General features: G+C 34.9%; 48 protein-coding genes and 5 pseudogenes (1 of these 53 running past the window's edge). 20 read left to right on the top strand and 33 right to left on the bottom strand.

Going from position 1 to position 57671, the window contains the following annotated elements:
- Positions 1-35 precede the first annotated feature (35 nt).
- The 7 genes and pseudogenes from lgt to FGD67_RS21715 all read left to right on the top strand — a co-directional run bounded on the left by lgt (position 36) and on the right by FGD67_RS21715 (position 5965).
- Positions 36-829, top strand: a pseudogene (gene lgt / locus FGD67_RS21740) (prolipoprotein diacylglyceryl transferase).
- 86 nt (positions 830-915) lie between these two features.
- Positions 916-963 (top strand): annotated as a pseudogene (locus tag FGD67_RS21970) (hypothetical protein); the annotation flags it as partial.
- On the top strand, positions 959-1399 hold the full coding sequence (locus tag FGD67_RS21735) for a hypothetical protein (protein WP_257173097.1): 441 nt from the start codon (positions 959-961) through the stop codon (positions 1397-1399). The pseudogene FGD67_RS21970 and the gene FGD67_RS21735, both read left to right, overlap by 5 nt.
- A gap of 617 nt (positions 1400-2016) precedes the next feature.
- Positions 2017-3375: a molecular chaperone gene (gene yegD, locus FGD67_RS21730; protein ID WP_257173096.1), complete on the top strand. Its 1359-nt coding sequence runs from the start codon at positions 2017-2019 to the stop codon at positions 3373-3375.
- 417 nt (positions 3376-3792) lie between these two features.
- Positions 3793-4131, top strand: coding sequence for an SDR family oxidoreductase (locus FGD67_RS21725; protein ID WP_257173095.1), 339 nt, complete (start codon positions 3793-3795; stop codon positions 4129-4131).
- An 87-nt stretch (positions 4132-4218) separates the two neighbouring features.
- Positions 4219-5539: pseudogene (locus tag FGD67_RS21720) on the top strand (IS4 family transposase).
- A 42-nt stretch (positions 5540-5581) separates the two neighbouring features.
- Positions 5582-5965 (top strand): hypothetical protein, encoded by a 384-nt coding sequence (locus tag FGD67_RS21715; protein ID WP_257173094.1) that lies wholly within the window; start codon positions 5582-5584, stop codon positions 5963-5965.
- Here the strand turns inward: FGD67_RS21715 and FGD67_RS21710 are convergent.
- Positions 5934-6425 carry a GNAT family N-acetyltransferase gene (locus tag FGD67_RS21710; RefSeq protein ID WP_257173093.1) on the bottom strand — a complete coding sequence of 164 codons (492 nt, stop codon included), beginning with the start codon at positions 6423-6425 and terminating at the stop codon, positions 5934-5936. The genes FGD67_RS21715 and FGD67_RS21710 overlap by 32 nt on opposite strands.
- 53 nt (positions 6426-6478) lie before the next feature.
- Positions 6479-7372 carry a LysR family transcriptional regulator ArgP gene (locus FGD67_RS21705; protein ID WP_257173092.1) on the bottom strand — a complete coding sequence of 298 codons (894 nt, stop codon included), beginning with the start codon at positions 7370-7372 and terminating at the stop codon, positions 6479-6481.
- 144 nt (positions 7373-7516) lie between these two features.
- Between FGD67_RS21705 and FGD67_RS21700 the strand changes: the two genes are divergently transcribed.
- On the top strand, positions 7517-8131 hold the full coding sequence (locus tag FGD67_RS21700; protein WP_257173091.1) for a LysE/ArgO family amino acid transporter: 615 nt from the start codon (positions 7517-7519) through the stop codon (positions 8129-8131).
- Between the two features lie 42 nt (positions 8132-8173).
- On the opposite strand, the gene FGD67_RS21695 is transcribed toward FGD67_RS21700, so the two are convergent.
- The 6 genes from FGD67_RS21695 to FGD67_RS21670 all read right to left on the bottom strand — a co-directional run bounded on the left by FGD67_RS21695 (position 8174) and on the right by FGD67_RS21670 (position 15354).
- The gene (locus FGD67_RS21695) at positions 8174-8515 is read right to left on the bottom strand and encodes a Fis family transcriptional regulator (RefSeq protein WP_257173090.1); all 342 of its coding nucleotides are present in this window, start codon (positions 8513-8515) and stop codon (positions 8174-8176) included.
- A 71-nt stretch (positions 8516-8586) separates the two neighbouring features.
- Positions 8587-9471, bottom strand: a complete 885-nt coding sequence (locus FGD67_RS21690) for an IS982 family transposase (RefSeq protein WP_257172124.1) — start codon at positions 9469-9471, stop codon at positions 8587-8589.
- 103 nt (positions 9472-9574) lie between these two features.
- The gene (locus tag FGD67_RS21685) at positions 9575-10402 is read right to left on the bottom strand and encodes a GGDEF domain-containing protein (RefSeq protein ID WP_257173089.1); all 828 of its coding nucleotides are present in this window, start codon (positions 10400-10402) and stop codon (positions 9575-9577) included.
- A gap of 215 nt (positions 10403-10617) precedes the next feature.
- Positions 10618-10923, bottom strand: coding sequence for a DUF2007 domain-containing protein (locus FGD67_RS21680; protein ID WP_257173088.1), 306 nt, complete (start codon positions 10921-10923; stop codon positions 10618-10620).
- A gap of 89 nt (positions 10924-11012) precedes the next feature.
- A complete protein-coding gene (locus FGD67_RS21675; protein WP_257173087.1) occupies positions 11013-11996 on the bottom strand; it encodes a two-component system response regulator in 984 nt (327 codons plus the stop codon).
- Positions 11997-12018: 22 nt separating this feature from the next.
- The gene (locus tag FGD67_RS21670; RefSeq protein ID WP_257173086.1) at positions 12019-15354 is read right to left on the bottom strand and encodes an MHYT domain-containing protein; all 3336 of its coding nucleotides are present in this window, start codon (positions 15352-15354) and stop codon (positions 12019-12021) included.
- Between the two features lie 531 nt (positions 15355-15885).
- Here FGD67_RS21670 and FGD67_RS21665 point away from each other — a divergent pair.
- Positions 15886-17262, top strand: coding sequence for a hypothetical protein (locus FGD67_RS21665; protein ID WP_257173085.1), 1377 nt, complete (start codon positions 15886-15888; stop codon positions 17260-17262).
- Positions 17263-17322: 60 nt separating this feature from the next.
- Here FGD67_RS21665 and FGD67_RS21660 read toward each other — a convergent pair whose 3' ends face one another.
- Together FGD67_RS21660 and FGD67_RS21655 are read right to left on the bottom strand one after the other, a co-directional pair.
- Positions 17323-18210: an alpha/beta hydrolase gene (locus FGD67_RS21660; protein WP_257173084.1), complete on the bottom strand. Its 888-nt coding sequence runs from the start codon at positions 18208-18210 to the stop codon at positions 17323-17325.
- A gap of 275 nt (positions 18211-18485) precedes the next feature.
- Positions 18486-19371 (bottom strand): annotated as a pseudogene (locus tag FGD67_RS21655) (IS982 family transposase).
- Positions 19372-20502: 1131 nt separating this feature from the next.
- On the opposite strand from FGD67_RS21655, the gene FGD67_RS21650 reads away from it, so the two are divergent.
- Entirely contained in the window at positions 20503-21672 is a 1170-nt protein-coding gene (locus tag FGD67_RS21650; protein WP_257173083.1) for a hypothetical protein, read from the top strand.
- Positions 21673-21838: 166 nt separating this feature from the next.
- Here the strand turns inward: FGD67_RS21650 and FGD67_RS21645 are convergent, their stop codons facing one another.
- Entirely contained in the window at positions 21839-22150 is a 312-nt protein-coding gene (locus FGD67_RS21645) for a hypothetical protein (protein WP_257173082.1), read from the bottom strand.
- Positions 22151-22436: 286 nt separating this feature from the next.
- Here FGD67_RS21645 and FGD67_RS21640 point away from each other — a divergent pair, with 286 nt between their 5' ends.
- Both FGD67_RS21640 and FGD67_RS21635 read left to right on the top strand, forming a co-directional pair.
- Positions 22437-24272, top strand: coding sequence for a GNAT family N-acetyltransferase (locus FGD67_RS21640; protein WP_257173081.1), 1836 nt, complete (start codon positions 22437-22439; stop codon positions 24270-24272).
- An 89-nt stretch (positions 24273-24361) separates the two neighbouring features.
- The gene (locus FGD67_RS21635) at positions 24362-25285 is read left to right on the top strand and encodes a histone deacetylase family protein (protein WP_257173080.1); all 924 of its coding nucleotides are present in this window, start codon (positions 24362-24364) and stop codon (positions 25283-25285) included.
- A gap of 126 nt (positions 25286-25411) precedes the next feature.
- Here the strand turns inward: FGD67_RS21635 and FGD67_RS21630 are convergent, their stop codons facing one another.
- From FGD67_RS21630 to hpf, 3 genes are all read right to left on the bottom strand, one after another.
- A complete protein-coding gene (locus tag FGD67_RS21630; protein ID WP_257173079.1) occupies positions 25412-25861 on the bottom strand; it encodes a hypothetical protein in 450 nt (149 codons plus the stop codon).
- A gap of 250 nt (positions 25862-26111) precedes the next feature.
- The gene (locus FGD67_RS21625; RefSeq protein ID WP_257173078.1) at positions 26112-26402 is read right to left on the bottom strand and encodes a DUF6172 family protein; all 291 of its coding nucleotides are present in this window, start codon (positions 26400-26402) and stop codon (positions 26112-26114) included.
- A 227-nt stretch (positions 26403-26629) separates the two neighbouring features.
- Positions 26630-26965: a ribosome hibernation-promoting factor, HPF/YfiA family gene (hpf, locus tag FGD67_RS21620; protein ID WP_077285065.1), complete on the bottom strand. Its 336-nt coding sequence runs from the start codon at positions 26963-26965 to the stop codon at positions 26630-26632.
- 413 nt (positions 26966-27378) lie between these two features.
- On the opposite strand from hpf, the gene FGD67_RS21615 reads away from it, so the two are divergent.
- Entirely contained in the window at positions 27379-28638 is a 1260-nt protein-coding gene (locus FGD67_RS21615) for a site-specific integrase (RefSeq protein WP_257173077.1), read from the top strand.
- The gene (locus tag FGD67_RS21610; protein ID WP_257173076.1) at positions 28631-30862 is read left to right on the top strand and encodes a hypothetical protein; all 2232 of its coding nucleotides are present in this window, start codon (positions 28631-28633) and stop codon (positions 30860-30862) included. The genes FGD67_RS21615 and FGD67_RS21610 overlap by 8 nt, the downstream gene beginning before the upstream one ends.
- A 28-nt stretch (positions 30863-30890) precedes the next feature.
- Here the strand turns inward: FGD67_RS21610 and FGD67_RS21605 are convergent.
- A pseudogene (locus FGD67_RS21605) lies at positions 30891-32061 on the bottom strand (IS3 family transposase).
- An 80-nt stretch (positions 32062-32141) separates the two neighbouring features.
- Between FGD67_RS21605 and FGD67_RS21600 the strand changes: the two are divergent.
- Positions 32142-34862: a hypothetical protein gene (locus tag FGD67_RS21600; protein WP_257173075.1), complete on the top strand. Its 2721-nt coding sequence runs from the start codon at positions 32142-32144 to the stop codon at positions 34860-34862.
- Positions 34863-35360 carry a hypothetical protein gene (locus FGD67_RS21595; protein WP_257173074.1) on the top strand — a complete coding sequence of 166 codons (498 nt, stop codon included), beginning with the start codon at positions 34863-34865 and terminating at the stop codon, positions 35358-35360.
- Between the two features lie 201 nt (positions 35361-35561).
- Here the strand turns inward: FGD67_RS21595 and FGD67_RS21590 are convergent, their stop codons facing one another.
- Complete coding sequence (locus tag FGD67_RS21590; RefSeq protein WP_257173073.1) at positions 35562-35927, bottom strand: SOS response-associated peptidase family protein; 366 nt, start codon at positions 35925-35927, stop codon at positions 35562-35564.
- A 349-nt stretch (positions 35928-36276) separates the two neighbouring features.
- Here FGD67_RS21590 and FGD67_RS21585 point away from each other — a divergent pair, with 349 nt between their 5' ends.
- The 3 genes from FGD67_RS21585 (at position 36277) to FGD67_RS21575 (ending at position 38110) form a co-directional block, all read left to right on the top strand.
- On the top strand, positions 36277-37281 hold the full coding sequence (locus tag FGD67_RS21585) for a hypothetical protein (protein ID WP_257173072.1): 1005 nt from the start codon (positions 36277-36279) through the stop codon (positions 37279-37281).
- A 30-nt stretch (positions 37282-37311) separates the two neighbouring features.
- A complete protein-coding gene (locus FGD67_RS21580; RefSeq protein WP_257173071.1) occupies positions 37312-37776 on the top strand; it encodes a hypothetical protein in 465 nt (154 codons plus the stop codon).
- Between the two features lie 76 nt (positions 37777-37852).
- Positions 37853-38110: a hypothetical protein gene (locus FGD67_RS21575; protein WP_257173070.1), complete on the top strand. Its 258-nt coding sequence runs from the start codon at positions 37853-37855 to the stop codon at positions 38108-38110.
- A 114-nt stretch (positions 38111-38224) separates the two neighbouring features.
- On the opposite strand, the gene FGD67_RS21570 is transcribed toward FGD67_RS21575, so the two are convergent.
- Positions 38225-38776: an SOS response-associated peptidase gene (locus FGD67_RS21570; protein ID WP_257173069.1), complete on the bottom strand. Its 552-nt coding sequence runs from the start codon at positions 38774-38776 to the stop codon at positions 38225-38227.
- A gap of 132 nt (positions 38777-38908) precedes the next feature.
- Here FGD67_RS21570 and FGD67_RS21565 point away from each other — a divergent pair, with 132 nt between their 5' ends.
- A complete protein-coding gene (locus FGD67_RS21565) occupies positions 38909-39277 on the top strand; it encodes a hypothetical protein (protein WP_257173068.1) in 369 nt (122 codons plus the stop codon).
- Between the two features lie 304 nt (positions 39278-39581).
- On the opposite strand, the gene FGD67_RS21560 is transcribed toward FGD67_RS21565, so the two are convergent.
- The 16 genes from FGD67_RS21560 to FGD67_RS21485 form a co-directional block, all read right to left on the bottom strand.
- Positions 39582-40607 (bottom strand): capsular polysaccharide synthesis protein, encoded by a 1026-nt coding sequence (locus FGD67_RS21560; protein WP_257173067.1) that lies wholly within the window; start codon positions 40605-40607, stop codon positions 39582-39584.
- Positions 40576-41754: a phosphoribosyltransferase family protein gene (locus FGD67_RS21555; protein ID WP_257173066.1), complete on the bottom strand. Its 1179-nt coding sequence runs from the start codon at positions 41752-41754 to the stop codon at positions 40576-40578. Before FGD67_RS21555 ends, FGD67_RS21560 begins: the two co-directional genes overlap by 32 nt.
- On the bottom strand, positions 41754-42578 hold the full coding sequence (locus FGD67_RS21550; protein WP_257173065.1) for a histidinol-phosphatase: 825 nt from the start codon (positions 42576-42578) through the stop codon (positions 41754-41756). The genes FGD67_RS21555 and FGD67_RS21550 overlap by 1 nt, the downstream gene beginning before the upstream one ends.
- Complete coding sequence (locus FGD67_RS21545; protein ID WP_257173064.1) at positions 42575-43600, bottom strand: radical SAM protein; 1026 nt, start codon at positions 43598-43600, stop codon at positions 42575-42577. Before FGD67_RS21545 ends, FGD67_RS21550 begins: the two co-directional genes overlap by 4 nt.
- A gap of 149 nt (positions 43601-43749) precedes the next feature.
- Positions 43750-43950, bottom strand: a complete 201-nt coding sequence (locus FGD67_RS21540) for a DUF2997 domain-containing protein (protein ID WP_257173063.1) — start codon at positions 43948-43950, stop codon at positions 43750-43752.
- Positions 43937-44500, bottom strand: a complete 564-nt coding sequence (locus FGD67_RS21535; RefSeq protein ID WP_257173061.1) for a 4Fe-4S single cluster domain-containing protein — start codon at positions 44498-44500, stop codon at positions 43937-43939. The genes FGD67_RS21540 and FGD67_RS21535 overlap by 14 nt, the downstream gene beginning before the upstream one ends.
- Positions 44500-45114, bottom strand: a complete 615-nt coding sequence (locus FGD67_RS21530; RefSeq protein ID WP_257173060.1) for a hypothetical protein — start codon at positions 45112-45114, stop codon at positions 44500-44502. Before FGD67_RS21530 ends, FGD67_RS21535 begins: the two co-directional genes overlap by 1 nt.
- On the bottom strand, positions 45107-46810 hold the full coding sequence (locus tag FGD67_RS21525) for a hypothetical protein (protein WP_257173059.1): 1704 nt from the start codon (positions 46808-46810) through the stop codon (positions 45107-45109). The genes FGD67_RS21530 and FGD67_RS21525 overlap by 8 nt, the downstream gene beginning before the upstream one ends.
- Positions 46811-48244 carry a hypothetical protein gene (locus FGD67_RS21520; RefSeq protein WP_257173058.1) on the bottom strand — a complete coding sequence of 478 codons (1434 nt, stop codon included), beginning with the start codon at positions 48242-48244 and terminating at the stop codon, positions 46811-46813.
- Positions 48245-48246: 2 nt separating this feature from the next.
- Positions 48247-51450 (bottom strand): ATP-binding protein, encoded by a 3204-nt coding sequence (locus tag FGD67_RS21515; RefSeq protein ID WP_257173057.1) that lies wholly within the window; start codon positions 51448-51450, stop codon positions 48247-48249.
- Positions 51368-52936, bottom strand: coding sequence for an AAA family ATPase (locus FGD67_RS21510; RefSeq protein WP_257173056.1), 1569 nt, complete (start codon positions 52934-52936; stop codon positions 51368-51370). Before FGD67_RS21510 ends, FGD67_RS21515 begins: the two co-directional genes overlap by 83 nt.
- A 178-nt stretch (positions 52937-53114) precedes the next feature.
- Positions 53115-53258 (bottom strand): hypothetical protein, encoded by a 144-nt coding sequence (locus tag FGD67_RS21505; RefSeq protein WP_257173055.1) that lies wholly within the window; start codon positions 53256-53258, stop codon positions 53115-53117.
- Between the two features lie 526 nt (positions 53259-53784).
- Positions 53785-54966, bottom strand: coding sequence for a hypothetical protein (locus tag FGD67_RS21500; RefSeq protein ID WP_257173054.1), 1182 nt, complete (start codon positions 54964-54966; stop codon positions 53785-53787).
- 75 nt (positions 54967-55041) lie between these two features.
- Positions 55042-55602, bottom strand: a complete 561-nt coding sequence (locus FGD67_RS21495) for a hypothetical protein (RefSeq protein ID WP_257173053.1) — start codon at positions 55600-55602, stop codon at positions 55042-55044.
- Entirely contained in the window at positions 55595-56965 is a 1371-nt protein-coding gene (locus FGD67_RS21490) for a hypothetical protein (protein WP_257173052.1), read from the bottom strand. Before FGD67_RS21490 ends, FGD67_RS21495 begins: the two co-directional genes overlap by 8 nt.
- Positions 56965-57671 carry the final stretch of a hypothetical protein gene (locus FGD67_RS21485; RefSeq protein WP_257173051.1) on the bottom strand. The gene runs 2179 nt beyond the window's last position, so the window shows 707 of its 2886 coding nt (coding positions 2180-2886); the start codon falls outside the window, past its right edge; it ends in the stop codon at positions 56965-56967. Before FGD67_RS21485 ends, FGD67_RS21490 begins: the two co-directional genes overlap by 1 nt.

Raw genomic sequence — 57671 nt, 5'->3', positions numbered from 1 at the left:
CAAATTTCAATATTCGCAATATAAGGGGTGATGCTGTGCAACATTTTAGTTGGGATCTCGATCAGTATTTTTCTATTGGGCCACTAACTGTCCATTGGTACGGCGTATTATTCGCTACGGCTATTTTATCTGGCTTACAAGTGATGAAGTGGATTTTCAAACTGAAAAGCAAGATTTAGCCGCGTTAGATAACTTACTCGTTTACATTGTTATTGGTGTTATTGTTGGCAGCGCACGTTTAGGCCATTGTTTCTTTTATAGAATCCTGGTTATTATTTTGCTAATCCAATGAAAATATTTGCCATTTGGGAAGGTGGACTGGCTAGTCATGGTGGGGGTTTAGGTGCAATAATTGCCGCTGGTATTTACAGCAGAAAGCATCAAATGAACTTTATCTGGTTGCTCGATAGGCTTGCCATATGTACCGCTTTATTTGGCTTTTTTGTACGTAGCGCAAATTTTGTTAATTCTGAAATATTAGGCACGCCAAGCAATGTGCCTTGGGCTGTTATTTTTCACCTATCAGATAACGTTGCTCGTCACCCTTCGCAACTATATGAAGCGATTGGGTTATTTAACGATCTTTTTTGTTTTGATGATTTTTTATAAACGCATAAAAGCGCAAACGCTCTAAGGGTCTATTTTAGGCGTTTTCTTAATTTTAATCTTCACTGCCCGTTTTCTTATTGAAATGTTAAAAGAAAAACAAGCTGCCTATGCTGCCGACATTACGCTAACAGCAGGACAAATGTTAAGTATTCCGTTTTTTATCGCCGGTATTGCCTTAGTTATCTGGTCAGTGAAGCACAATAAAAAAATACAAAAATAAAATAACCTTAACGGTTAACGCCGCTCCTCAAGCGTTTAAAATGCTGGGGCGGTAAAATATAATTAATAAGATGTGGTTATAAATTCATGGCTAAAAAGTTTTACGTGGTATGGAAAGGTGCAAAAACCGGTGTTTTTGAACAGTGGAATGATGTTAAAAAGTCATACCCAAGGACGAGCTGATGCTCAATATATGGGATTTGAATCAAAAGCAGAGGCGGAACTTGCTTTTCAATCAACCTACACTAAAGCATTAACTAAACGTTCGATAAAAGTAAAAATGGCGGTGCTAAACCTTCAGCTTCTGCCGCCTATGTTAGATCTGATAATGCTGGAGCCGGAAGTGCTTCATCACCAGCAAAACAAATTGCTGACTTTAATATCTATTGCGACGGGGCCTGTTCCACCTAATCCTGGAAAGTCAGGTACCGGTATGGCGGTATATCAACAACAGCAACTCATTGAGCTATGGTATGGCTTATACGAGCCTATGGGCACCAACAATACTGCCGAGCTTAATGGCATGCTTGCGGCGTTTAAGTACGCGCAAGCACTATGTCAAACAAGGTAAAACCGTTCAGGTACTGTCTGACTCTAAGTATTCAATTGACTGCATTACCAAATGGGCAAAAAGGCTGGCAAAAGCAAAAGGCTGGACGCGTGGTAAAGGTGAAGAAATAAAAACCTTGATGTCATCAAGCAATGCTTTACGCTCTACCAAGCACTAAAAGAAAATTTGATTATTAGCCACGTAAAAAGGTCACGCCAATATCGAAGGTAATGAACTCTCAGATAGAATGGCAGTGTTGGCTCGCATGAAGCGTACCGAAGGCTTTGTTCAGTATCAAGAAACTCTCGACATTAAAAACCATATTAGCAATGGCCTCAGGCTAAAAGTTTGACTTATCTGCAATAAAAGGCAGTTTGAACGCTGCCTTTTTATTACAAAGGTAATCAGCTAAAATAATTTACAACTAAAGCACTATTTTTAGTGTCATCTGCTTTAAAAAGTAATGATATTGGCAAAGATAAAAATCAACATAATAATCATGATAAAAATTTTATTTTGTTCTATTGTGCTGAAATTATCTTCAACACGCACAGCAATTAATCATATAAACTAAAAGCCCTTGCCTAGCACTGAATATCTCAGTATTCTACGCGGCCTTTTTCTCTTTGGATCTCAACATGATCGGATTTGACTATGGCACATCAAACTGTGCTGTCGGCGTTATGGAAAATAATAAGCCAAAACTATTATCTTTAGGTGATCATGGCCGATATATTTCGTCAACCTTATATGCACCAAGTCGTGATGTTATTGTCAATTGGCTGCACAAAAACTTGACGTTAGCAGAGCAAAAAAACTTTCAACAGCAACGTCAAAGACAGTTACAAAAAGGCCAAAACACTTTACGAGAACTGACCTTAGATGGTTACCCCACAGAACTCTCTTTTGGTCAACAAGCCTTAAATAATTACTTACAAGAGCCTGATGAAGGTTACTACATTAAATCGCCAAAGTCGTTTCTTGGTGCTAGTGGCTTATTACCACAACAAGTTGAATTATTTGAAGACATTGTCGCTGCAATGATGAGCAATGTGAAAACACTTACCGAAGCAACGCTCGGAAGAAGTGTTGAGCAAACGGTTATTGGTCGCCCGATTAACTTTCAAGGCTTACGTGGCGAAGAGAGTAATCAACAAGCATTGAAAATATTAACCAATGCAGCAAAACGCGTTGGTTTTAAAGATGTAGAGTTTCAATTTGAACCGGTTGCTGCCGGCTTTGAATATGAAGCAAGTTTACGTAAAGAAACCAAAGTACTGGTAGTGGATATTGGCGGTGGAACGAGCGATTGTTCAATGCTACTGATGGGGCCAAAACAAGCGATTCTATCTGATAGAAGCAAAGACCTACTAAGTCATAGTGGCGAACGTGTTGGCGGTAATGATTTTGATATTGCTTTTGCCCTTAAAGGTATTATGCCAAGCTTTGGTTTAGATAGCTTATTAAAAACCGGTAAGCCTATGCCAAGCAACAGCTACTGGCAAGCGATGGCCATTAATAATATTAATCATCAAACTGAATTTTACAGTGCTGCTAATGGCCGATTTTTAGCGCAACTTATTCGTGATGCAGAGCAACCTGAGTTGTTAACACGCCTATTAACCGTGCAGCAACAAAAGTTAAGTTACCGCGTCGTCAATGCTGCTGAGCAAAGTAAAATCGCCATAACCGAGCAAACACAACAGCAAGTTGATCTTTCTGATATCGATGCCGAGCTCAGTGTTATGCTCGACAGAGATGGCTTTGCCAAGGCATGTCAGCGTGAGCTTAATTCAATTGCTAGCTTAATGACGGATGCGATCACGCAGGCTAATTGTCAACCTGATGTGGTATTTGTTACCGGTGGTACGGCTAAATCCCCGGTATTAAATCAATTTCTTCAACAGCAGTTTAACCACGTACCTATTGTTATTGGTGATCATTTCGGAAGTGTTACTGCGGGTTTAACCCGTTGGGCAAATACTATCTACACATAGTAACAGTCGCTCGGTTTAAAACATTCACGTAGTAACAAGTCAAATAAGAGCTCGCTAACTCATAAGCAGTTAACGAGCTTTTTAATAACGCTATGATTGAATTTTAGTGCGATCAGGCCTAATAATACGGATACTGGATCTACTAATACCAATTTTACTAAGTTTCTTCTCACTCAGTGAAATCTAAAAGGTTTAGCGGCACAGGTTCATAATTCCAGACTGAAGCTAAGTACCGACATCCATGTAGGCAAGGCATTGGTTGAAGATAATGGTTATTCTCGACAACTGCTCCTGCGTTGTTCTAATGACTCACATCGCTGTGAGAACCTTATCGAAATCAATAACACGGCTTGTAAGCCTTTTTAAAATCCCCCTTAGGGAACAAACTTAATAAACTTGGTATAATTAAGGAGAAAAGTGATTAACAAAACGACGAGTGCTAACGCGATAGAAAAAGCTAAGGTTGCTTTAATTGTTGGTGCCAGTGGCTTAATTGGCCAACACTTGTTAACGCAACTATTGGCGAGTTCAAGCTATAGTAAAGTTATTGCCTTAGTACGTAAACCACTGACTTTTACGCATCCTAAGCTGATACAATGGCAGGTAGATTTTCAGCAACTAGCAACTGAATTGGCAGCTCAGGAAACTGGTCAATCTAGCGTTAGAGCAACCTTTGCTGGCAATGGCTTCCCCGCTATTGATGATATATTTTGTACCCTGGGTAGCACAATAAAAAAAGCCGGCTCTAAAGCCTAATGCCGATCAGTTAAAGATAACGATCGGTTGACCGATCCAAAAGATCATGCAAAATCCGTAGTTAGGTAACTAACTACGGATTTTTTTGTGAATATTGAACAAGCACTACAGACGACACTTGAAGAAAGTAACCGATACCATACCTTCGAAAAACTATCAGAAATCCTTTCTCCTGAAATCATTGAACAAGGCTTTGAAAAGGCTGGCATTGCTACGGTTCGCAAACGTAGGCTACCACTGGAAGCGGTTTTATGGTCAGTGATTGGTATGGCTTTATTTAGAAAAGAGTCTGTTTGGAATATCGCCACTAAGTTAGACATCATGTTACCTGGCAAGAGTCAGCTTGTTGCTCCCAGTGCTATGGTTCAAGCCAGACAACGCTTAGGCGATGATTCGGTTAAACAAGTCTTCAATAAATCTGCACAAGCAATGTATAAACAACACGAATTTGAAACATGGAATGGTTTGAACCTATTGGCTGTGGACGGTGTGGTCTGGCGAACACCTGACACCCCAGATAATCGTAAAGCATTTTCTTCTGGCAGCAACCAATATGGTGACACAGCCTTTCCACAAATCCGTATGGTCTGCCATATGGAGCTTACCAGTCATCAACTACTCAGTAGTGAGTTTGATAATTACAAAACGAATGAAATGAAGCTAGCTGAGCGTTTGATTGAACGCACACCTGATAACTCTCTTACTATGTTTGATAAAGGATATTATTCACTTGGGATGCTTAATCGTTGGCACCAAACGGGGAGTGATCGACATTGGTTGATCCCAGCAAGACCGGACTTACAGTATGAAATTATCACATCGGTTGGTAAAAATGACCATATCATTGCATTGAAAACAACAAAGCATGCACAAAAAGAATTTTCCAGATGTACCTGAAATCATTAACGCCAGATTAATCAGTAAAACAATAAAGGGTAAAAGCTATCGCATATTAACGTCAATGACAGATAGATTGCGGTTTCCTGGCAACGAAATTGTTGAGTTATACTGCCATCGATGGGAGATAGAACTCGGGTTTAGGGAAATAAAACAAACGATGCTTAATAGTGCATACCATTTGAGAAGTAAGCGTCCTGATATGGTTCGCCAAGAGCTATGGGGCGTATTACTCGCCTATAATTTAATACGAAGAATTATGACGATGGCGGCGAAAGAAACAGGTATATGGCCAAATCAGCTGAGTTTCTCGAGTAGTTCGATGGCAGTGGTTCAGTATTTTTCGTCAATATCAATAATGAGCCCCGGTAATATTCCTATGCATTGGGATCATTTACTTAAAACCCTGCTCTTATTCAAACTTCCGACGAGGCGGGAAGATAGAAAATATCCCCGCTGGGTGAAACCCAAACCATCTAAATACCCTCATAAAAAGAAAAATGCCAGTTAGCTTAACTGACTGGCATTAGGCTCTAAAGCCGCTTTTACCGAAGTGGATTATCATTATCCTTTAATGATTGCCGAACACTTTTATCGCCAACATTCTTCATTATTTGCCATTGTTACTGCCATGGCTGCAAACCAGTCATCTCGCCTGTTCTATAATCAAGTTAAAGGTAGAGTTGAGACAAGTTTACGCGCTATTGGTTATCAACATTTAGGCATATTTCGCCCATCCATGTTATCGGGGCAACGGCAAGAGCATCGCCTCGGTGAGCAAGTTGGTGCAATTTTAATGCATGCTTTAGCCTTTATCATTCCAAAGAAGTATCAAGTTATTCAAGCAGAAAAAGTGGCAAATGCGATGTTAGCCTATGCCAAAAATCCTCAAATGGGCGTTAGCGTTATTCAGTCAGATCAGCTGCAAAATCATTAAGCGTTTTACCTGTCATGCGATAACCAACCCACTCTTCTTGTGCAATAGCACCTAATGAGTGATAAAACTCCCGAGAAGGTGTATTCCAATCCAAACAGCTCCACTCAAAGCGTGCACAGTCTTTCTCTTGCGCAATGTTAGCCAGTGCTTTTAACAGTTTTACCCCTGCGCCCTTGCCACGATATTCTGGCATTACGTATAGGTCTTCTAAATATAGGCCTGATTTGGCTAGCCAAGTGGAATAATTAAAAAAGTAAATTGCGGAGCCAATAGCAACGCCATCAAGCTCGCATATTAACGCGAAGACATGGCTATCATCAGCAAAAATAGTATCTCTAATGGTCCGTTCCGTGGCTAAAACTTCATCTTCGGCTTTTTCATAAATAGCGAGATCTTTAATAAAGGTAAATAAAATACCGGCGTCTCCTGCGGTTGCCGCTCTCACGTGCAAGTTGCTCATGTTGTACTCCTAATTATTATCTTTCTAACGGTAAGTCGTTTTGTAAATAAGGCTTATTGATTATTCAATGCTTGTTGCGCACGATTGATTATCGCCATTGAAAGTTGTTTAAATACCCCTTTTAATAACACCCAATGATGCCAGTATAGTGTTCTAGTGATCGTATTTTCAGGCATTAAATTAATCAGCTGCCCATTATTAAGCTCTTGCTGTATTTGCAATTGAGGGATCAAGCAATACGCTAGGCCTTGTTTTGCAAAGCCAACAAAAGCTTCCGATGAACGTACCGTATGACAAGGATACGAGCCGCTTTTTAAACCAAAAGTTTTTTCAATATATTTGATGTGCATATCATCTTTTTGATCATAAGCAACGGCTGGAGCTCGGGCTAATGCTTGCTCATTAATACCATGAGGAAAGTAATGTTTAACAAAGTTAGGCGCTGCTACTAATAGATATTGCATATCGCCGAGCTTTTCAAAGGTACAACCCGGCAAAGCGCTGTCATGTGTGCTAATGGCACCAAATACTTCACCATCTTTTAAATAATTAATGCTTCTGTTTTCATCTGAAAGTCGAAAATTTACCGACACGTTATAGTGATGGCAAACGTCGCCAATAGCGCTAATTAACCAAGTTGCTAAACTATCGGCATTACTGGCAATACTGGCGGTGATAGTTTCATTTTTATTATTGCCTGAAATATCTGGCAGAATATCTTGTTCTAGCAATTTAACTTGTTGGTAATGGCCAAGTAGCTTTTTGCCAATCGCGGTAGCGACTATAGGTTGCGCTCGCACTAAGACCGGTTGCCCTATAGTTTGCTCTAAACTTTTTATACGTTGAGAAACAGCAGATTGCGTAATGGCCAATACTGATGCGGCTTTATCAAAATTTTGCTCATCGACCACTACGCTCAATGCGTGCAATAACTTGTAATCCAGCAAGGTGCGTTATTCCTATTTATCTATATTCAACCAACATCAACATTAGCAAAACTAATCAAAGATAAAAAGCATTAATTATACTTATAGTGTTTGTTTGGTTACATTAGCGACCTTATTCTGCACAAGTTTATTTAGGAGCAAAAAATGTTTTCACCCTTGCTACAAGGCCTTTTTCTAGGTGCTGGTATGATTATTCCGATCGGCGCTCAAAATGCTCATGTACTGAATCATGCTATCAAGCGACATCATCATTTTTTAGCGGCCTCAATTTGCATGTTTTGTGATGTCGTTCTTATTGCTCTAGGGGTTTTTGGTGGTGCAAAGCTAATCGCCACATCACCGACCTTAGTTACGGTTATTTCCTGGGGCGGCATCACTTTTTTATTGGCTTACGCTAGCTTATCATTTCGCCAAGTGTGGCAGAACAACTATGACAGTAATCAGCAAGCAAGCTCTGCACTCGACAAAAAACCTTGGCTCGTTATTGTTTCAACATTATCGGTAACATTACTAAACCCACATGTCTATCTTGATACAGTAATGATATTAGGCAGTGTTGGTGGTCAGTTTCAAGGTAATGAACGGATAGCTTTTGCCGTAGGTACTATGTTAGCGTCGATAATTTGGTTTTATAGCTTAGCTGGTGCGGCAGCGAAAATGTCACCTTGGCTTAATCAAGCGAAAGTGAAAAGAGCTATTGATATAGTGGTGGGCTTAATCATGTGTGCAATCGCATTATCGCTATTTAGCAGCCTGTAAATAAAGCGCTGACAGTTAATAATCACTAGCAAGTAGTCCCCGTCAAGAAAGTCTTTTGTGCCAATTACCGGCATGATAAAGACGGCAGTTCTCTTCGCTATCAAGCTCAACTTGGTTGTTAATATTGTTCAGTGCAAGACCAATACTTGTCAGCTTGCTAGCAATAAGTGTCGTCAAATAATGATTAGTCTCTGATTTTTCATAATCAGTTAACGAGCTGTTGCTATCAAATACACAAACAACTTTTAAACTTTGTGGAAAGTTATCAAAATTAACCGTATGCGTTAGCCATTGAAAGCCATCAATATCTTCTAAGGCGTGATGGCAAACCTCAGTTAAGGCTTTAATAATTTGATTATCGAGTTTTTTATCTGATTTACGCATTATTTATCAACACTATTGCTTTATTACATATCAACTCGACATACTGCCTTGGTATTTAACCTCAGATCGGGTTAAGCCCTAACCATAGCATTCTTCTCTACGTCACTAATATTAAGGGTTGGCTTATTTTCTTTAAGGCAATAAGCCACTAAACCTGCCAGTAAATTCAACATAAAACTATTAGGGCTACGATGACGCGAATGCTCTATTTGAGATATATTCTTCAATTGATCATTTATCGTTTCAATAATAAACCGTCTAGATAACATTGCTCTATCCCATAACGACATAGCTTTGGCTTTCATATTACGGCGCACGGTTGTTATCAAATCAACTCCTTTTTCCTTCAAACCAACTGTTAATTTTTTGCTTATATAGCCTTTATCTGCATATAACTTCCCTTTTAAGTTTTTAGCTAAGGCTAATACGGGCTTTGTGTCGTGAACATTGCCAGTAGTTAATTTAGCCTCAACTATTTCACCTCTAAAGTTAGTGACTAAATGTAGTTTGAACCCATAAAACCAACCCATTGTTCCTTTGCCCCGTTCGGCTATACCGTCAAATGTTTTATGTCTAGGAATTCTTAAGTTATGGCATACTTTTATGCTTGTAGAGTCAATAAACTCAATACCTGTAGACTCACCTTTAAGTATTGAAAAGTAGCTAGAAAGTGGAACGACCGCTTTAGGCATCACTTCTAAAAATCGAGTGTAGCTCAATAAGCTAGGGAAATGTGAACGATAAAACTTAGCAATATAACCTTTATAATAATTTTTAAAGTCGCGATGATTTGATGTATGAAAAGCAATTAATATAGTGATTATCTCACTCATAGCCATACGGCATGGACGATTTCGCTTGATACTTCCATCAGCAATTAATTGTTTCTCCCATTGTGGGATAAATACGCGACAAAAATCATCGACATCACAGAATATTTCAACTAGTTTATTCATGCCCGTTCCTTATTATCTTTCTGTTTTTTCTTGGTCGAAAGATCGGATCGTGGAACGGGCACTTAGTTCAATTTAATTAATTCTTATCCCGAGCTGAGGTTATTTAGCGTTTAGCAAAAGTATTTAAGAAATGATTACCGGCTAAATTAGCTTTTTTTCTTCCTAAATAATTATTTTTCCCTGCTTTTTTCGTCACCAATAAATATTCATCAGCGGCATTAATTAAGCCATCAAAGTCAAAATCTTTAATTTTATCATGTAAAGCATAACCGGCAGATACTGTTACAGAGAGTGTTGCTTGCTCATATGCTATAAACATATCACTGATGCTAGCAATAATTCTCTCAGCAAGCTCACGAAGTTGTATTTGGCTAACCGACTCGCAAACTAAGACAAATTCATCTCCTCCCCAACGTAGCAATAGATCATGCTCTCTGATCTGAGATGATATTTTGTTAACAATGGCTTTTAAGGCTTTATCACCACCTGCATGGCCAAAAGTATCATTTATAAATTTAAAATCATCACAATCAATAATTAACACCCCTAAAGATAATTCAGGGTTTGGCTCTCGCTCAAATCGTGATTGTAAAGCGGGTAAGTACATTTTTAAATAGTTTCGACAAAACACCCCGGTTAATTCATCTTTCATCGATAAAACTATTTGTCTAGTTAACTTACGATGATGAAGAATAGACAGCATAATAACCACACAAAGAATGAGTACTAAGGCAATAATTATCAAAATAAGAAATTGCGGGTTACTGTTAAGCCCTTCTAGTAGCCCTTTATTAACGGGCAATGAGTCTGCTAATTCAGCATAGCTTGCTATCGAATCTTGCGCGTAGGCTTGACCCAGCGAAAGCAACTCTAAGATAAAGTAGCTGGGAATAAAGAGATTAAGAATAGGTTTTCGATTAACTATCAGCATTTTATAAATTCCATTTTATACAAGCGACCCATCATCAACCGATAAATATACGCTATAAATTGATATCATGTATATAAATAAAACACTAATTTAAAAAATTCAGTACTAAAATCTAGTTAACTTGTTAACAATTACCGCTAACGTTAATGATAACGGTCGAAATATATCAGCCAATGCGTGATATTTATTACGCATTCGTATTGCTCCAAACCTTACTATGCTTGCTCATGTTGGCATTGCCAGCAGACTTCAAATGAGGCATGATTTTTTTCACCACATTTATTGCAAATCCAATCATCCATGCTGAGCAATTTTTGTACATTAGCGATGACAACCAGGGCTTTCTCATAATCACTATTTTCAAGTACCCATATTTCTGGCCAGCAATCAAAAACTGACACTTCACCTACAGCCCCTTGGGTAAATTCATTTTTCAGGAAAGTAACAATACCCGCCGCCTCAATAATGTTTTTAATATTATTAACCAAAAATAAGCTTTCGTTGCTATAAACCATTTTCATATCGAGTACCTTACTTGGCATTTTATTAGATTAAAGTTAACGACTTTACGCTAGCTAATCTATCGAAGATAAATTTAAATAAAGATAGTTTAATCTTTCCAGCGTTCTTTGATATCAATGATCTGCTCTATTTGTTGCTCAAATATCTCGACTAATTGTGGATCAAAATGCTTATTTTTTTCACTATGAATAAATTCCATTGCTTTTGAAATTGACCATGCATCTTTATAAGGTCTAACACTGGTCAAGGCATCAAAGACATCCGCTAAGGCAACGATACGGCCTTCAATTGGAATCTCAGTGCCTTTTAATTGCTTTGGATAACCAGTGCCATCCCATTTTTCATGATGGGTCATTGACACTAGCTTTGCTAATTCAATCAAGTCTGAATCAGAATCACCTAAAATTTCTGCACCAATTTCTGGATGTTTTTTCATAATTGCAAACTCTTCTGTCGTGAGTTTACCGGGCTTAAGCATAATGCTATCCGGAATACCAATTTTACCAATATCATGCATAGGTGCAGCATTGAATAAGTTATCTGCCTCTGCTTTTGAAAAACCGTAATCTAAGGCAATAATGCGCGCATAATGACTCATACGCATAACATGCATACCAGTTTCGTTATCTTTATATTCAGATGCTCGGCCAAGACGCTGAATCACTTGTAATCGCGTTCTTCGAAGCTCCTCGGCATCGACTAAAGATAAATGAGTTTTTACTCTTGCTTTCACTACAGCGGGTGAAATAGGTTTAGAGATATAGTCAACAGCGCCAAGGTTTAAACCTTTAGCTTCATCATCAGGGTCACTCAATGCCGTAATAAATATTACGGGGATTGACTTAAATTTAGGGTTTTTCTTCAAGTGTTCACAAACTTCATAGCCGGTTAACCCTGGCATCATAACGTCTAATAATATTAAGTCAGGCGCTTCTTTCTCAACTAACGTTAATGCTTCCTGACCACTTTTAGCAAAAATAAGCTTATAGCTATCATTAAGTATTTGATTCAAAACACGCAAGTTAGTCGGTTCGTCATCAACAATTAACACACTTGCTTTATTCTTTCGCATTTACCCTCTCCTTGCCCCAACTCTACAATGTTGGTTTTATAGCAGCTATCAGTTCTTTGATTTGCTCAGATGCTTGAGAAAATTCAAAATTATTACATGAATCAATAATGGCATCGATTTCAATTGATTTTATAGCAGAAAATCCGTAAAGCTCTTCTAGCAAGGCTTCATTAAACTCATTATTATTCACATAAGGGGCAAGTTTCAGCAAAATAGCTAACACGCTATTGAGGCTAGCTTCACTATGCTCATGCTCTAACGTTGGCAGTACTTTTTGTTTAGAACTCATATTACTGACACAATTTTTAATCACATGAAATTCAGTAATAACTTTACCGATATTAGCGGTACTAGCATCAATGTCTTGGCTATGGCTTGACTGCTCTAAGGCATCAAAAATAGTCATAAAACGGTTTAACGCAAGATTGCCTGCCCCTCCTTTAAATTTATGACACTGTTGTTGCAACTGTTGAAATTCTTGCTGTTCAAGTAAGCTCTCAAGCTGAAGTATTTCTCTTTCTGTTTGCTTAATAAAGCGAGAGATTTCAGCGAAAAGACTGGTTTTTGAACCCCACAGTGCTATACCTTTTTCAACATCGATAATCAGTGTCGATTTATCAACATGCTCTGGCTCAATTATGGGCTCATTGCCTAATGCTAAAACATTAGAAATTTCATTGTTAAGCTGCTGCATGTCAATAGGTTTATTGGCAAAACCATCCATACCAGCTTGTTCCGCTGATAACCTATCTCGCGGCAAAACACTGGCGGTAAGTGCGATAATTGGCAACTTAATTAACTTATTCTCAGCTTCAAATTTCCGACGTAATTTAGCCGCTGTTAAGCCATCCATTACTGGCATCTGAATATCCATCAAAACAACATCAAGCATATTGTTTTTCATTTGCAATAATGCTTGTTCGCCATCGCGCGCTTCGATAACTTTATGACCGTGGCGTTTAAGTAATAAGGTTAATAAGTCGATATTATGATCAATATCATCCACGACCAGAATATGTAATTCAGGTAAAGTACGAGGTTTTTGCACGATATTGCTTTGTGTCGATGCTACCACAGGTTTCAAAGGTAATTTAAAGGTAAACTCAGTGCCTTCACCTTCAACACTTGTTGCTGATATACTCCCTTCCATCAACTCAACCAGTTGCTTACTGATTGTCGTTCCTAAGCCTGTACCACCAAAACGTCGACTCATTGATTCATCTGCTTGGGCGAAGGCATCAAATATTGTTTCCAATTGTGATGCGGTCATTCCAATACCACTATCTTTAATAATAAATGTCACCGACTGATTGGCAGAGTTGCTAATCTCAATGCTGACTTTTCCGTGTTCAGTAAACTTAATAGCATTGCCAATTAAGTTGGTCAGCACTTGGCGAATACGATCTGGCACGCCGTTATAATACCCTTGAACATCAGCATGAATATTTAACGCAAGTTCTAAGCCCTTATTCTGCGCTTGTAGCCATAAAGTAGAAACCACTGCATCGACTTCTTCAACCAATGAGAAGTCGCGGTATTCAAGTTGAAATTTGCCTTTATCTAATTTAGCACTGTCAAGGACATCATTAAGAATATGTAATAAGGATTTCGCCGATTGATTAATGGTATTTAGATGTTTGCGCTGGCTATCACTCAGCTCATCATCTAATAAGATATCACTAAAACCGATCACCGCGTTCATCGGCGTGCGAATTTCATGACTCATATTAGCTAAGAAAGCAGAGCGTGATTCAGCAGCATTTTCAGCAATTTCTTTTGCTGAAATAAGCTCTGACTCCATCTTTTTACGATCGCTAATATCCATGATAAAACCATCTAAATAATAGTCACTGCTACCTTCTTCTTTTATTGCTCGACCATACCCCAACATCCATTTTATCGTACCGTAGCGATCAACAAATCTAAATTCAATTTGATAGCCTTTGGAAGCACGCAAATTAGTTTCTTCAATGATATGTATATCATCAGGATGAATAAAGTCGCCCAAACTACGTTTGGGCGCCGGTAATAGAAAATCAACCGCGGGATAGCCTAATACTTTTTCAACTTCATCATTGATAAACAAATTAGGCCAACCTGGATGATCAATACAGCGATAAGCAATACCGGGAATATTGGTCAATAAGGCGCGAATTCGAGCTTCGTTCTTTCTTAGCTCTGCTTCCATTTCTCTGCGTTCACGCAAGTCTGAAATAAAGGCAACAAACATATGTTCATTATTAAACTCAACATGGCCAATACCTAGACGTACTGGGATTTCTTCGCCACACTTGGCAATAGCTTCGACTTCACGGCCAGTACCGATAATTTTCGCAATACGGGTTTTTATATAGTTTTTAAGATATTGGTCGTGATGATGCTTAAATGGTGCTGGCACAATCATACTGACATTATTACCGAGCAACTCTGTTTCTTGCCAACCTAAAATGGTTGTTACCGCCTTATTTACGCTAATGATAATACCACTTGCATTAATCGTAATAATGCCGTCAACTGCAGTATCCATGGTCGCCATAAGTCGCTTTTCATTACGAATAGCAATAGCAGACCTATCTTTATAGCCAAAGACTAAATTGGCAGCTAACACTAGGCCAATAATAAACACGGTAATTACCGTTATACCAAAAGCTAAATACCAAGATATTTGGTTGGTTTGCTGAGATATTTCAAACCCGGGAGGTAAAACAAAGCGTGCGGCAGACATACCCGTATAATGCATACCTGATATTGCTGCTCCCATGACACAACTTGAAATCAACATTTTTGCTGTTCGCCCCTGATCAGTTTTACCCAACTGGCCAAGACCAAAGCTTATCCAAAGCGACAAAATAGCCAATATCACTGCCACTAATATCGAAATACAAAACATTAATAAGTCATAGCGAAGCAATACCGCCATTTCCATAGCAGCCATGCCCACATAGTGCATAGTACCAATACCGGCACCCACTAATATTCCACCAATAATTAATTGAAGCGCTTTTAAGTTATCACGGGTGATGAGGTTTAACGCTACCCAAGAAGCAGCGATAGCAGGCAATACTGAAAGTGCAGTTAAATCAAACTTGTATGAAACATCGGTACACAGCTCAAGTGCCAACATACCAATAAAGTGCATTGACCAAACACCACCACCTAAGGCAAAACTACCAAGCAATAACGAAATATGTTTACCAACAACAGGACGGTTTGCCGCTTGAGAGGCCACTTGAAAGCCCATAAAAGATGCAAATATCGCAATTGAAATTGACAAGAGTACTAACCATGGGTCATGTTCAGCGACAGTAAGTAAACTTTCATTGGAATATTGAAAAATTTCAGAAACGTTATTTTGCATAAAACTCCATTGCCTAGGAAATATAGCTTAAATCAGGCAGGAATTTGCCAAACTTCGGGATAAAATTATATCAGTTCGCAGAGGAGTAAAGCTAAATATGGCTCAGATACCTGTAGAAAAGAAATAACCCATGTTATCTGTGAAACTGACCATTAATATCATGCTTCGATGTCATTAAAATCAACTTAATGTACCGATTGATATAGCCAAGTAATAATTTTAAATTGCAGTCGTTTAATGTCAAGTTTAAATGCTAGATATGACAAAATAAAATTAGCCTTAGAGCACATAATCAGCTCATTAGCCTTTATTATTCTTAAATACCAGCAAATTGAGAAATTTGACTATAGTTTAGCAAAAACGACTAGGAGAAAAATTTTTTCTTTGTCATACCATTTATTATTTAATTGAAATAGCGTAAGTTTATCTAAAGCATAAGCGTAAACTACCCAGCTATATTGATAATTTAAGTTTAATCCTACTACAGTGCTTATGCTTAGCAATACTATTGATAAGGAACAGGCAATATAAGTGAATAACATAAAACTCACCCAAGACGAAAATCTCTCTATAAAAGTCAGTTACCAGTTATTGCCCAGTGACCATCAAAGACTTGATCTTTATTTTTCTTTACCTAATGAAATGGGCATTAGCTCTAAAACTTTAACAGAAGAACATTATTTTCATAGTAGCATACAAAGCCACAGTGCCTATTACTCCGATCAATTGCATCTACCTTTAGTACGAAGCCGATTTATCAGTCAAAAAAAAGGTCAACAAAGTGATTATCGTTTAAACCTTAATTTGTTTTCTTATCAAATTCGTATCGCTTTAGATACCGATATAAAACAAACGATTAAATTAAGAGAAAGCGACGAATTTTACCCTCAAGCCATTGTTTTAGCAGAACAAATATCAGCATTGCTTAAAAAGCTAAGGAGGTATACCCCACCTGATCAAAAGCTTAAATCATTTTTTGAGAATGCTGATAACTACCTCAGCTGGCAAGTGGAGCAATCATTTTTAAAACTTCTATCTCGTGGCCCAAAAAATAGTGATTTCACCACGGAAAGAAACTTTTTACTTGCGCTCTGTCGTAGCGAAAATGAATATCGAGAAGAAAATCAATATAACTCGCAAGTTACTTTGGAAGACCCCAACCGTATCACCAATAAAATGCGTTTATTGCAACGATTAATTGAATACGGCGTTGTCTTTCAAAAAGAAGTTAAAAACCTTAATAGCAATTTAAAGCGCGTTGTGCGCGGTACCGTTACCGCCATCATCATGACCTTTGTGATGATGCTGGTATTAAATGCTCGAGCAAACTTTACCGAAGTCACCATCGCATTAGTTGGTATGTTAGGGGTTATTTATGGTTTAAGGGAAATATTCAAAGAAGACATTACCCGTGTTATTTGGCGCAGTATTCAAAAAGGTTTGCCTAAATGGCGAAACATTTATAGTAATAGCGTCAACAAAAGTCGAGTAGCGAGCCAAACTATCTGGCTTGAATATATTCGTAATAAAGATTTGCCTAAACTAGTAGATAAGTTATTTCAAACTCGGCGCCAACAAAATAAACAAGCGGCACAACTACTGCACTTTCGCAGCGATACTAAAGTTAATGTAAAAAGCTTTTTACCTGGCTACGATGAAATTCAACAACGTATATATTTTAATTTAACGCCCTTTATTCGATTTTTAAAAAAAGGTGAAGGCCGCTTATATTCATTAGATGGCAGTAAAATAACCAAACAAGCGGTTGAACGTCGTTATCAAATAAATGTCGTTTTAATGCAAACAGATAAGCAATACCAACAGGAGATACAGCGCTTTAAAATCACTTTAAATCGCTCCAATATTATCAATATTGAAGCCATGAAAACCGATGATGAAGTCATATAATAGAAACCGACCATTAGATGTAGCAGTCGTTACTGAGGACCAGTTAAATAAGCAATCAAATTAACGCTGTTGCTGTAACCAAGTCGCCAACTGAGGAAAGTGATCATTAACGCTCTTGGGGTGAGTTAAAATATCAATATGATCATAATCAACAAGGTTGCCTGCTTGTTTTGATAACACTGAAAATTTTGCCTTACTATTGCCGCACTCAGCAATAAATAGTTCAACATCTTGTTGGTGTCCTAGTGCATGGTCTTTAATCCCGGTAAAGTGCCAAGTGGGTGGCCAGTTGAGAGCTTGTGCAGCACTAAAATAATCAAAACTATCATACAGATCACGCCACGGCCCGGGCTTGACCCAGACAATACTCTCCTTCAATGACTGTTTCGTTTCACTATCTGAGCCAAAGCGAAATTTTTTAGCATCAAAATAACCTAAATTTTTTGCCAATAATGGTGCGACATAACGCCACATAAAACCTAACTTAAAGTAAGCTTCAAAGGTTTTTGCGGTTACTACTCGCTTAGTGCCAAAACAGGTTTTGCTACGCACCTTGTCAAGCCAGTGCGGATAACGTGATAAAAAACTCGTCAATAGTACACCACCCCATGAGTGGGCAATGAGGTGCATTTTTTGCTTATTTAATTGTTGAATTTTTTCTAAAAATAGTGGGATATCTCGGGTGATCGCTTCAAATTGTCCAAACGACGATCTATGATCAATCGTTGGCGTGCTTTGACCTCTACCGCGAAGATCTGCGACATAAACATCAAAGCCTTGCTCAGCAAGGTAACAAGCCAAGCCTTTGCCTTTCTCAGTATAAAAAATAAGTCCATTTTCAATTAAACCGTGCAACATAAAAATGGGCACGCCACCGGGCTTTGTCCAAATGTGCCTTAAATGAAGTTGATGCTCATTATCAGCAATAAAAATTGACTTTTGTTGCATTAATACTTATTCCCAAATTATTAACGAGCTTTATAAACTTAAATTTCTGCAAACAATCCTAGCAGAGGTCATACCAGAGCAGTCAGAGTACTTATTTCTATGTAAAAGAACAAGATGAAAAATTCACCCAAGCACCTTAGCTAACATAACGCCCTAAACTAATAATAAAATTAATTCATTATTTTTATATTAAAACCTATTAAATCACGGTTAATTAAAAGTGATAATTATTTTTTGAATAATAGCATTATTTGATTAAATAACCTCAGATCGGGTTAAGCCCTAACCATAGCATTCTTCTCTACGTCACTAATATTAAGGGTTGGCTTATTTTCTTTAAGGCAATAAGCCACTAAACCTGCCAGTAAATTCAACATAAAACTATTAGGGCTACGATGACGCGAATGCTCTATTTGAGATATATTCTTCAATTGATCATTTATCGTTTCAATAATAAACCGTCTAGATAACATTGCTCTATCCCATAACGACATAGCTTTGGCTTTCATATTACGGCGCACGGTTGTTATCAAATCAACTCCTTTTTCCTTCAAACCAACTGTTAATTTTTTTGCTTATATAGCCTTTATCTGCATATAACTTCCCTTTTAAGTTTTTAGCTAAGGCTAATACGGGCTTTGTGTCGTGAACATTGCCAGTAGTTAATTTAGCCTCAACTATTTCACCTCTAAAGTTAGTGACTAAATGTAGTTTGAACCCATAAAACCAACCCATTGTTCCTTTGCCCCGTTCGGCTATACCGTCAAATGTTTTATGTCTAGGAATTCTTAAGTTATGGCATACTTTTATGCTTGTAGAGTCAATAAACTCAATACCTGTAGACTCACCTTTAAGTATTGAAAAGTAGCTAGAAAGTGGAACGACCGCTTTAGGCATCACTTCTAAAAATCGAGTGTAGCTCAATAAGCTAGGGAAATGTGAACGATAAAACTTAGTAATATAACCTTTATAATAATTTTTAAAGTCGCGATGATTTGATGTATGAAAAGCAATTAATATAGTGATTATCTCACTCATAGCCATACGGCATGGACGATTTCGCTTGATACTTCCATCAGCAATTAATTGTTTCTCCCATTGTGGGATAAATACGCGACAAAAATCATCGACATCACAGAATATTTCAACTAGTTTATTCATGCCCGTTCCTTATTATCTTTCTGTTTTTTCTTGGTCGAAAGATCGGATCGTGGAACGGGCACTTAGTTCAATTTAATTAATTCTTATCCCGAGCTGAGGTTAAATAAAGTTAAGTTAAAGGGGCTTGAAGTTATTATTTAAGCTGCTATATTGGAGCTATGAAAACGCCAATGATATTACTTTATTATTTATTTTCAGGGAGCTTCGCCCTAAAATTCCCCGCTTAACTGGGCGAGCTTTCGCCCATCTGTTTACACAGATTTTCTCCTATACATTTTAGCTATAATTTTATAATTAAATCCTTTACTGGTTGATATGCTATCGCCTTGATTAAAGTGAATTTAATCATCTTGATATAATTAAAAATTGTATTTTTAAAAGCTTGTAACCTGCCAATTACCACAGGCATGGCTGTCAAATAAGCACACAACGGCTAAAAGAAAAGCCTTTGATGCTTAAATCGCTAATAAATAAATTACTAGCGTAGGTTCGTTTATCAATAAAGTGACTCTACCCACTTTAATAAACAGATAAACGTGGGAATTTAACCAAGAGAATCGTTAAGGAGGTGAATTGTTTGCTTTGTTGCTATGATTTTTAGTTTTGAAAAACGCGTTATTAATCTGTTATTTATTATTAGGTGAAAAAATGTCTAAAAATGAAAAGAAAAAACCCGTATTAACGTTAAAAGAAAAACGTAAACTGAAAAAAGAGTCTAATAAAGTAGAAATAGTAAAACCTAGAAAGAGAAAAGGCTAAGTTTTACTGGGCGCCAATCAAGTTGGCGCCTTTTTTCCATCACATATAAAGCAACGCTGAATAATGAGTCTTTATGATGAACTTTTCTGCTCAAATGGCAAAATAAACGCACTATATTACATCTAAAATCATCCCCTTTATTCTATCCTTGCAAGTGAAAAGTTATTTCACATTTGTCACCGCTGACTTTATAAATAACTTATCACGGCCATCAAGCCCAGCTTACCTGTTGAATATGCCAACAAAAATTGTTGCTTAAGCCACCAGTTCAGACTTTATCTGCTTAATTAGGCTTTATCGCTTGCGTTAGACGATTTTACACGTATCATGCCGCCCTATTTTTATATTTTTACCGTCGGAAATCCTTGTTTCATGAGAAAATTGCTTACCTCTCCTAACGCCATGTCGCTTAGTGCTACCGAACAAACTATTTATCAAAATGCTTTATCGTTTGTTGCTGACCTTAGTCTTAATTTAATGGCTGTGAAAGTTGAAAATCATCCTGATAATTTTCTTAACTGGTGCGGTGAGTTACATCGAATTTGTTTACACGACGTTAATCGCGATTTATTAGAGCCTAGCCAAGAGAAGCCGTTAAAGAAACTACAAGAAACATTATCTACTGGTGTTAGTGCTTGCCAATTAAAATTGGCTCGTGTCATTCCTTGGCCTATATTTGTTGGTTTTATCCAAGCAGCATCAAACTTACAAGCATTACCTGAAAGACTGAGATTGTTAGACTATATTGCGAATGTACGCAGCAATAACCTAGCAGACATGATTGAAGAAGACAGATTAGCTTTTGCTGGTAAACATACATCACAGCATGACATCAGTGTTTATGACTTTGATGTCGAGTGGTTTGCAGGCACACGCGGTGCGAAAACATTTCATCAATTATTAAAATCTCACCCTGAAGCTTTTGATAGCGCGCTGGCTTATATCCCGCTAACTGGCGATGTTGATTTAGCTGATTATGAAAACTTTGTACAAACTTATAAAGCTATTTTCAGCACACATACCGATGGCGAAAAAGCGCCATTAAGTGCCGCGACACGTTTATTAGCATTACGTAGACCGGATCAATTTATTGCCTTAACCAGTGGCAAAATAGATACACTTTCACAAGGCTTAGGTCTGGTAAAATTAAACAACCAAAGCTTTGATGATTATTGGCACGAGATGATAGTCACTATTAGAAGCACACAATGGTGGCGTAGTGACATGCCAAGTGATGAAAGTGAGCTACAGCTTTGGCAAAACCGTGCCATGTTGATTGATCTATTTTTGTTTGCTGACAGTAGTTTAGCAGAAAATTCAAACTATGTTCGCATGCGAGATAAGCCCAAAAAAGTAAAAATAGGTGTCGCTAAAGCAATGAAGCGTAGTCAAGAGTCAGCTGAGGCGATTGTTGATAAGGCTTTTGCTGCCGAAGACCTTCCTGAATTTATTATTAATATGCGCAGCACGATAGTAAACAGTGTCAAAGGCGGTAAAACTGTTGATCAAGCCATCACATTAATGCGCAATATTTTTGGTTAATAACAATTAAGATTGCCGGTAAATACGGTTATTAACTGCTGACGATTATCACTTGCAGACAATGAGCGTCAGTAAACAGAATTAAGCTCAACTTTTGTTGAGCTTTTTCATAATGTATGCCTACCGAGCTGGTAACTCGCTATAGCTTGGTTATATCGAAAATACTTTATTCTTTTTCCGTTTTACTCTTTTCTGTCATATTTTTTTCTATCGCATTGTTTTCTATCGCATTGTTTTCTATTTCATTGCTTTGCTTATTGGTTTGCTCTCGTTTCATTAGCAAAAACGTTAAGTACATTTTTGTTGGCAATGAAAAGATCAAGCCAAAGGCAATGCAGCTGGCAGAAATAATAATACCGGTAACGCCCATTGTGGCAGGAAGATCTGCATATGAAAGTAAATAATGGCCAAGAACAAGTAAGGATATTCCCACCACAATAAATACTTTCATTAAGCGTATTTGCATCAATTCTGACATAAAACTCTCTAAAATAGACTGCTATCAACTTAACTCATTTTTTCTCATGTTCGTAAGCTCTTATGCACAATAAATAACGAGAGCTAACTTTTGTATAGCATCATTCTAGTCTTTTAAGTGATTATTTAAGCTAAACATCGACTAAACACCTATAAGGTTTGACTATGATCAAAAAATAACTTATTCAATAGAGCATACTCATTAAAAGTTATAAAGAAACTATTACACTGATAACCATTGATATTAGTTAGCATATACTATGACACCTAAACATTAGAGAGAAATTATGCCATTGAAAAAAAAGCAAAAGTCTTCTATCGATTGGTCTCAATACCTTAAATCAGGAAATCGAATTTTTATCGGCTCCAATGCTGCAGTACCCAATGCATTAATTGATGATCTTATTGCCAATAGTGCTGGTTTACATGATATTGAAGCTGTACATATTCTTACCCTTTCAGACAACGTTTGGGCAGAGGAACAGCATAGCGATTTATTTAAAGTCAATGCCTTCTTTATTGGCGGTGAAAAAATCCGCCGAGCTATCAATGAAGGACGTGCAGATTACACACCGTCATTTTTATCTGAAATTCCTAAGTTGTTTAATGAAAATATTCTGCCTTTGGATGTTGCGCTGATCATGGTCAGTCCACCAGATGAGTATGGTTATTGCTCATTGGGGGTTAGTGTCGATATTGTTTCAGCAGCAATAAAGAAAGCAAAATACGTTATTGCACAAATTAATCCTAAAATGCCACGAACTAATGGCCATAGCTTTGTGCATTTAAATCAAATACATGCTCATATGACCGTTAAGCAATATTTACCTGAAATGCCAGAGCCTGAAGTTGATCAAGTTACTGAGCAAATTGGGCAATATGTCGCCATGTTGGTTGAAGACGGTGCGACGATTCAAATTGGCATGGGTAATATTCCATCAGCCGTGTTACGTTACTTAGCCAATCACAAAGACTTAGGCGTGCACAGTGAAATGCTCTCTGATGGTATTATCGACTTAATGCTTTCAGGTGCTATTAATAACCGTAAAAAAACCTTTCATAAAGGCAAAACCGTAGTAAGTTTTTGTGTTGGTACTCGACGTTTATACAAGTTTGTTGATGGTAATCCACATGTTGAGTTTTACCCTAGCGAACATGTTAATTCACCGGTTAACATAGCGCGCAACGAAAAAATGGTGTCGATTAACAGCGCGATTGAAGTCGACTTAACCGGTCAAGTTGTCGCAGATTCAATTGGCTATCATTTCTATAGTGGCATTGGTGGCCAAGTCGACTTCATTCGTGGTGCTTCATTGAGTAAAGGTGGCAAACCCATAATTGCACTACCGTCAACAACCAAAGATGGAAAGATTTCTCGTATCGTAGCGCACATTACTGAAGGCGGTGGCGTGGTAACATCTCGAGGTCATGTCTCTTATGTGGTCACTGAATATGGTATAGCCTCATTACAAGGCAAAAGCATACGTGAACGCACCTTAGAGTTGATCCGTATTGCTCACCCTAAATTTCGCGATCAATTACTCAAAGATGTGCGTAAACATTATTGGGTACCTGAATATCAAGAAAATACGCCAACATCGGTACCTGAGCTAGGAAAAGTTGAGATGAAGCGTTTCACTTTTGCCGATTCAGAATACTTTCTTCGCCCATTATCACCTGCTGATGAGCGCAAGCTGCAAGAATTTTTCTATTCACACAACAAAGAAACCTTAATGATGCGATACAATCATCATGCGACACAAATGACCCGTGAAAAATCCTGTAATTTAGTCAGTGTCAATCAGCATGTCGATTTGGCCTTATGCTTAACCGAACGAGATCATCTAGGTGAATCGATTCAAGCGGTCGCTCGTTATTATTACCTTGAAGCAAGTAACAGTGCTGAGGTCGCTTTTGTCATCAAAGAGAGTAAGCGTGGTAAAGGTATGGCAAAAGCCCTACTGTCTGAATTAATTGCCATTGCAAAAGTTCGCGGTTTAGAGCAGTTAGTCGCCTGTGTTCGACGAGATAATGCCCCAATGTTAAAAGTATTTGAAAATGCAGGCTTCTTAAGAAAACCTTCTGACGATTATGACGAAGTCAGTTTGGCTTATACACTCTGATTTGTCTCTATTAGCGATAAATAAATTTTAAACGCTAAGTACGCTAATGTAAGCCGATACTTAGTCTGTAATATATAAAGGAACTCATTATGACCGTTGGCGTTATCAGTCACCACCAATGCCTAACTCACGATATGGGCGAATATCATCCTGAAGCACCTGAACGTATGGCGGCTATTCAAGATCAGCTTATTCGCAGTGGCTTAGACTATGTGCTGCGACAATTTAATGCTACGCCAATAGATAAAGAGCTACTTTATTTAGCTCACGATCCTGACTACATCGAGTCAATATATAGCAATGCACCAAGCGAAGGTACTTACCGTGTTGATGATGATACCATCATGAACCCCAACACGCTTAACGCCGCTTTGCTCTCAGCCGGTGCTGCTAAAGATGCGGTCGATCTTGTCATGTCACAGCAGATTTCATCGGCATTCTGCGCGACTCGACCACCAGGGCATCACGCTGAATATGGCAAAGGCATGGGCTTTTGCTTTTTTAACAATATTGCCATTGCTGCCGCATACGCGAAAGAAAAATATAACTTAAAACGGGTCGCAATTGTCGATTTCGATGTCCATCATGGTAATGGCACTGAAGATATTATTAAAAATAAAAAAGGCTATTTATTCTGCTCTACCTATCAATATCCTTTTTTCCCTTTTGAAATAGAAGAAAGCACAAAGCCTCCGATCATTAACACGCCATTAGATGCGACAACAAAAAGTGCTGATTTTCGTCAAGCTATCCTTGATACTTGGTTGCCGGCATTAAATAAATTTAAGCCACAGATGATCTTTATTTCTGCCGGTTTCGATGCCCATGTTGAAGATGATATGTCACAAGTAAGTTTAGTCGATGAAGATTATCGTTGGGTAACCGATCAATTGAAAGATATCGCTGATAAATACGCACAAGGCCGCATTGTTTCAGTACTTGAAGGTGGTTACTCACTGAGTGCACTTGGCCGGAGTGCTGTCGCTCATATTAATGGTTTAATAGGTTACTGACAAGGATCGGTCAATAGGTCATGTTAAAGCCGTGATTTGCATGGTCATGGGGATAATACCAATGCTAATAAGTTTAGTATAAACCTAAAGTTAAAACTTTAGGTTTATCACACATTAACCTGACTATTACTTAAGTATAATTTCTCTTAGCCTATATTCGCCAGTTAAGGTCCTAACATTTGGATAAGTTTTGGTTAATTCCCGAGAAGTATCTTGATTGACCTTGCCCCAGCTTTTCATGAAAGCCTGGTATTTTTCTTGGTTCGGCTCTAAATCTGCACTACTGTTAAACACCACCATTAAAACCAGATTAAAGTGGCCACTTTGTGGCAATTCACTGCCATATATTTTCCAGTCTTTAATGTAACCTAACTTTTTCTGTAACCGCACGGCTTTAACCCAACTATCTCTAAGTCCTGCTAGATAAATATCTTCCATGTTAGGGTCAATACGCACAGTGGTCATCGAAATAATTTCACGACTCAGATCATAGTCTTTATAAATCTCAAGTTCAGCTTGAGAAGAAACGGCAAAGAGTATGCAACAAAAGCCAATAAGCTTTATGAAATGTTTCATTTACTCTCTCCTATATTTACCGAAAATTCGGTAAAGCAAGTATAGGTAGTGAGCGTTGATTTGCGAATAAAATGGAAATTAAGGAAGTATAAGTGTTAAGGAAGGTGTGGTGGTGATGGTGATGATAAAATCTCGATTAGGCATCATTACACTCATCGCCGTAAACCAATCGAATTAAGCACTTGCTACTTGCCGTTACTTGATTCCGATTGGCACAATACTTTTTACTGTCATCAGCTAAAGCTAACGACTACTTCTCTTCAAATGAACGAGTAGCCGGCTTTACCAATATTTCCAAATAAAACGAGGTTACGCCTTCAGCCACCAACGTATCTACTTGTTGGTTAATCGTCGTAACATGGATAACATCAGCCGTTGCTGCTGATTTACCAATTTTACAGTCAAAATCCCAGTAATCCGTATCTTCAGGTAACGATTTATTACGCTCACGTTTTATGTATTTTTTAACTTCGTGTTTCACTGACTCAACCATTCTAGCGACTTTAATTTTAGGGTGAGTTAACTCGAATGTTTTTTTCATGGAATTCCTTGAGGGATATAAAAGTACGCTTTATATTGTGTTTTCAACTAAAGCCAATAGCGTTATTTTACGTAAACATTACCGAAATATCCATTCTTTCAGCGGATTGTTAAGTAAATAAGCCAAGCTGACTTAAAATAGCCATTTGTTTAACTATTTCTGTCTCTTGAAAATATAAAAAAGGCCGTTAATACGGCCTTTCTTTGTAAAATATCTATAAGTTAAAATTAAACGCTTTCAAAGGCATCTGACTGCTCGACTTCATATTTCTTTTTTTGCTTAGCTGACAATACACCTTTACGATGTGCTAATGCTGCTTCAAGTTTACTGGCAGCACTCGCTATCGCTGCATATAATTCTTTATCAGCAGCATTAACTGAAACAGTTGCTCCTTCATAACTGGTAGAAACTTCTAGTTTCTGCTCATTGGGCTCTACGGTAATAATGACATCTAAAGTCATTAGGCTAGGGAAATGTTTAGCAACTTTGGCAAATTTATTTTCAACGGCTTGATTAATGCCTTCGGTGATTTCAACGTGATGTCCAGAAATGATAATTTTCATATTGCTACCTTTTTTGTTGTCTTCAACTATATACTCTGGGCAATGGCAATAAAAAACAATAGCTAAAGTGAACTAATTTGTAACTTTTACGCTAGATACATGAAAAGCTTGTTTTAAATCAATCTGAAGATGTCATTATTTACTGGTGACTTGACGATTTTTCAACCTAGATACTAAATTAACAGCCACTAATACCATAGCACCAACAATAACTCCGGTAATGCCATCAAGTAATATCGGTAACGTAATTTCTGATACTGCACCTAAGTACTGACTGACCCAATGTTCAAGATGATGAAACTGCTCACTAAGCCATGAAAAACTGTGTACTATAATGCCACCACCGACCAGAGAATACTACACTGTACATTAAATACAAAAGTGCTATGCTAATTAAATCTGGTGGTCAATAAATGTTTTCAATGAAAGTAACTAAAATACAAGTCAGTCAATTCAATCACAATGGTTATAGTTATTCTAATTTACCTATGATAGTAGATCACAATAACAACATTATCATCCTTCCATGTTTGTATTTAATGTTATTAACTAGATTTCAAGTTACTCATCACCTTGTAGAAAAAGAAAACAAAGAAGGCGAGATAGAAAGAAAAATTAAAGAAGAAGATGTTACCAGTAAGACAATTGAAATCTATAGTAATAAACTCGTTCATTTTTTAAGTTATGTAAACAGTCAAAACATCAAAAACATCTCTGTACACAACCATGAAGCATCAACGGAAAAGTTCATCAATAAATATATAAATGAAGAGCTTATCAAAACTCAGTTATTAGGAGAGTCTAGCGTTGAACAAACTGTTTCTGCACTGAATTGTTATTTCACATGGCTTTTTAAATGTAAATTTATTGATAGAAAGATTACGAGGGTTGATCCTAAAAATAAAGAGTTACTTGTAAGTAATACTAAGCGAAAAAATGCTGTGAAGTATTTATCAACTGAAGCGCGACAATTATTGCTGGAGCACTGTCCTACCATTAGAGATGAGATAATATTCCGACTAGGCTTTGATGTTGGATTACGTACAAAGGAGTTGCGTGGTCTGGTTTTAAGTGATTTTCGGTATAACAAAAACAATCACAAAGGCATCGACTCATTACTTAAAGATCTAGAGGAATTTCCAGATAAAGAAGATTTTGACTTCTTCTTAAGAGGTACTTTTACGAAGGGAATTAAGCATGGTGGTGGGGCTGGCCGTTCAAGGGTAATTAAACTTAGTAGATCTTTATTAGAACGTATTAATGAGTACATGTTGAAAGAAAGGCTTACCTTAGTTAATCCTAATATTAAGCAAAACACTTTGCTGGTAAAAAGTAATAAAGGCGCTGAAGGTGAGGCTGTCACAGAAAGTATAGGGACTGCTAGGTTCAGGATCATTAAAAACAAAATGATAGATTCTGGGTATATGTGCATTGATAAAGATAACAGCTACCATGACGGAAGACATACCTTTGCAACAGAAATTTTTGATGAAGAATGTAAATATTACAAAGTAAATCCAGCTAACATTGGTGTTAACCACCCAGCCGTTTTAGAGACTGCAAGGCGATTAGGGCACAGTACAAAAGACCCTAGAGCTGCATTAGAAACAACTCAATTATACATAAGACTTCATTCTGAAATGTGCCAAGTTGAGGGGATTTATAATGGATAATATTTCTGATGAAGACATCAAATCCGCATACGAGAAATCAACACCAATTGACAATGATGTAATTCGATTATCGGTCACACCCAATCGAATTGTGTTGATGGAATTTGCTAAACCTAGAGTTTTTGAAAATAATTTCGATGACTATTATCGAGGTGCTATTTTTAGAGCATTATCGGCTACCTATTATGAGCTAAAAACAAATACTAACAACTATCCTCAGAGTAAATTAGTAGAATTTTGTTCTTCTATAGATCCTTTTCTAAATTGGCTTAACTTAACTTGCCCAGACCAAGAGGATGTTTTTAATATCATCACAAACTTTCAGGTATACCGTCAAAATATTAATAAAGTAAAAAATGATAGAGCTAAGAATGTATTGATGTTTTTAAAAATATCTTTGGGTCTGAAAAATATGAAATGGCAAGACCTAGATTTTATTCGAGGATTAACTAAAAGCACAAAATTAGTCAATACCGTGCAAGAGCAAACTAACCTTTCTCATTACTTAGCAGAATTTACATGGATGAGACCGTTATTAGGTGATGCATTATATAACCGTATAGCCAGCCCTAAACGTTTAATGAACTCTTTTATCGTTACTATTTCTACAGCTTTAATAGAGATCCAAAAATCTATTGTAGCGCTTGAAGAGATATTCTTAAAAAATGACTATCCAGCAAGAAAGTTTTACAACGTCAGACAAGTAGGTAAACAGGATAAAATAACTGCGCAAAAAGGTATAAATATGCTCAAGGGTATTTGTAACTTTAGCGGTTCTTCATTTAACGATCTATTATCAGAAGTTTTGTTTTATGATCTTGTGAGGCCAAAACACAGATCATGCACAAAACAACTATTAATCAATAATCATACTTTGAGCCTTGTAAATAGAGATATTGATAAATCATATATTTGTCGAACTCCATATATTTTTACTGAAGAAATAGTTTCACTTGTTTCCCAAAGAGCCGAAGCTAGAAAAAGCGGTTTAGATGATAAAGTGCTAAATGCTAAGTTTCCACTACCAGTCACTAAAGTTGAAAACTATTTATTTGCTATGATATGCGGCTGGTTAACCATTCAGCAGTCAGACATAGCTAAACTTCGAGGTAATCATTTCAAAAAAATAAAAAACTCTACAGGAAAAACTAGAGCAATAATTTGCGATTATTACAAAGGCCGTTCAAAGGGGGTTCATTATACCGACCAAATATCAACATCATTTATTGAAGGGGAAGCAATACTTAGCTACTTGGACAAAAGAGAATTATCGAAAACAGAAAGCGGTCTTCTGATTGATGGCATCAATTTAACTTCATTTCGCATGAATTTTAGTGGATTAGATGTAGATTTTTGCGGACGGCTTTTTGATTTAATTAGTGCTAGTAGTGTTAACGAAAAGGTAAATTATCAACTAACCAAAAGAAAGTTTACAAGGGTTTTCCTTGAAGCAATCTCTACTCTTATTAATAAGAACGATGAAAGTTATAGCGAATGGCTATCTCGTACAAATGAGGAAAGAAAAAGAGATAATTTATCCCCTTTAAAAAATGAAAGTGAAAATAAAAAAATTAGCAACACTATTTATTCGCAATATTGGAATGAGGTAAACAAAACAACCCCCAAAATGTGGTTCACACCAAATCTCATAAAAACCACTTCGGTTCATTCTCGGACGGATAAATTTTTAGATGGGCATTTAGACACAAGAAACTCTCATACAAATGAAACAGAAAAGCTTGGTTATATGACACCTTACAATCAGGAATGGGTTAATCGGTATGGTCTTGTAACCCGTCATGTGATGAATGACATTGCAAACAATGTTTACTATCCAACAATCGAGTTATTTGAAGAAACGATGCTTTTACGCACAGTAGAACTTCAATTGAGAACAGAAGTAGTGACAGAAAGTACTGGAACGGTTAATAACCTTGGCATTATAGATGACCATAATGAGGATGATATATTGCCGGACTCGTTGATCGTTTTAGACACCCCTGAAACAGTAATGATATTTATTCATTTTTTGAAGCAAGCGGAAGAGAAATACCCTCAATTAATTAAAAGCAACTTGGAATTTGTTGAAAAGGAATTGCTACCCAGATGTAACTGGATGTCTACTTTATTATCAACAGCTCTTTCAAAAGAAAATGTAAGAATTGGGAAAGAAGAATACGAGAAATATCAATCTTTTTATCCTTCTCTATTTAATGCACAATGACCTGGTCAAGTAAATTCAGTCACCCTAGTTAAGCTACTTTTTCTAACTCATTAATTTTTAATTCAAAATCATTTGGGCTTTGATACCCTAAGTAAGAGTGTAGTCGCTTACTGTTGTACCACATGGTTATGTAATTCATTATATCTTGTTGCGCTTCATAGCGTGTTTCATAATTTCTCCAATGAACACGCTCTTGCTTTAGGCTACCAAAGAAGCTTTCAGCAACGGCATTATCCCAACAGCAGCCCTTTTTACTCATACTGCCAATAAAGCCATTGTTATTAAGTAATTTTCGGTACTGGTGGCTTGCATATTGAACACCTTGATCGGAATGAACAATAAGTCCTTTCTCTGGGCTTCTTTGCCAAACAGCCATCGTTAGTGCATCACAGACAAGTTGAGCTTTCATTCTTGACCCCATGCTCCAGCCAACAACTTTGCGAGCGTATAGGTCGATAACAACCGCTAAATAGAGCCAACCTTCCGCAGTCCAAATATAAGTGATATCACCAACAAACACTTGATTTGGCTGCTCTGTGATGAAATTTTGCTCAAGCTCATTTTTTATAAAGCGGCTTATTGTGATTGCTATTGGTTGTTGCTTTATATTTCTTTTTTGTAACGAACCCAAACATTAGCCTCTTTCATTAATTTGGCTACTGTCCATCGGCTTACACGGAAACTCAACGCATTCAGTACCGCTTTAATACGTCTTTCGCCATAGGTATTGTCACTAAATTTGGCAATATCCTTTACTAACTCAAGCATCTCTTGGTGTGTTGAATCACTTGGCTTATCTAATTTACGCTTTTGATAACTATAATAGTTATTGCTTTTTACACCCAATATTCGGCACATAAGTACCACAGGCCAGATCTTCTTATGATGGGTAATAAACGAATATTTCACTTCGTTTCTTTTGCAAAGAAGACCGTCGCTTTTTTTAATATCTCACGCTCCATCTCCAGGCGCTTTACTTGGGCTTTTAATTTACGTATTTCTTCTTGATCAGGTGTTAGCTTACCGTTACCTCGAAAAGCTTGACCATCTTCTTGTTCTGCTTCTTTGATCCAGCGGCCAAGCATTTGATTTCCAATACCTAGATTTCTGCTCGCTTCAGATACACTAATATTTTGATCTCTGACTAAAGAAATTGCATCAAGTTTAAACTCTTTGGTGTATTTTTTACGTTTTGTCATTTATGTTCTCCAGTTAAGGTTATTATGTCTTAACTGGGGTAGTCGAATCCATTAAACCACGTCACAAATCAGTGGGTAGCATGATGAGAAATAGTAACTTAAATAAAAAAAATTCAAATTTATTTGAAGAATGCCCTGAATTAAATGCTAGGTTTCAGTCATTACCCGGTATTAACTCAAAAATGTCAATACAGGATGGCCAATGGAAATTTAAGTTCAATAGTTCCAGTGGTAATAATTTTCATACTATGAATTTTAACATTTTCGATAATATTAACGCTTTCAAAAAAGTAAAAATCGTTATAAGTAAAAAGTCATATAGTGTTACTACAAAAGATTTTTTTAAAGTATTAGCCCTAGAATTATTTGAAGCTAAACAATCCTCTAAAGCATTTAAAGACATATTCAATTTTTTAGTAAAATTGAATTTTTATCTTGATTTAAATTCTGCAAACTATGTTGAAAAAGAACAATTCGAGCTTCTGTTTGCTTACGTTATGAAAACTGAAGTCGTAAATGGTTCAGTACGAGAACGCCATTCTTTGTTAGCATTTAGTTCATGGTATAGAAATATAAATTTTGAAGAAATCGCATTAGCTCTAAAGCATTTGAAACTAAAAAAAACTCTCCTAGAACCTACAACTATAAGAACTAGAAAAAAAGCTCTTTCTAGCGCTTTATTAAGCCTAGGGGACGATATAAGCCTACAGGATTATATTGATGGGAAGTCGTTTAACTTCTTAACACTAGATTATGGTCGCCATTATGTTGAACATATGTCTGACTTTTTTGAGGATTGTTATTTAATTGCTTTAGCTTGTAAAAAAACAATTAGTGAATCAGATCGAATACTTACGCTTTCAGGAAAGCAAACTAGCAGGCAAACCCAAAAAGGATTAATAAGGCAGGTGCTTTCAGGAACACCTTTAGCTACCCTAAAAGAAAATAACAGAAGATTTGCAGTAAACTTACCTGCCGTTGAGAAAATTTACTTTGAAACAAAAAGTACCTTTTGTAGGCATTATCAGAAAGAACTTACAACATTCGGGCTATTTAAATCAGATACAATCGATGCATTGTTAAAAATATTACTTCTTGAAAATAACGAACACAATCAAAGTTTACTTACATCCATGCTAATAGCTAACATAAATAAAAAAGACACAATGCTTGATAAAATTATAGAGGCTAGTGAGCTTTCTAGTAGACAGAGTGTAAATAGCTTCAAGAAAATTTGTGAAGAATATATGGCTAAAGAAATTTTTGAAGCCGCTATCCCTATTCTTTCCGAGGATTTTTATGAACGAATTGACTTATCAAGTAAAACAGATCTTTCTTCTGTTATTTACCTAATTGATTACATGGAGTGTGCAGGAGCTACACAATTTGTAGCTTTAACTGGTTGGCGAGAGTCAGAGTTTGGTTTTGGATTGTCAAATGTAAACACATCAATGAATAATGAGCCTTTAGATAATAACGGGACTCCTTTGAGGTATATAATTGATTGGGTAGTACCTAAAACACATGGAGAAATTAAACTTAATCGTGAAATAGTACAACCTGCATATTTGCTATTATTAAAAATGAATAAGTTGGTCACTGATAATGAAAGAATGCCATGTTTGTACCCCATTTCAAATAATAAAGTTAATCCTTTTTCATCTGCAAATCATATAAAAAAAGCTGCCTCACGTATTTGGCCTCACTTTGTTAAAAACTACCAATGTTTTAAAGATATCAAACGCCTTACTTCTTATAAAAATATCCAAAAGGTATTAACACCCTATGAAGCGAAAGACTTCACGACCCTAGAAGAAAAGTATAAGAATGTAAGTAATTTGAAGCATCTTACACACATCATGAACAGATTAGAATCCGAATTGCCAAGGTTAACAATTTCAAGTAAAAGTTCAGTTTTTGCAGGTTTGGAAAAACATGATGTTTTTGATTATGTACAAGGGTTATTACCTGAAAGTAAAAAGGTAATTTGGGAAAAACACCTTCCTGATGATCTTAAACTTATACTTCATACCAAGATTAATAGTAAAGAAGATATTTCTGCTGAATTGACAACTTTAATTAGTAATGCTTTAAAAGAAAACTGTATTTACCCTAGTCCACATGCATTTCGTCATATGTGGGCTGAAGCTGTTTTTAGACGGTTTTCAGGTGATATTGGCTGGTTTATTCGAAGTAATTTCAAGCATACCAGTCAGTACATGTTTCAGAAATACTTACTAAATAAAGAAAACAAGAGTGTTATTGAAAACTCGAAAAGAAAAGTTATGTCGTCATTATTAAAAAAGCATATATTGTCAATGGACGATGAAGGCAATGCATACGCAGGAAAAACAGACATATATTTAAAACGAGTATTTAAAAATACTAAAGTCGTTAATATTGACGAATTAGATTCACTTTTAGAGTCCTATGTGGCTTTAGAGATTGAGGATATAAAATCAAATTCATGGGGCTACTGTTTACTTCGTAAAAGGGGGAAGCACCTTGCCAGGTGTGCTGAAGAAGGTGTTCCCAATCGACACCTTGCATCAATAGACTTTTGTATAGGATGTACTAATAACTTAATTGAGCAAGAGCAAATACCAGGGATTATGTTTCTAATTGAAAATGATCTAAATGTATTAAAGCAGAGTAATATTCCTAATGCATTCACTCGCAAGTCTACTAAAGTTGCTAAAGATGTTTTACGTGAGCTTAAAAAATTAGATCAGGGTCAAAATTCACAAAAAATATATCCTTATATTAAGCATATAGAAGAAGCATTAAGAGAGGCAGCATAAATGAAGCTTGTTGACATAGTAAATTCAGTTGAAGAAAAAAAAGTTGAGGAAAAGATTGAAGATTGGGTTTCGAAAAATAATGCTAGCTATGAAGGTTATCAAGCAATAAAAAAACTTAAAATTGAAAAGCTCAAATATATTAGCAAACATAATACTAAAACAGCTTTTAGAGCAGAGAGATCCCATCAAATAAAGCCAATAGATGTTAAAAATTTAACAGGAATATCAACTAATAGCCTCTTTGTACAAAATAGTTATTCTGGAAAGCTTGCAGGTTTTTTGAAAGAAACAAATAAAGAATTAAAGGAAATAAAAGAAAAAAGAATTAAGAATGCATACTCAGGTGTAAAAAGTAAACCTAAGCCAGAAGTTTATAAAGAGTATAAGATTAAGAAATCCAAAGCTGAATTATTAGAAGAAAAAAATGCTAAAGATCAACTCGAACTGGTATTGAGCAGTATGCTCCTAAGCACGAAAAAAATACTAGGATTAATATAGTCTCTTTATATGGTTAGGTTAGCCTTTAAGGTAATATCGGAGGCATAGTAGAAGAATTGTAGAGAAACTATAACGCAGCTCGCTGCGGTTGGTTAATAAACATAAATTGCATACACATAACGGAGTACGCGGCTGCTATATTGATAACACTTTCATCAATAGCTTCAAACAGTGGTAATATCTGCTCAACTGGCAATGAAATCAATATTCAGTATTTTCTGGTAATACTGTCACTGGCATGCGCTTATGGTACTCTGGACACTTCTCATTAGGCGAAGTCGTCAAAGTAACTAACTTCGGTATTTCACTTGGTGTTTGATACCAAATCCCAGCCATCAAAAATGGTTCATTATTTGAGTATAAATATTGTTGTTTTTTTGTAATAGTTTCACTTTGAGTATTAATTAGTAACCCCTTTGACCGAACAGATTTTCTTCCCCATCTGGTATTAAGCTGATGAAAATTTCCATTAGGGTTAATTTTCGTTGATACTGTTTGCCTTGGACAGAGGTTTTCATTGCCCAGTGCTGAAAGATAATGCCAAAGAATTCGCATATGTTTGCGCATAAATTCGGATCTATATTCAAAGATCCACACATTTACCCGCCTATTTAGAAAGTATTAAGTATCCTTAAATTATAAGTAAATAATAATTATCTGTACTTACCATTTTGACTCAAACTCATAACATAGAAGTTTTTATTGAAGTAACATCTCTCATACACCAAAAAACCAAAAAAACACAATGAGTACCTATTATATTGATTTTTATCAATTAATTTTAATTCTTACTTATAAATAATGAAAATCTCACTATAATTATTCACGACACACCATGAAGTAAAATAAAACGAACGAACAGCGTTCGTTCATTTTAAGTGTTCGTTCTAACAATAGTACTTAGGAAAATTAAAAGATGGCAAATCTAAGCACAGAAGATAAACAGAACTTAACTAATAATGTTTGCAATGAACTTTTAAAGAAAGGAATCAAGCCAACAGTTAGCTTAGTTTTAGCTGAATTGCCTACCATAAGCAGCAGATCAACAGTTCACAAATATTTTAAAGTATGGACTGACAAACAAAATCTTATAAAAGAAGAAAATTTTAAAAAAATAGGATTTTCTTCAGAGTTTACTTCAACTGTTTTGAATGAAATCAGCCGATTTAATTGTGATGCTGAAGCAAGATATATAGAGCAAGCTCAATATGCTAATGCTCAACGAGATCAAGCAATATCCGATCTTGAAATGTCAGAAAACAAGTTTAACAAACAAGCTGAAATAGTTTATGAACAAGAAAAGCAGATCATAAACCTTCAAACTGAATTAACTACAGAACAAAAATCTAACGAATCAACCATTGTTGAAATCAGACGACAACTGACGACTTCTGTTGATGACAATAAACAGCTTAGCAAGCAAAACGAATTACTGAGTTCTGATATATCAAAAGCAGAATTAAAGCTTGAATCGAATCAACAACTTTTTGATGAAATAAAGTCACAGAACTCCCAATTAATAGTTGATAACAAGGAGCTTAATTCAAATATTGCTGAGCTTAATAGAAGTATAGCGAGTAAAGAGTCAACAATAACTGGTAATGAGAAACTCATTAAAACTCTTGAGAATGAACAAGAAAAAACAGCAAAACAACTCATTAGTTTTGATAGCAATAACGTAAAACTGCAATCCGAATTAGATTCATTAAGAAGTGAACTGGCGGATATCAATACCAAACTTTCAAATGAAAAGGATAAGCTCATCCAGCAAGTCTCAATTAATAATGAGCTTAAATCTAATTTTGAAGAGCAGACCAGATCGCATGAGAAAACCTTGCGTAGTTATGAAGCCACAATTTCGAGTAATGAGAAGTTAATTATTCAATTAGACAAAGAAAACTCAAATAAATCAACGCAATGACATTTAAACTAAAAATTAGAGGTGAACACTATGTATACAATTCAAGATATAGAAAGAATGAAATACTCAACAGAGACATCTGCTCATAATATTATTGGCGACAAAATTAAAGGTATTTTTGGAATCTATAAAATTGGTATTGAAGCGCCTGGTGAAAAAGGAGGGATTCAGATTGGGATTTCTTGTTCTAGAGAAGAATTAGGCAAGTCTTTAAGGTTTTCAACAAATGAAACTAATAATGTATTTCTGACTAAAATTCCAAATGGATTAATGATGACAGTAAATTGTATTTTATTTAATGATCATTCTAGTTATGTAAAAGCAAATTTTATAAGGCTTATTTACAATATCAACTATACCTCTTTACGCTATTTAACAGATATTAAAAATATTCAAGATGACCATTTGATCATAGATGAAATCATGAAAACAATAATCACTGGAAAGCTCTTTTTCATAAGCGGTGGCAACTTTCTCACTCATTTTACAGATTAAAAATCACAACCTAACTATTGTCGATACTAATACAAATAAACACCCGGAACGCACTATTACATAGAGAGGAAAACTAATGAAAAAGACTAAAAATTCAAAAAAAGATATAGAACTAATCAACGAAACTTATATTTCTATGCTAATGAAAACGTGCTTACGAATAAGTGAAGTTAATACCGTTAAACATATAGAAATGGCTAATATAAAACTTAGCTCAAATAGTTTTAGACATTTTCATGCGATGAATTACTTCAGACAAAACCTTGAAAGCGCTCTAGGACATACGAGCATTAAAATGACTTCTAAGTATATAAAATATAACAATGGCAACTAACTTAATAATCATTGATATAGCAGACGTTCCAAAGTTTGGCATTGAGACTAATATCAATATCAAAAATAGTATAGTACTTTCGCAGCAGGCTACGGTGATTCAATAAAAATCAAACTAAGCGGCTGCTATATCGATAATACTTTCATCAATCGCTTCAAACAGTGGAAATAACTGTTCAACTGGCGATTGAAACCAATAACCAGCATCCTGCGGCAAAATCATGACGGGCATGCGCTTATGATATTGCCCGCATTTTTCATTTGGTGTAGTTGTTAATGTTACTAATTGCGGTGTTGATGATTGATACCAAATCCCTGCCATAAGAAATGGCTCACCATTTGAGTTTGAAAACAAATACCTCTGTTTTTTGCCGTTTTCAGTACGCCATTCATACCAGCCAGAGCAAGGGATTAAACAACGATTTCCTTGAATAGCATTACTAAAAGTTGGCTTTTGAATTACTGTCTCACTTTGAGCATTAATCAATAGACGCTTTGACCAATTAGGTTTTATTCCCCACTCAACATTGAGCTGATTAAAATTTCCATTCGTGTTTATAATGGTAGAAACTGTCTGGCCTGGACTGAGGTTATCATTATTAGGTGCTGTAAAATTGATGCCAAAAAACTCACTGATAATTGGGCATAATTTAGTATCGATATTCATTCTTCCGCACATAAAATACCTCAAACTCTTGTATTACTTCGTGTAATATATCATTTATAACAAAATAACATTTCCAATTTAAGACATTACACCATGATATCCAAAAGAATACGTGAGTTATTCTCTTCACTGATGGAAGCAACTGCTAACAGTTCAGCAGTTTTTTTTGATAATGAAACCGAACAGTATACTGGCTATTTTAATGAGTCAATCGTAAATAAATTCATAAAAGAAGGTGTGTTAGAGCTAGTTAATTATAACGGTGCTGAGACTTGTTTAATTATGAACAACCGGGATGATTTTCTGAGTGGATTTGCTTCTGGCGTTAATGAAGCGCGTCTTGGGCGGGATATGCATTACGCGGATTACAATGCCAATCCTTTTGCTTTTACAATTGGCTATGAACACTTTTTACATATGAATAAAAAACCTCGTCAACTGGTTGGGTATGTTTGCCACGGATTCATTGACGATAATACTGGTGACATCCATCATCAATAGCTTGTGTTGTCGCATTAGTAAGTGTCTATCTGATTTAATACTTTTCTTTTGATACTTTAAATCCCCGCAATGATGCGAATTCCCTATATTATTTAGAGCGTCACAAATCGCAAGAGAATAATGGCAACTAACTTGATAATCATTGACATAGCAGACGTTAAAAAAATCAGTTTTGAGACTAGTTTCATTATCAAAAAAACAAAATACAGTATAGAGCGTGAGCTATAGCTATGACTGCTTATGGGCAATGATACATAGTAAAGTAAACTTATTTATTAGTTGTTAGCACTGGTACTTTATCTAGTCAGGCTAGACGGTATAGGTATTTAAAGCAACCACTTAGCTCAGAGACGCATGATAAAGCAGTTAATTTTCCTTCAATACTCTTTCTCAAATACCCAGGGATAATCACTAGCTCCATTTTTTCAATTAAAGCCTTCCTATGACTTAACGTTACTTCTTTACCCTTATAATCACAAACAACCTCATCAATTAATGCATACATTAATTTATCGGGTGAAGCCGAGCCATAACCATCCCCGCGTGCAAATAAATCAGTAAAAGCATAAGGGCCATGTTGACTTGCATTTTCTTTACCAATCATATGGATGCTTTGTGATGCTATTTGCTTATGAATTTCAGGGTATTTATACAAAGTTAGGTGGTAAATACTGTAGTGAACATGGTATTCATTTAAAAAACTTTTACTCTTGAGATCATACTTTTTAAATTCAGGGTAATCTCGATAATCATAATTTATTTTTTTCCACTCCCAGTATTTATAAATTTCTTTTAAGTAAGCTTTAAGGAAGGTAGAGTCTTTTTTCGCGAACAAAGCCCCTAGTTCAATTCCATCTATAGAGTTTCTGAAAACAGAAGTTCCATTAAACTTATTGGTGAACGTTGCATTACTATATCCTGCAAAAGTAGAAGTTTGATTATCAGTGAGTTTTTTATACAGTGAAAGCTCTTCTATGGAGCTACAAAGTAATATTGTACTCATATCAAAATACACCCCACCATATTTCAAAAGTAAATTTAACCTTATAACATCACTAATTAAAGCTTCGTTACCAGTATCTTCAATCCTTTTTTTCGGTATTGAATCTAAGCATTGGTGCAAGTCAATCCAATTACCAATAAAATTTTCTTCTGAGCTTTTTTGGGAGAGTAATATTACTTCCCAATCACTCCCATTTAATCTATTTCTTATGTTTTGTAAATTCTGTTTGAGTAACGTTGGTAGGTTATTCTCTCCTGAATGCCAATATAAAAAAACACGTTTATTGAATTGCAAACTAAAACCATCCTTTTTCCAAAACGTATCCATCCAGAATAGTCATAGCATTTCTATATTTATTCTCATTAAAATAACCATTAGACATTGCGTATACGAACAATTTTTTAACGTTATCGTCAGGTATTTTTGATAGGAACACCTTTAAATCACTTGTGTTTTCTGAGTTTAATAGAAAGCTAAAAGACTTCATCACTGGGACAAAATTAGAATGAGAAAAAGCGTAAAGTGCAGAGCTATCTAGCTTACCCGTGATCACACTGCTGTTAAGTTTACTTTCGATAGTAGGATCAGCATTAGCAACTAAAGGGTTAATAATCACAGAGTAAATAGACTGGAAGGAAATTGCCCCTTTGCTCATGCAATCAAAATACACTTTATCAGCAGTAGCACCTGTAATTAAGACATCATCGCCAAAAATTACGTTTATCTTTCTACCATTATAAAAGTTTTCACCAGGCAAAATATGATCTTGAATTTTAGAAACTTCTTCTCTTTCAGATAAGGTCAAGCTTGCGTAATTTTCACATGGTGGGTCGATTCTTGGGATTTTAACGTTTGCAATAGTTGGATATGAATTCCTGCTTAAATAAATATTGATATTTTTAATCGCAAGTTCAAATGTTAAATTCGATGTAGAATCTATATTTCTAGAGCCTGGAATAAAAAGAACAACGTGCTCATTATTTATTTTTGCCTTTAAAAATAACTTTTGCCAATAACCACCTTCTTTCATTACTTCCTGAATAAATAAATGAGACAACTGATCTGCAAAAAACTTAATTTCGTTATAACTTCCATGCTTAGCTAAACTATATTTATTAGCGATACTTTCAAGGAAATCACCTGTATACGAGACAAAATCACCATGTTCATTTTGAGTCATATCAAAGTTACAAATTACTTTAGAAAGTGATTTAAACTCTTCAACATTTAGCATTTCATTTAGTAGAAGAAACCTCTCCAGCTTTTTAAGTTGCTGGTTTAAAGTTGGAATATCAGAGCGCTGTTTAATGCTCTTATATAACTTTAGTAATTTAGTCCCTTTCTTGCACTCTTCCAGTGTTGTATTGAGGGCGTTTGAAATAGCATTTATGAAAGCCGTATTCTCTGGTTCTAATTCACTAATTGCTTCTATAAGGCGAACTTCTATAGAATTACTTTCAAATGGGTACATCATTACTGACAAAGCTCCCTTATATTTACTTTATTTTTTTCACCCTTTTCATAATAACAAAGAGAATTAACCCCTATGCCTTGAAGTTCTTTTGTCGTATCTTTTATTCCTCTTCCAACGTGCTCAGGTTTGTGAGCATCAGAACCTATCGTGAAATCTACACCTAAATCCACTAACTTTTTTATAACATTAAAATTTGGAAAAGCAGCCTTATTATTAATATGCCCCCCAGTTTTCTGACAAATCATTGATTTAAATATACCTGAGCAATTTACTTCGTAAGATAGATCTACTCCCTTAATTTTTGGAATTAAATTTTTTAAATAATTCCAAAAATATTGTTCACTGATACCACCTCTTAAAATTGAGTCTACGTGCCCTATAGAATTAAAAAGTTTTGTATCTATAAGCTCTTCAAGACTTTCAAAATAAAGCTCACAATATTCTTTAGTATTTAACTTTCCTATATCCCAATTGTTAACACGTCCATTTGCAGTTTCAATATAATGGATAGATCCAATAGCAAAATCCAAATCTAAGTTTCTTATTAACTTCTCAACATAACTTGAGTGCAATGGTGAGTAATCAAACTCCATTCCATATAAAATTTTTATCTCACCTTTATATGATTGTTGAGCCAACAGAACATCTTTTGCATATGAATCAACTTCTGATTCAAGGAGGCGATTATCTTTGTCAATTAAAAATGGGGCATGATCAGTTATAGTTAAAATTCTTATACCATTAGATATAGCAGCTTCAATCAATTCAGTAACTGAGCCTGTAGCATGTTTTGAATATTTAGTATGAGTATGTGAGTCGATCAACTTGCTACTCTCGCAATTGCTTGCCGCTCGTCATTACCTAACTCTTTTACTACCCAATAAGGATTATTTACCTTTTCAATAAGCAATTTAGTATTTCTATCTTTGCAAAGCTCATTCAAAATATTCTTGAAAGGTATCGAATATAATTTAGTGATAAGGGGGTCTGAAACCATTTTTTCTTTTAATGTGGAAATAGTCACTACTTCATTATGGATATTTGCCAACTTAAGACTTTCAATCCCATATAAGAAAACATCACCATTTGGCTTGATGGTTATATCTAACCCGTTAGAACTTGGGTGTTTATTCATGCTTCCAAGAGTAAAAGGCTTTAGATAACGCTTTTCTAATTCATCAATATATTCATAAATATCAATAAAATTATTTTCCACCAAAAAAGTTGGGTTCACTAAATTTTTATAGTCAATTTTAAACTCAAATCCTTCTACAAGGAGCGTGTCTTCTAATTTGCTAATACTCACAATCTCGCCATCAAAACCAAACTTTTTTGACTGCTCTTTTAAAAATGCTCTCGTAAACTCTTTATCGATATCAATTGATCTAAATGATAGTGACATAAATTCATTATTTAATTTTATAAATTGTTGAATACTAAAACCGTGTGGTTTATTCGGAATTTTATCTATGTGGTAGGAGTCTGAACTTAATCGGATATTACAAGAATCACCATTTGATAGAATAATTTCTGATATTTCATTGTAAATTTTTAATAGCCTTTCATGGTTAACAAAGCCACTTGTTATGAACTCAAAAGCAACACCACCACCTGAAAGCTTTAATATTTCTTTAAATACCTTCAGGTTATAAATAGGCTCACCCTCTCCACTTATAGAAACCCTTTTAACTCCTTCATCATTTATTAAATTTCTAAGGTTTTCTCTGGCAGCCTGAGTTAAAATCATATTTTCTCTGGAATGTTTATCTGTATACATACAAAATGAACATCCTATATCACACACTTGAGTAATATCGATATATAAAAGGTGATTATCCAATTTCATTTACTACTTGTTCCTTATTTTTGTTATTTAACTATTTCCGTCACTGACCCCATTCAAGTAATAGGTTGATTTTCGAATAAAATATTTCCAAAAAAATGTCATTTTTTTCAATTTTCTATTGCTGCGGTGCATTCGCATTAGTATTTCATTTATTTTATCGTTTTTACTTTTTTATTAATTTTTTGTGATGTTTTATAAAACTCTGGTTTATTTTTAAAGCTCCTTTCTCCAACAAGCCCCTCTAAAATTTCATCTAATTCAGTCACACAAACTTCACCTTCCATGCCTTTAGTTTCGGCTTTAATATTACCATCCTCATCTATTTCAACTATTACATTAAACTCTTTCATTTGTATCCTCTTTAATCTCAGCAAGTAGTTTATTGGTTGGGTAGCCTGTAACTTTTATATCCATATTTTCTTGAATCTCAATTTCAACATCACTATTGTTAAATTGCCAAATATCAACATTATCATTTAAAAGATAAACGACCTGATTGTTGTTAAACTTGCTACTGTCGAATCTTCCAGCCACCAGAATATCGGTATATTTCAATAATTCACTTCGTGACTTTCCATTCAGTTCTTCTTTTGAAAAACCACTAAATATTTGAATATCCAAATGTGTTTTTTCTTTGATAAGCCTTGCTAGTTGTGAAAGTTCATCTGCTTGTAAAAATGGCTCTCCTCCACTAAAAGTTACCCCATCGAGTTGATGCTCTAAGCTCTTAATTTGATCGAATATTTCATTAACGCTTTTTAATGTCTTAGGTTTAAAGTTCCAAGTTTGTTTATTCCAACAGCCTGTGCATTTTAGGTCACAGCCTTGAAGCCATAATACATATCTACAACCGTTACCATTCACATAATTTGAGGTTTCTATATTATAAACATTTAGCATTAATACGACCTTTGCTGGAGCACAAGCTTTATCGTATTGTCTTTCCTCAACTCTTTTTTAATTTTATAACCCTGCTTTTTGGCATTCTCAATTATCAGCATCGCTTTTTCTTCTCTGAGAACCCTTTTTTCCTCTGCTAGCCTTTCTTTTTCTAGCTTTTCTTCTTGAATTCTTTTCTCTTCAGCTATTCGCATTTTCTCTTTTTCTAACTCTATAGCTTTTCTTTCTTCTTCTATTTTCAGCCTTTCCATTTCTAGCTTTTCAATTTTTTCTTGCTCAAGCTTGGCTTTTCTTTTTTCTTGTTCTAGCTTGTCATTTTGCCTTTGTAACGCTGCTAACCTTTCTTGATTTCGATTATTTCTCTCTGTCCTTATTCTATTTTGTCCTTCTCTTTCTTGCTGAAACAAATTAAAGCGCTTTAAATACTCTTGCTCAACTTCCTCCATCTCTCTAATTTTTTGGCGTTCACTTATTTGGTCGTAGGCATCATATCTCTTAAATAAAAATTGATTATTTTCAAAATAAATACCATTCCTAGCCTCTTGAATGATATCAATCGCTATTTTTCTATTTTCAATAAAAACCTTCCCTTTCACATGAATAACTCTACTCATCGCTCTCTCCTGCAACTACTTTATAGTTCTTATTGTTATACCTTTGCTCTAACTCTTTAGCCTTGTCCAAATGATCATAATCATGGATTTCTAAATAATAGCTATCATTACTTTCATACAAAATTCCCACCTCTGGTAATGCAAAAGCCGGGATCTTAAACTCTTTATATTTAAGCGTATTTCCTTTTGATAAATGCACCATTTCATTTTTCTTTGGCTCAAATACAAACTTAGTATAATTATTACTAATATCTTGATTAAGCTTACTTAAGCTTTTTTCTAAACTTTTCAGTTTATCTTTTTGCTTAGTATTATTATCATTTTTTAAACTTTCATTTATAGTTTCAATTTCTTTTTGCTTTTTATTAAGCTCAATTATTTTATCTTTTTTTGCTTTTTCCCATCGGTGTTCTGTCTCTTGTTTTTGTTTGTTATTCTTAAAACTCTTTTCTGAGTCAATGACCCCTTTAAAAAAATCTTTAAACTCTTTTGTAAATAACTCTCTTAACTCAATAGGCTTTTCTTCTTCTAATTTTCGTACTTTGTATTCAGCTACTCTCTTTAAGTCGTTAGTAGTTTTAGTTTTTACCCCTAAAAGTGAAGATAAAATACTGCTTTCTTTATGTAAGTCATTAAGTTTATTTTCAAGTAAAGATAATTGCTGAGCAAACTCGCGAGATAAATCACTATACTCACGATATAAAGGTGACATCTTTGCGTTTGTTGCTTTAATTGGCGGTAACACGTCCCAATTAAAACATATGCTGTTAACATAGTTTTCTTCAGGAAAACTAACTGGTTTTGTTTCCTTCATTGCATCAATTGTTTCAGCCCTGATATCTTGTAATTTAACCGTTTTTGAATCTGTAACTTTAATGGTTTTAAACCAACTATCTTCTCGTGGAATAACCTCAAAATTTGTAGGGATGTCAGCTAGAATATTGCTTTTTAGCTCCCAATGATTCTTTATAGCAAAGCGCATGTTTTTAATGCATAACCTGCCTATTTGTGTAAATTCATGAGTAAGATAAATAGGCGCTTTAATATCATCGCTAAAATACTTTACTGCGAATTCATTGTTTAAGTCGTCACTAAAACGTTTATCTCTTGGAATATATATTGTTTCTATATTATTTATATTTTCATTAATTAAGTTGATAGATTGCAGTTTACGATTATCAAAGGGAGGGAAAGGTGACTCTATTGGCTGTGAAACTTTATCAACCAGTTTCTCAAGCGTTGAACAATTCCAGAATAAATAATTGAATATGAAATTCAAATCTTCCGTCTTCTTTTCATCAAATTCTAAAAACAAATTTTCTTTTTGGGACAATGGATTAATAAGCAAGTACGATATGTCATCAATAATAATAAAGTTATTATCTAACTCTTTCACTTCTCTTGCTATTATTGGTTTTTTGCTATCAAATTTTGAGAGCGAACTTGCCTCTTTATCAAAAGATTTAAAAACAACATATACGTTTAAATTACTGTTCGAGTGCAAAGCATCATAAACTTCATTAGCTATCCCATCAGTAGTAGCAATTTTTACTGATTCTTTTGCCAATCTAATTTTATTAGTTAATTGTTGGTAATCGCTCAAATTACTAGCATGATCACAACAGTTAAAATACTCCAAATTATTCTGAGAATAGTCTACTGTTTTTTCTAAATTTATTTTTTTTATTAATGACACTTAATTCACCCTTAAACGCAACAAGTTAGGATCGAGATCTTTTTTATCATATAGCTCAAATGTCGTATATTTGGTTCTGATAGAGCCATTCTCAATAGTTATAAAATCCAAGCTCTCACTTGTTTGGTAATACTCCTCATCAATTTTCCAATATCTTTGATGAACAATATCCTTTTTGTCTTTTACAAGTCTCTTAATACCGTTTCTCTGAACAATATTATGAATCTCCCTTTCATTTCTTTTTTCTTTCACTTCCTGTGTGATGATAGTTGTTTCAGGGTGGCCAAACGCTTCAATGACTTTTTCTAAAGCCTCAAATTGCTTCAAGTTTACTATCCACCTATCAACAATTATTAATTTCTGAGGTTGTTTAATATTAAATGAATTAAACAGGCTAGCTTTAAGATCAATATCATCATCACTTTGTATTACAACTCTATTTTTCGGACGCATCGAATTTGCAAAAGGGTAAAGATCAATACCAGCTCGCAATAACCAATAAAACTTAGAATCTTTACCAAACTCTTTTAAAATAAGGTCAAAATTAAAAGCTAAATCAAACTTTTGAAATTTTGGCCTATTACTTATGAGATTTGACCACAGGTGCTGTAATTCATCTTTTGATATGTAGCGATTTTTTTTCTCAATTTCACTTTTTAAAAGGTGTACAAACCATAACTTTGCATCATTAGGTGTTTTGGGTATGACAGGTATACTTTTAAAGGTTGCCGTTAATTGCCCAAATTGTTCAATATTTATGGAAGATTCATATGAATACTCCATAGCTCCTGCCGCATTTGTTTGCTTTGAAACACTTTCAAAATCGATCTTTAATGAACCACTCTCTTCATCCCAATCGTCATTAAATAAATCGCTAAAGTTAATTCCAACCATATCGAAAGATTTGTTATCGAGAACATACCGCCAACCTCCATTCTCACAAATAATTTTCAGCTCAGCTCTGCCTCGATCAGTTATATTAGCTTTATCATTTTCAATTCTATTGACTTCATATTCTTTATTATCAATATCCTTGGCCTTATTAACTAAATTCCGATCTTGTGTAAGATCATCATATTTACTCCATGGATTAGCATTTATACGCTCTATCTTTTTATTTTTAAATTTAAAAGGAAGACTGGTGTTATTTTCAAAAATCTCTAAAGCGTATTTACCATATTCTTTTTCTGGAAAACCATTATTGATATTTTCTATATATCCAGTTTTAAGCACACCTAAAGATTCTAATTTACTCACAACGTTTTTTACTGCCGCAAGAGTCAACCCTCTTTGATATAACTCATTCTCTAAGTCATGCTCTGACTTTATATTTTTGAGTAGTTCAATATAGGGGGAGTCAACTTCAAAGAAATTCACTTCTCCAATAAATTCAATCTGCTCTACCTTTACTGGCTTTATTAGCGTTATTTTCAAAGTTACTCTCCATTACCTGCTAGTTTCTTTAACTCTTCTGAGTTTTTCTGCTGTGTAAAAAAGCGTTTATCTCCAACAATTACACGTTGGTATTTCGCTCTAGTTAGGGCAACATTTAACCTATTAATGTTATCCATAAACCCAATGGTACTGCCTCGTACCATGCTCAGAAAAACAATATCAGCTTCCATGCCTTGGAACTTATCAACGGTATAAAGTAAAATGCTTGTATTTCCTTTATTAAATCGAGACATTTTATTTGGCTGGTCAAAAAGCTCTCTGAGAGACTTTCTAATAAGAGTTTCTTGAGGTTTATAAAACGTTAATATTGCTATAGTCCACGGCTCCCCCTCCAAATTTGTTGGGTTTGATTTTACAAACTTTAAAAATTCTTTGGTTTCTTTGATTATGAGATCAACTTCTTTTTGATGATACCTATCATATTTTTTATCTTGAGCACTCTTTGGCGTATCTAACCATACTGCCCTTCGGTCATATCGGTCATACTCCCACTCCCTATTGATTGTTGATGCATCTGTTAATGCCACAACACCATCAACTGTATAAAAATTTTCTCTAGAAAATGTAGAAATATCGGGAGCCATCCGATGTTGAGTTTTCAATGTTTCATGCCTTGAATACAAATCTCTTTTCTCAAAACCATCTGTTATGGTCGTAGTGTGTCTGTGCTTTTCTCCGTTACCAACCTGGATAGACTCTAATATTGAAGGTAATGTCATATTGTAAACTCGCTCAACAGCATTATCTTCACCAATAGGTTTTAACAACTCATAAGTGTCTTCATAGTAAGATGCTGGGCTTTTTAACATCCTTCTCTCATACACCCTTATCATTCTCCATGCTATTTCTTCAGCCCAAGTTTTTTCCTTTAACATCTCTTTGAAGAATTCTTTATATTCAATTGGGCTATTGGTTTTTGAATATTTACGGTTAATTTTTTCAAAACGCTTTAGCTTTCTTTTTTTATTTAAATAATTCTGTTTAAAGTAGAAATCATCGCTATCAAGGGCATTATTTAAAATTAGAATATGTGTTTTAGGAAGAAAGTTTTTCCGTCTTTCCCATGTGCCTTCTGCAATAAGTATTAAATCACTGCCAAGCAATTTAAATAAGTCATTTTCACAGCTAAAAGAAACCACTTTGTCTTTATAAGGGTTACTCTTTTTTCCAGACCATACATCTAGATATTTCTTTATTTCCCTTTCAACACCAACGGACACCTCAATAATATAAGAGTTTTTATTGTTATAAAGAGCTTCAAAAACTAACCTAAGCGCCTTTTGTACGTCAGGTGGAACCATGACATTAAAATTATGGACGATATGGGATTGTTCAATAAAGGGGGATAGTTGCTTAATATCACCAACTAAAATCCATTTTTCAGCTAACATTGCAGGAACCAAAAATTCTTGAAATGTCGTTTTGCTCGATTCATCAATGATCATATAGTCAAACATGGTATCTAACGGAGAGTTACTATTATGACCTCGCTCTTTTATAGGGGGAAATTGATTAATCCCCATCGTTGTCCCACAAACTAAATTCGCACTATCTAGAATTAATTTCTGAGCTAATTGTTCACCAATACCGTTATCTTTATATGTTTTTAGCTTTGCATCGATTTGAAGGTGCTGTATAGCTTCTCCTACACTATCACTTCTACCAATTCTTAAAGGCTCAACTAAATTATCTTTATCAAATAAGGGAATTCGTTCCAAAACATTATCAATGGCTACGTGAGTTGAAGCTGAAAGTAATATCTTTTTACCTTTTTTTACTAGTTGTAAAATCAGCTCTAGGATTGTGGTAGTTTTTCCGCTTCCAGGAGGCCCTTCTAATAGTGCAAAGTCATCTGTAGCAATCGCCTTTTTTACAAACTCACGCTGATCCAAAGTTCCATCGTAATCTTCATTATTGAGAATATACCAGCTATCTATAGCTTCACTTTTAGATGACTTCCATAAATGTGCATTCTGCTTTTCAAATAGTTTAAGAAGTTTTTTTTGTGCTTTTACTGGGGTTTTATTTAAAAGCTGAACTGAGCTTTGCTGCTTTTTCAGGTTTGAAGTATCGACTTTTATTTTTATTCTTTCATTTTCAATTAACTCTTTAGGATTTTTCCAATCCTGTTTCAGAACTAATATTTTGTCTTCATTTTTTTTCTTTTTTATCTCAAAGCTAGTTCGGCTATCCTTTCCTTGATAAATACTTCTAACATCATCTTCAAAAAAGTAATCCGATATTGACTTCTCATCATTACTATCATCATCTATTAACTGAATGACTATATCGCTTTTACTTTTATTTTTTAGTGAACGCCACTGATATTCATCACCCTCTTCACTTTTAAGAGTTTTACTCTTAGGTAAGATCTTACATTGATACTCATTACCTAACTTTTCATACTTGAACTCATTCGAATTATCAAAAAGTTTTTCAAAGTTTGATTGGTATTTAGATAGTTGTAAATTGGTATTATTAAAACTAACTTCTTTAATATTTTTATTAGTTTTAATGTAAATATTCCAGCCACTTTCAAGTTGTTCTAACTTTTCTATTTTATAGTTTTCATTATTAGACTGAAGAATATCACCTTTATTTAAATCAACATCAAATAGCTCATACTCCACCTCTTCATTATTCAATTCCAATAATTCATTAGGCTGCGGCAATCTATCTAAAGATAAATATATAACATTATCTTTAAGGGTAATTTCATCTCTATTGAATCTGACAGTTTCATCCTGCTCATCAAAAAAAAGTTTATTTCTTTCTTTTTTTAAATCAAAGTTATTTGGTAAAAAAACTTTGAAGACTGTTTTAGGCTTTTCAACTTTAAATTTACAAAAAACAGGAGTGATTATTAATAAATAATTTGACTCAATCGCCTTCCAATTTATTTCATACGAGCCTTTTGTATTCTCAGCTTTAATAGCTTCATTTAAAAAATTATAATAAGGCTCAAGAGCTGACTTAGTTGTCATCCTTATGGCTTCAGCAACCCTTTCATCATGTAATGCGCTGTAAAATAATTTATCTCCGGCCTGTATCTTATGATTGTGATTTCTTTTTTTACTTCTGTTATGTTCAGCCATAGCACTACTATTTAATAAATGGGTTAGATTTTTCTTGCGGTAACGTTGGTATATCATCTTGAGGCTTTGGCAGTTCTTCACTAGTGCCATTTGATGCGAACCTTGCTCTTACCTTAGCCCAACTTCTTAAATCCTTTATTGTACTTTCCATAGTTCTTGATAAAGGAAAAGTTTTTTCTAACGCTTCCTGTATATCCTTATTCTCCAATTCTTTATTAGAATCATATGCAATAAAAAGAGCCTCATTAACGGCTTCTTCTATTTCAGCCCCACTAAAACCAACTGATTTATTACGTAACATTTCAAAATCAAAATTACTTATATCCCTATTCTTTTTCTCAATATGAATTTTAAATATATCCTCCCTTTCTGTTTCTGATGGCAAATCAACAAAAAAGATTTCATCAAAACGTCCCTTTCTTAATAACTCAGGAGGTAAAGCTGATATATCATTTGCTGTAGAAATCACAAACACTTCATTTTTCTTTTCTTGCATCCAGGTAAGTAAAGTTCCAAAAACTTTGGCACTAGTACCTCCATCACCACCACTAGAAATACCACTTAAGCCTTTTTCAATTTCATCTATCCATAAAATAGAGGGAGATATGGCTTCTGCTAAAGCTAAAGCTTCTCTCATTCTTGCTTCACTTTCTCCAACCAATGAACCAAACACACTACCTAAATCAAGCTTAAGAAGCGGCAATTCCCATTCATTTGCAATAGTTTTAGAAACCAAACTTTTACCACAGCCAGGTATACCAAGTAGCATTACTCCTTTTGGGGATACTAAACCAAACTCTTTAGCATCATTTGAGAAGGCTTTGCCCCTTTTACCTAACCAGTCCTTAAGATTCTCCATTCCTCCAACTTCATTAAAATCACCTTGAGGATGAAAATATTCCAATACACCACTTTTTTTGATTATTTGTTCTTTTTCTTTAATTATTAAATTTATTTCATTTTTCGTGATCTTGTGTTTTTCTGCGATTATTTTCCTATATGTCCATTCTGCTTCCATAATAGAAAGCCCTTTTGATGCAGATATAATTTCTCTTTCATCATCAAGATCCGGCTTTGAATCATAATCTAAATCTTCAGTAATAGATTTTAAAATGGCTTCGATGGTCTCTTCTTTTGGCAGTTCTAACTCTAGGATAGGAATTTCTTTTTCAAACTCTTTAATATTCATCATGAATGGTGTTTGAATGATTATAGTTTTACGGTTAGATGGCTCTGTTCTACACAGTTCTCTGATAGCCCTAATAACTTGAAATTTTTCATTTGAAATAAAAGGGTGGAAGTCTTCTAGTATCAAGATACTATTTTTAATGTCTTCACCTTTGAACCAGTCCAAAATATCTAAGGGATCATTATCATCTTTCTCTTCTACAAATGACTTAATATTTTGATCCCACTTTTTTAAACCACTAACAACACTCCAAGAAAATAAATCTAACTTATGATCAACTGAAGTCCCAACACAAAAGCCATACAAGCGTTGCCATTCATATGTCACAACTTGCATTGCAGGTGTGTGAGACTTAATTAAAATATCTAACTCTGTTGAAAAATTCATGTTGTTATATCCAATTTTAGGCGCGTTGATAGTGTCAATTAATTTAAAACCTAAAGCTTTAATCTCGACTACTCACGAGCACATAGCGTAATTTTTTGAAACATATAAAGCTGACTAAAGTGTAAAAATACAAACCATAACCAGCTTCTTTCTGATATTAGTTTTTACTTAGTCATTATTATCTGCACTTTTTACATTGGCTTTGATTAGTGACACCGCCACCTTGGGTTCTATAACCGAAAATTTTATCTAATTCCGAACCTGTTTTAGCAACAACACCACACTTGGGGCATTTATGTGGTAATGAGATTTTACCTGACATAATTTATATCCTTATTTTTGAGTTTAAAAAAATTAAGAAGCTTCAGCAAAAAACTCTATTGAAGCCAAGTTGTTTACACAGTAGGTTTTGGAAAGAGGATAGTGAGATAAGATAAACAAGCTACTCCTTGCTCGAAACCACCTAAAAACATAACTTTAGATATGAAATAATATCTCATAATTCCATAGAATTAGGAACAAGAACACACACTAAAAAGTTTTTTTTGCTGATATATATCAATAAATTAATGTAAGCAGGGAATAATTGTACGTTAAGCAAACAAATCCAGGCGAAAGAATACTTCGCCTCATGTCCATTTTTCTTTTTGGCCTGCTGCTTCGACACCTATTATTTCGTTAATTAATATGATCATAACATTGCATTAGTTCAAGGTTATTCACACTAGTATTAAACATATCTTGTTGCTGAAATTTAGAGTTTTCTAGCTCAATAGCACCAACATTACACCGAGAAAAACTTACGCCACTTAAAATTATTTCATGAGTAAATTATAATATTTTATCTACTATTTATATTCCCTAAATGACAATTCATTTTTCTCTACAAGCAGCTTTAACGTAATACTTTTGAAATTTGAATTTAAGGATTTTATGAACTCTTTATCTTTAGTAGTCAATTTACATTGATCTAAAACAATCCATAATTCACTTGCCTGATTACTAGTATCATAAAATTGATAATCTAAAACTTGACCAAGTGCAGCTCTAATAGCTCTTTTAGGTTTTTTTGAATAACTGCTAACACTCTTTAATTCAGCATAAATCAGAGACATTCCTTGTTTAATTGTCACATCTATTCGATCATGCGCACCTGTTCGCTGCTCAACTCCGTACAGCTCTATACCTTTTCGTTTATTAATCCAATTCAAAAATCGATGAGTCAATTCCTTCTCTTTTTGACTAACGGTTATTGTACTTCCTATTATTTCTCTATTATGAGAAATAATCTCACCTAAAGAAACCTCTTTTCTTTTAGTTGAAGAGTTATCAATACTGCCGCTTTCATTATTCTCTCTAGTCGCTTTAGAGTTATGAGGAGGCTTTCCATAAGTTAACTTTCTTTTATAGTAAAGGCTTGTTATTTGCCTAACAATGATGCTTTCTAATGGTTTAATACGGTTAGAATTAATATCATTAATTTGTTGCCTTAAATTAAAGCTAATTGAAAACCAATTAATATCTTTAGATACATAAGTCACTTTAGTTATATCAGTAAAAGAGTCAGAAAATAATATATTGATATCTTTTATATTATCTCTTGTTACCCAATTGATGTGTTGGTCTGGATAAAAAGTACAAAACACTCTTGCTATTGCTGCACGATAAACATACCGAGTTTTTCCTTGTGCTTTAAGCAGTTTAAAACCATCTACGATCTCATCAAATACCTTTTGGGTATTACCGCGTGCTATTTTTTTTGTGAACTTAATCAGATCCCTCTTAATCTTTTTAAATTCATCTTCTGATATATTATTGCTAGTGATATTAGCTATACCGTTACTTTTTCTTTTACGCCACAAATCCAATAAAAAATCATTATCGTACTCCCCTTTGCTTCTACAAACGATTCCTTTATCTATTATTTTTTTTCGGAGGTCCTCATAGACTTCTGAAACATTTTCAGGCTTTGATAACTCAAGCTCTGCTATATCCAATAACTTGGCAATTGAGTTTATATTACTGCTCATATATATCCTTGTAACAACTTAAAGATTCTAAATTATTCATTCCTGTTCATCCGTATAATCTAATCTTATAGAATATCAATAATTATCAATTTCAATATTTGAATAAATACTTTTAACTTCATCTAAATATGCTTGCCCAACATCACTCAAAAGTAATTCACCTGTAGGTTTAGCTAGCATAAAGTTCTTATTAACTAAATTAATTTCAATCCCTTTCGAAATGGGCGAAACACCAATCTGGGCCTTGTGAGCTAGTTCTTTAAATGATTCATCATTATCAATTTCTTCTAAATCAAATGTCGATAGCCCACCAGCTTCATGGGTTAGCTTATCCATGCTATATTTTTGGCTTACGTATCTGAAAACAATAAGTAGTAATATATAAACTTTTCGATCAAGATCACTAATATACTCAGTGCCAGCTTCTCTGATATAAAAATAAGGTAGCCCTTCTAAGCCAATAAATTCATAACCAGCCATGATGTACTGTTTTGAATAGTCATCCAGATTTTCAATGATTTCACTATAGAGAGCATTTTCAGCCCTAGTACCATCATTAACTATTTTATGTTTATTGATCACTTTTCCGTTCATTAACTGATGATAAATTTCAGTACTTTTACGTTTATCAAACATGCGATGGCTCCTCAGCAGTTAATGAAATTATCAAGTAATCCATATAGTATTTTCCTTCAATTATTTTTACTTTTTTGGGGCTTCGTTTATAAAGCTTGCGATCAACAATGGCAAAGAAAGACTCTAATCCTGCCAATAAATCAGTAAGTTGGTATTGACTAGCAAAAGCCTTTTTCAATTCAATTTGGATGTATTGATGGATGTCATCAACATTTCGTTCCCAATTGTGGGCCATGCACCACTCTATAATTTCTTTTTCTCTTTGCAGTGAAATAGAAGGAGCGTTGAATACCGAATCATGTTCAACGTCTTCAACTATTTCAGTATCCTTTAAATCTTCAAACCATTGCTTAAAATGTATTGTTGATAATGGTGCTTTCCAAGCTAGCTTCTTTGAAAATTTAGATTTATGAAAAGCTAAATTTTTAAACGTGTGGTACTGGTTTAGCACCTCTAAATCATTTGTGAGGTATTTGTTTCTTGATTTACCGTGACGTAATCGGTCAACTTCCTGACCTAGATGGTTAAACGCTTTTTCAATAGATAAATAGTTAGCTCTATCAATCTCGACAAACCTGTAATAGCGCTCTAGTTTTTCTAATACCCTTTTTATATCTTTATAAAATGATGTTACTGCCGTTTTTTTGTAGCCAATTTGGGAAGCTACTTTAGGTGCCTTTGAATGGTATTGGATAAATTCATCAATGACTTGCACAAATGTTAATTTTCCAAAGCCTGACATTTCCATTTTAGGATTAGTAAATTCTAGTGATGGGTATACATATTTTTCAAACAATGATGAAAGCTTTTGATATAAATCATTAGCATTATATGAAGTAGTATGGTCATGCCTTAAATCAAATTTAGATGCGATATCATCAGCTTGAACCGCTAGAACTTCAACATTCCGTTTAACTTTTGAAAGTGTTGTTGTTAATAGTTCATTAAAATTCGCCATCAATTCATGATAATGATCAGAGCCAATACCACTGCAACTATTAACGCTCTCCCAAATACTTTGAAATTGCTCTCGAATTTTTTCAAAATCTGTACTGGATAACTCTTTAGCTCTTTCGATATCTATAAATCGAAGAGTTTCAATTAGAAACGCTTGTAACGTAATTGTCCCTGCATTTTTATCATTGTGAACAAAGATGTCATTTTCAGTTAAACTCTCAAGGGTTAGCCATTGGGAAGCTTCAGTATCATCATTTTTAGCAATATACTTATTATATAATTGAAGATAAATTATCTCTGGCACATCATTTGAATTATCGTTGTCATTTACATAATCAAGCAAAGTAAAAAACACATCTTTATATTCCAGAATTTTTATTAACAATGAGGCTTTTTGTATTTTCATTAATTTGCCTTCAATCGTTCTATATATTCAGGTAAAACCATTAAATGACACCCTTTAACGATAGGCTTTTCAATAGTGAATTGGTCCATAGTGATATAGTTGCCACAGCCCTTAATCACAGGCGGTGAAAAGTGTGGTGTTGCACAAAATACAGTAAAACCCTTTGACGAAATTTGCTTAATGGTTGCATCAATATTGTGCATATCGAGTGTGCCAATTTCATCAACAACGATTGGGATTGTAACTTCTGCGTATGATGGGCTAATACGCTTTAAAAGCGTTGAAAGTAATAATGCGGTAATAGCACTAGTAGTTCCTCCTGATTGCCCTTTGGTTTCAAACTTCGTCTCGCCTTGAAGTCGATAACAATAATTTACCGTTGAAATAATGCTTTCTAGCTTGATGGTACGATTTTTCTTGTTAAAAAACTTTTGCGCAAAAGTCGATATTTTCAAATAGAATGTTTCGGGTAGCAACGCATGATCATCTGACTTGTCAAACTCAGACATAATATCAAGCAATTCCTCAAATAAAGGTTCTAACTTAATTTCTAATTTCAATTCATCTATATTTGAAATAGTTGTTTGATTTAAATCAGAATTTAATTCTTCAATAAATGTAGTAAGTAAGTTTTTAGCGTCTTGTAGCTCTGACATCTGACTATCAATAAACAAGTTATGACTTTGAATGTTTTTAAGCAACCATT

Source organism: Colwellia sp. M166 (assembly GCF_024585285.1).
Taxonomy (GTDB): Bacteria; Pseudomonadota; Gammaproteobacteria; order Enterobacterales; family Alteromonadaceae; genus Cognaticolwellia.
This window is presented reverse-complemented; position numbering and strand designations above follow the sequence as displayed.

What these genes read in the sequence shown, in the direction of transcription:
- yegD (WP_257173096.1), top strand. Translation starts at nt 2,017, where the DNA reads ATGATCGGATTTGACTATGGCACATCAAACTGTGCTGTCGGCGTTATG.
- FGD67_RS21710 (WP_257173093.1), bottom strand. Translation starts at nt 6,425, where the DNA reads ATGAGCAACTTGCACGTGAGAGCGGCAACCGCAGGAGACGCCGGTATT.
- FGD67_RS21700 (WP_257173091.1), top strand. Translation starts at nt 7,517, where the DNA reads ATGTTTTCACCCTTGCTACAAGGCCTTTTTCTAGGTGCTGGTATGATT.
- FGD67_RS21695 (WP_257173090.1), bottom strand. Translation starts at nt 8,515, where the DNA reads ATGCGTAAATCAGATAAAAAACTCGATAATCAAATTATTAAAGCCTTA.
- FGD67_RS21690 (WP_257172124.1), bottom strand. Translation starts at nt 9,471, where the DNA reads ATGAATAAACTAGTTGAAATATTCTGTGATGTCGATGATTTTTGTCGC.
- FGD67_RS21685 (WP_257173089.1), bottom strand. Translation starts at nt 10,402, where the DNA reads ATGCTGATAGTTAATCGAAAACCTATTCTTAATCTCTTTATTCCCAGC.
- FGD67_RS21680 (WP_257173088.1), bottom strand. Translation starts at nt 10,923, where the DNA reads ATGAAAATGGTTTATAGCAACGAAAGCTTATTTTTGGTTAATAATATT.
- FGD67_RS21675 (WP_257173087.1), bottom strand. Translation starts at nt 11,996, where the DNA reads ATGCGAAAGAATAAAGCAAGTGTGTTAATTGTTGATGACGAACCGACT.
- FGD67_RS21670 (WP_257173086.1), bottom strand. Translation starts at nt 15,354, where the DNA reads ATGCAAAATAACGTTTCTGAAATTTTTCAATATTCCAATGAAAGTTTA.
- FGD67_RS21660 (WP_257173084.1), bottom strand. Translation starts at nt 18,210, where the DNA reads ATGCAACAAAAGTCAATTTTTATTGCTGATAATGAGCATCAACTTCAT.
- FGD67_RS21650 (WP_257173083.1), top strand. Translation starts at nt 20,503, where the DNA reads ATGAGAAAATTGCTTACCTCTCCTAACGCCATGTCGCTTAGTGCTACC.
- FGD67_RS21645 (WP_257173082.1), bottom strand. Translation starts at nt 22,150, where the DNA reads ATGTCAGAATTGATGCAAATACGCTTAATGAAAGTATTTATTGTGGTG.
- FGD67_RS21640 (WP_257173081.1), top strand. Translation starts at nt 22,437, where the DNA reads ATGCCATTGAAAAAAAAGCAAAAGTCTTCTATCGATTGGTCTCAATAC.
- FGD67_RS21635 (WP_257173080.1), top strand. Translation starts at nt 24,362, where the DNA reads ATGACCGTTGGCGTTATCAGTCACCACCAATGCCTAACTCACGATATG.
- FGD67_RS21630 (WP_257173079.1), bottom strand. Translation starts at nt 25,861, where the DNA reads ATGAAACATTTCATAAAGCTTATTGGCTTTTGTTGCATACTCTTTGCC.
- FGD67_RS21625 (WP_257173078.1), bottom strand. Translation starts at nt 26,402, where the DNA reads ATGAAAAAAACATTCGAGTTAACTCACCCTAAAATTAAAGTCGCTAGA.
- hpf (WP_077285065.1), bottom strand. Translation starts at nt 26,965, where the DNA reads ATGAAAATTATCATTTCTGGACATCACGTTGAAATCACCGAAGGCATT.
- FGD67_RS21615 (WP_257173077.1), top strand. Translation starts at nt 27,379, where the DNA reads ATGTTTTCAATGAAAGTAACTAAAATACAAGTCAGTCAATTCAATCAC.
- FGD67_RS21610 (WP_257173076.1), top strand. Translation starts at nt 28,631, where the DNA reads ATGGATAATATTTCTGATGAAGACATCAAATCCGCATACGAGAAATCA.
- FGD67_RS21600 (WP_257173075.1), top strand. Translation starts at nt 32,142, where the DNA reads ATGATGAGAAATAGTAACTTAAATAAAAAAAATTCAAATTTATTTGAA.
- FGD67_RS21595 (WP_257173074.1), top strand. Translation starts at nt 34,863, where the DNA reads ATGAAGCTTGTTGACATAGTAAATTCAGTTGAAGAAAAAAAAGTTGAG.
- FGD67_RS21590 (WP_257173073.1), bottom strand. Translation starts at nt 35,927, where the DNA reads ATGCGCAAACATATGCGAATTCTTTGGCATTATCTTTCAGCACTGGGC.
- FGD67_RS21585 (WP_257173072.1), top strand. Translation starts at nt 36,277, where the DNA reads ATGGCAAATCTAAGCACAGAAGATAAACAGAACTTAACTAATAATGTT.
- FGD67_RS21580 (WP_257173071.1), top strand. Translation starts at nt 37,312, where the DNA reads ATGTATACAATTCAAGATATAGAAAGAATGAAATACTCAACAGAGACA.
- FGD67_RS21575 (WP_257173070.1), top strand. Translation starts at nt 37,853, where the DNA reads ATGAAAAAGACTAAAAATTCAAAAAAAGATATAGAACTAATCAACGAA.
- FGD67_RS21570 (WP_257173069.1), bottom strand. Translation starts at nt 38,776, where the DNA reads ATGAATATCGATACTAAATTATGCCCAATTATCAGTGAGTTTTTTGGC.
- FGD67_RS21565 (WP_257173068.1), top strand. Translation starts at nt 38,909, where the DNA reads ATGGAAGCAACTGCTAACAGTTCAGCAGTTTTTTTTGATAATGAAACC.
- FGD67_RS21560 (WP_257173067.1), bottom strand. Translation starts at nt 40,607, where the DNA reads ATGGATACGTTTTGGAAAAAGGATGGTTTTAGTTTGCAATTCAATAAA.
- FGD67_RS21555 (WP_257173066.1), bottom strand. Translation starts at nt 41,754, where the DNA reads ATGATGTACCCATTTGAAAGTAATTCTATAGAAGTTCGCCTTATAGAA.
- FGD67_RS21545 (WP_257173064.1), bottom strand. Translation starts at nt 43,600, where the DNA reads ATGAAATTGGATAATCACCTTTTATATATCGATATTACTCAAGTGTGT.
- FGD67_RS21540 (WP_257173063.1), bottom strand. Translation starts at nt 43,950, where the DNA reads ATGAAAGAGTTTAATGTAATAGTTGAAATAGATGAGGATGGTAATATT.
- FGD67_RS21535 (WP_257173061.1), bottom strand. Translation starts at nt 44,500, where the DNA reads ATGCTAAATGTTTATAATATAGAAACCTCAAATTATGTGAATGGTAAC.
- FGD67_RS21530 (WP_257173060.1), bottom strand. Translation starts at nt 45,114, where the DNA reads ATGAGTAGAGTTATTCATGTGAAAGGGAAGGTTTTTATTGAAAATAGA.
- FGD67_RS21515 (WP_257173057.1), bottom strand. Translation starts at nt 51,450, where the DNA reads ATGGCACTAGTGAAGAACTGCCAAAGCCTCAAGATGATATACCAACGT.
- FGD67_RS21510 (WP_257173056.1), bottom strand. Translation starts at nt 52,936, where the DNA reads ATGAATTTTTCAACAGAGTTAGATATTTTAATTAAGTCTCACACACCT.
- FGD67_RS21505 (WP_257173055.1), bottom strand. Translation starts at nt 53,258, where the DNA reads ATGTCAGGTAAAATCTCATTACCACATAAATGCCCCAAGTGTGGTGTT.
- FGD67_RS21500 (WP_257173054.1), bottom strand. Translation starts at nt 54,966, where the DNA reads ATGAGCAGTAATATAAACTCAATTGCCAAGTTATTGGATATAGCAGAG.
- FGD67_RS21495 (WP_257173053.1), bottom strand. Translation starts at nt 55,602, where the DNA reads ATGTTTGATAAACGTAAAAGTACTGAAATTTATCATCAGTTAATGAAC.
- FGD67_RS21490 (WP_257173052.1), bottom strand. Translation starts at nt 56,965, where the DNA reads ATGAAAATACAAAAAGCCTCATTGTTAATAAAAATTCTGGAATATAAA.